Origin of the sequence: Butyricicoccus sp. AM27-36 (assembly GCF_003480945.1) — a bacterium.
Classification (GTDB): Bacteria; Bacillota; Clostridia; order Oscillospirales; family Butyricicoccaceae; genus Agathobaculum; species Agathobaculum butyriciproducens.
In genome coordinates, this window is sequence record NZ_QUJR01000003.1 from 1 (window position 1) to 56,996 (window position 56,996).

A 56,996-nucleotide genomic window follows, 5' to 3' on the forward strand; every position below is an offset into this window, starting at 1 on the left:
GGCTTACGCGCTGCACGCCGCAGCTTGCCGGTCGAGTGCTGTGACAGGCTAAATAGCCTAACTTCGGAGTAAACAAAAACCGCCCTCTGAATGTAACTTCAAAGGACGGCTTTCCGTCTTGGTTTGTTCGTTTGTGATTGACTTCGTTGTTGCTGACTGAACCATCTTCCGTAGAGTGTTTGCACCAGAAAATGTACCAAAGTATTTAACACCAGTTAACACCAGATGAACATTATCAGACGATAATGGAACCATTAACACTTGGGGCATTTTGCAGTGCATCGTTTTTAGAATGGTTAAAAATTTCTTATTGTGCGGTCTTTGAGTGGTAATTTGGTTCTTAATCAAAAAAATAGTATGCGTGGAGAAAATAGGCTCTGTTTTTTTCGTATTAGAACTACAGTTTCGCCGACAAGCAGGAACGGACCGTGGGCCGTTCCAAAGTCGTCCGAAAGTTCCGCCCGTTGGTTGAAACTTTCTCCCTCCAGAAGTATAAAAATTTGCGCTATCCTTGCGCGGTTTCTTGACCGCGCTGCGCAGATACATGCTCCCCGTTTTTATGGATTGCAATGCAATCCTATTGAATGCGCGCTAACGCGCGAAGAGAACGAGAAAGCAACAGCCTGAACGAATGAAAGAGCACCGCAGAATGCAAACTGCGGTGCTGTTTTTTGTCCTTCAAAACATACGGAAGTCTACGCAGAACGGTAACAGTCGGTACACCGTTTCAACACACAGCAAATCTAGAATAAGACTATACCACATAATTGAACAAGAGCGATTTGTGAGGAATTTTGTGACCTGACGCGACGCGGCTTTGCAGCAATACTTTGTGTATTGCAAAAAGGCGCAACAAAGTCAGGGTGCAAAATTACCAAAAAGCGCCGCAGCTTTAATTATGCGGTATAGTCTCATATCAAAGGAAGGGAGGCGGCGGCATGCAGACGAGCACACAGGCAGTCCGCGCACGCACGGACGAGCCGTTTTTGGAGCGGTTCATTCAGGCGCACGAGGCGTTCGTTCTCCGGTGCGCGAGCAGGCACGCAGGCTTTGCGGTCACGCGCAGCGACGATGAATATTCGGTCGCGCTGCTGGCCTTCTACGAAGCCATCAAGGGCTACGACCCGGCAAGCGGACCGTTCGGCGCGTATGCATCGCTTGTGATTGGCAGGCGCCTTGCCGACCATTACCGCAGTCAGCACCGGTTTGATGCGGAAACGCCGCTTGCCCCACAGACGTTCGACGGCACGGTGGACCGCGAGAGCGCGGACGCCGCCATGCAGCAGGCGGTCGCGGAGCAGATGAGCGAAGCAAAGCCCATCAGCGCACAGGAGGAAATCGAGGCGGCAAACACGGTGTTTGAGAAGTACGGATTCGCGTTTTATGATTTAGCGGCAAGCTCGCCCAAGTCGGACAAGACGCGCCGCAGCTGCGCCGCGGCGGTCGGCACGCTGCTGCATTCGCCGGTGCTGTTCGCGTCCATGCAGAGCGCGCACAGCCTGCCGATCAAGGCGCTCGCGCAGCAGTGCGGCGTGTCGGCGCGGACGATAACCCGTCACCGGGATTACATTGTAGCGGCGGCGCTGCTCATCGACGGCGATTACCCCATCCTCTGCACCTATCTGCAGACCATACGCAAGGAGGCAGAGCAATGCGTGCGATAATTACGGATATTCGAGCGGGAAAGGCCGCCGCACTCGCGGAGAACGGCACAGTTCGCCTTGTAGACGCGAAGAACAGAGCGGTCGGACAGGAGATTCGGATTCCGGCGAAGCGCCGCAGACGGTGGAAAAAGCCGCTGACCTGGGCGGCGTGTGTGGCTGTCCTGTGCGGCATGGCGACCACCGGCGTGTACGCCGCGTATGAGCCGTATGCCAGCGTCAGCGTCGTGGGCGGCACGGACAGCGTGGAGTATACGGTAAACCGGTTCGATCAGGTGCTCGGCACCCGCGTTTCCGGCAGGGAGCAGCCGCCGGACAGCAAAATTCCGCGGTTTGTACACATTGACAAGGCGGTGGAGCATACCGTCCGGCAGGAAGCAAAGGAAGGCGAGAGCGTCAGCATCACCGTGACCTCGCGCAGCAGCGGCCACGCCGAACGACTCCGCGAGCATATCGACGATCGGTTTCGGCAGTCCGGCGATAAGAGAAACCCGCCCGAGGTGAGGGTGCAGCCGCCGGAGAAACCGGGGAACGCTCCGGGAGAGAGCCGGCAGAGTGAAAGCGCAGAGCAGGCATAAAAATGCTCCCGCGCTTGACTTTGCGCGGGAGTGTGGTATAATAAAGATACAAAAAGGGAAACGCCGTGCACAGCGGTTAGACCTTTTCCATTAAATCAGCGTTTTTTGGACGATGACCGTTTGGAGGCTACCCAAGCGGTCATCGCGCATTTATAAGGAACATGTACAGTACAATGACCGCACAGATAAAAAGCTCAAAGGCTTTCTTCCTCATGCGCAGCACCTTCTTCCGCCTACAGACCGTAGGGAAGAAGAAGATCTGACCGCCTGCAGTGATTGCTCACTGCGTGTGCAACAGCGTTTCCACGAGTTAAGTATAACAGGGCGTGCGAAAAATGTCAATTTCCGCAGGTTGACAGCACCTGAAAGTGTGCTATAATGTAATTAAAGGGAAACGCCGTGTACAGCGGTCAGACCTTCACGAAGTCAATAATTGTTAGTCATTGACCGTTTGGGTATCAGCCAAGCGGTCAATGCGCATTTATAAGGAACATGTACAGTACAATGACCGCACAGATAAAAAGCTCAAAGGCTTTCTTCCTCATGCACAGCACCTCCTTCCGCCCACAGACTGTGGGGAAGAAGAGGGTCTGACCGCCTGCAGTGATTGCTCACTGCGTGTGCAACAGCGTTTCCACGTATTCAGTATAGCAGGACGTGCGAAAAATGTCAATTTCCGCAGGTTGACAGCGCCTGAAAGTGTGCTATAATGTAATTAAAGGGAAACGCTGTGCGCAGCGGTCAGACCTTACAACTAATCACCATGTTTTAAGACGATGACCGTTTGGGGTACGAGCCAAGCGGTCATCGCGCATTTATAAGGAACATGTACAGTACAATGACCGCACAGATAAAAAGCTCAAAGGCTTTCTTCCTCATGCGCAGCACCTCCTTCCGCCCACAGACTGTGGGGAAGAAGAGGGTCTGACCGCCTGCAGTGATTGCTCACTGCGTGTGCAACAGCGTTTCCACGTATTCAGTATAGCAGGACGTGCGAAAAATGTCAATTTCCGCAGGTTGACAGCGCCTGAAAGTGTGCTATAATGTAATTAAAGGGAAACGCTGTGCGCAGCGGTCAGACCTTACAACTAATCACCATGTTTTAAGACGATGACCGTTTGGGGTACGAGCCAAGCGGTCATCGCGCATTTATAAGGAACATGTACAGTACAATGACCGCACAGATAAAAAGCTCAAAGGCTTTCTTCCTCATGCGCAGCACCTCCTTCCGCCCACAGACCGTGGGGAAGAAGAAGATCTGACCGCCTGCAGTGATTGCTCACTGCGTGTGCAACAGCGTTTCCGTAAACTAAGTATATCACACAGGCGCAAAACCTGTCAATTTGCGGCTGACCTTACCCGGTCGGCCGCTTTTTGTGTGAAAATGCTTGCCTTTTGCATGGAAAATGCCGTATACTTGTATATACCGAATCCACACGCTAAGGAGCGAAACCTATGAATATCACCAAGGGCGATGTGCAGGAGCTGCGCCGCCGTTTGAAAAAGACCGAATGCACGTTCGGGCGTCTGTGCGGCTGCTACGTCAACAGCGGCAAGCAGATCGTGACAAAGTTCACCGAGCAGTTTTCCGAACTGGAAGAGGATGAATACTACAAGTACCTCGAGATCGCCAAAAAGACGTTCAGCGGCACGCTCGGCGCAAACCTGCTGGAACTGGAGTTTGACCGCAGCGACAGCGGCATCGAGCACCAGAAATACCTGCTGACGCTCAAGGACAGCAAGCTGGCGAACGAGGAGCTGCTTGACCGCCTGTACGAGCAGGTGATCGAGGAGTACAGCTACCCGGGCAACTACCTGATCGTGGTTTACCACGATGTGTACGACGTGCCGAGCAAGGCCACCTCGGGCGAGGACCAGGACGAGTCCACCGAGCTGTATGCGTACTGCGTGTGCGCGGTCTGTCCGGTCGAGCTGGCGAAGCCTGCGCTCGGCTACAGGGAGGACGAAAACCGCATCGGTGCGCGTGAGCGCGACTGGGTTGTCGGTCTGCCCGACCTCGGCTTTGTGTACCCGGCGTTTGCAAACCGCGGAAGTGACGTCAATGCCGTGATGTACTACGTCAAGACCGGCCGTCCGTCCCATCCGGAGTTCATCGAGAACGTGCTCGGCTGTGTCGCGCAGCGCACGGCTGCCGAGGACAAGCTGGCATTCAAGAACGTGGTGCACGACGCCTTCGGTGAGGACGAGGAGCAGGCGGACGCGGCGTTCTTCCAGATGCAGAAGACCATCAGCGCCATGGTGGCCGAGCGGGAGGAGGACGAGAGCCTGCCGCCGGTCGAGCTGACCGCCGAGGCGGTTTCCGGTCTGGCGACCGAGGCCGAGGTGCCGGACAGCGTGCGCGCGCAGATCGAGAAGTCGTACGAGCAGGTGTTCGGTGACCAGCCGCCGCAGGCGCATAACGTGTTGGACAGCCGTCTGGTCGAGGAGGGCACGGTCAAGGCGCATACCGCCGCCCTGGAGCAGAAGGTGGCAGTGCTGCAGCAGGAGCTGGCGCATCAGGCGGCAAACGCCGCCGACACGGACGAGGACGACGTTCCGTGGGAGACCGGCACGGTCATCGACGTTCGCATGCCGCAGGAGAGAGCCGTAAACGTCCATACCGAGGTTGTGGAAGGGCAGAAATGCCTTGTCATTCCGCTCACCGGGGATGAATCCGCGCGTATCAACGGCGTGGAAGTGGAATAATTTATACATTAGGGTGTACCGAAAGGTATGCCCTTTCTTTTTTTCAGCACCGGCTGAGCGGGGGACGCGAACTGCGTTAGCGTGTTCGCCCTATCCGGGGCGGCTCCTTTTCAGCACAAACTGAGCGGGGGACGCGAACTGCGCAAGCGTGTTCGCCCCTAACGGGCGGAGAGTTTTTCGCTTGAAATCAAGCGAGGAGTTGCGCTCTGCGGAGCGCGGGGATTCGCCGCGCCCCGCGGCGGGGCAAGAGGGTAGACCCCTACGTTTTCTCCCCTCTTAACTCCCGTTTCCCTTTATTTCTTAGGCCGGCGCAGATTGCCGACATGTGACCGCTTCGAAATAGGGGAACGGCAGTCGGGTTACCACAGCATGTCTTTCTTCGCCTTTTCGCAGTTCACAGACAGTGTACTGCTACACAGACGGTTTCATCTGCGCAAGCGCGGCATGACAGTGCCGCGCAACTCTTTAACGTGTTATACCGCACGGCATCTACGGATTAGGCGTTTGATACTATTTATCCTCGCAGGTGCTGTCTATAATAACGCGCTAAAGGATCGCGCGGCACTGCTATGCCGCGCCTGCTGGAAGTAGCCGACCTGTGTAGCAGAACACTATCTGACCCTGCGAACAGGTTGCGAAAAACACGGAAGAAAAAATCCTCTGCCGTACTCCTTTTCGAAGCGGTCACATGTCGGCAATCTGCGCCAGACTATCCAAGGGAAAGGGGTGATTCACAAGAGGGTGGAAACCGTAGGTGTCTACCCTCTTGTGCCCCCGCCGGGTAGGCGCACTCCCCGCTGAGGTTCAGCGGAAAACTCCCCGCCCGGAAAGGGCGAACCCGCTAACGCAGTTCGCGCACCCCGGCTTTCCGGTGCAGAAAAAAGGAGCCGCCCCGTCAGGGCGAACACGCTGACGCAGTTCGTGTGCCCCGGCTTTCCGGTGCAGAAAAAAGGAGCCGCCCGTTAGGGCGAACACGCTGACGCAGTTCGTGTGCCCCGGCTTTCCGGTGCAGAAAAAAGGAGCCGCCACGTCAGGGCGAACACGCTGACGCAGTTCGCGCGCCCCGCTCAGCCGGTGCAGAAAATCCGGGAAATCCCGAAAAAATTTTCCCGCCCGAAAAGGCAGCAAAAACGCCCGTTCTCACGTTGAGAAAACGTCTATCCGAACGGTATAGTTAGCAAAACCTAACCACCCGGAATTCAGCCGAAAATTTCTCTCGAAAAAGTGCTTGACATATTGGTTAGGATATGCTAACTTATATACATGGTTAGCCGAGGCTTACTGATACGCCCCGTTGACCGGCACGCTTCCTCACGGAACGGGAACGTGCTGAATAGTTATAAAAGAAACAGCTTCCTCTGTATTTTGCGCATCATTCCGAACAAAACCATTAAGGCATTGCGCGGCTGAATGGCTAACCGCAGCCGCGCTGTTCGGGAAAAACGCATACCAAACATACAGACCGGAAATACTGTAAACGGGAGGTGCATCAGCAATGCAAAATGGCTTGGATCGACTTTTAGCAACCTACTGCTCGCCGACACTGGCGGGCATCAAACCGGCAAGTCTGGTGTCGTGCGACCGGAATTTATATCCCGATCTGCCGCAGCGGCTCAGCGAATACCGCAATGCTTTCGCAGCACGAGAAATTCACTTCGAGATCGTCTGCGCCTGCAGCGCACGTTTCCTCTTGCTGGTATACAACAAGCCGCAGCTTGAACGCCGCATGGCGGACCCACAGGTGCAGCATGTGCTCCGGCACTTTGCGTACCCAATCGGTCAGCCGCTCGATGTTCTGCTGCGCAATCTCAAGCGCCGCATCGCCATGTCCAAGGACTTTCCGCACGAGATCGGATTGTTCCTCGGATACCCGATCGAGGACGTTGTGGGCTTTATTCGATACGCCGGAAAGGGCTGCAAGCTGAGCGGTCTCTGGAAGGTGTACGGCGATGCCGAGGCGGCATCCCGACTGTTTGACCGCCTATCGCGGGTATGCCGCGCTGTGACCAGACGCGTTGACAAGGGCGAAACCCTTTTTGAAGTGTTTGCAGCATAGCATAACTCGATAGAACTACAAATATAGAACAATACATGCGAAGGAGCAAAATTATCATGAGCAAAGCAGCAGTTATTTTCTGGAGCCAGACCGGCAACACCGAGCAGATGGCAAACGCAATCGCAGACGGCATCCGCGAGGGCGGCATGGAAGTTGACGTACTGAACGTTGCGGACACCACCCCGGCTGACGCTGTTAAGTACGCAAAGATCGCTCTCGGCTGCCCGGCAATGGGTGCTGAGGTTCTCGAGGAGACCGAGTTCGACCCGTTCTTCACCGAGCTGGAGAGCAAGATTTCCGGCCTGAAGGTTGCACTGTTCGGCTCCTATGGCTGGGGCGACGGCCAGTGGATGCGTGACTGGGTACAGCGTACCAACGACGCAAACGCTGTCATCTACACCGATGAGGGTCTCATCCTCAACGAAACCCCGGACGACGACGGCATCGCAAAGTGCAAGGAGTTCGGCAAGGGCTTCGCAGCATTCTAAACAATCCCGCAATTCTCTTAACGCGCTTCATATTACCTGCGCGAAGCGCAATTTCGATAGGATTTGCAAGGCAAATCCATAAAAACCGGGAGCATGAATCACGGTTTTTATACTCCTAAGAGCAATGCTGTGTGCCGCGTGCGGCGCGCAGATTGCGACCCAGACTTTGTCCGAACACCGTTCGGCAAAGTCCCTCGTTTGAAACCGTGGTTTCAAACGAATTAACTCACGGTCGTAACTGATACGACGGTATCAGTTATGATACAAATATCCTTTCTTGTCCCGGGGGAAACCCCATGGCATACTGCCCGGTATGTCAAAACATAACATGAGCCCGCGGTCATCCGGAACAATGGCCGCGGGCTTCCTCCTATCTGCGGAAAAGGCTGGTCAGCAGCGGCGTTACCCCGATAACATGCAGTCTGTCAAAAAGTATTATTTTAATTTTTGCGCTTCGTGCGGTAGCACGCATAAAATAGAATTTGCGGAGCAAATTCATAAAAAGTCAGGGCGTGTACCTGACTTTTTATACAAGGGAAGAAAAAATGTGCCCGTCAGGGCGCGGTTTTTCTTCAGTATTCGCTCGAAAGCGTGGTTTCGAGCGAGAGGCTGCTCGGAAAACGATAGTTTTTTGACAGCCTCAACATGAGCCCGCGGTCATCCGGAACAATGACCGCGGGCTTCCTCCTATCTGCAGGATGCCCACAGTTAGCAACAGCATACTGCACAATTAGCCGCGGCAAACTCTGTGCGAATTAGTTAGCTTCGACAAACTTTTTTTTCTGTCTTGACAACAAAAGGTTAGCTGGTGTAAACTTCAAATGATAAAGGGGTTAGAGTGTTCTAACCCGATACAAAAACACTTTTTTCGCGCAGAGATTACAGAAAAGGAGAGGATTACCATTATGCCGCTTACGTTAATGGACGTTGGTGTAGAGACCACCGTAAAGACCATTCGAGGAAAAGACCAGACGAGAAAGTTCCTGCAGAATCTCGGCTTTGTCGAGGGCGCAAAGGTCACTGTTGTGTCTTCTCTGGCAGGCAACGTGATCGTAAACGTGAAGGATGCGCGCGTCGCAATCTCCGAGCAGATGGCTTCGCGCATTATGGTTTAATTGCAAAGGGGGCAAACGCAAATGAGCAATCTGAGACACACGCCGGTCGGCGCCACCGTAACCGTCCGCAAGATTGAGGGCGAGGGTGCAACCCGCCGCCGTATCATGGATATGGGCATCACCCGCGGTGCGGAGATCTACGTCCGCAAGGTAGCGCCGCTGGGCGATCCGGTCGAAATCACCGTGCGCGGCTACGAGCTGTCGCTTCGCAAGGCAGACGCTGAGATGATTCAGGTTGACTGATTTCGATTGAAACCACGGTTTCAATCGAGGACTGACGAAAAACCGCGCCCTTTGGGCACATTTTTTCGTCCCTTGTATAAATTCCGTGATACATGCTCCCGGAATTTATGGATTTGCGCTGCAAATCCGATTTTATGCGTGCTTCGCACGAAGCGCGGATATCGCTTTGCGGCAGACGAAAATTCGTTAAAATTTTTTTACATAGGGGTTAGCGGATACTAATCCCAAGAAAGGGGAAAAAACATGTCAATTCGTTTGGCACTTGCCGGCAACCCGAACTGCGGCAAGACCACGATGTTTAACGATCTGACCGGTGCGACCCAGTATGTCGGCAACTGGCCGGGTGTTACCGTGGAAAAGAAGGAAGGCAAGTTCAAGGGCGACAAGGAAGTCCTGATCACCGACCTGCCGGGTATCTACTCCCTCTCTCCGTACACGCTGGAGGAGGTCGTTGCGCGTGATTATCTCGTAAACGAGAAGCCGCAGGCCATCATGAACCTGGTGGACGCTTCCAACATCGAGCGCAACCTGTACCTGACCACCCAGCTGCTCGAGATGGGCATTCCGGTCGTTGCGGCGCTGAACATGATGGATATCGTCAAGAAGCGCGGCGACGTGATCGACGTAAAGAAGCTGTCCAAGGAACTGGGCGTTACGGTCGTTGAGACCGCAGCCATCAAGGGAGAGGGCACCAAGGAGCTGGTCGAGGCGGCAAAGAAGGCTGCCAAGGAAGGCAAGGCTCCGGCACGCATCAAGTTCTCCGACACCGTTGAAAATGCGGTAAACGAGATCGAAAAGCTGATTGCAGACGTTACCGAGCCGGCACAGCGCCACTGGTTCGCTGTCAAGCTGTTCGAGCGCGACAGCAAGGTGCAGGCGCGCTTTACGCTCGGCAAGGACGTGCAGGACAAGATCGAGAAGCTCATCACCGCCGTTGAGGAGGAGCTTGACGATGACGCGGAGTCCATCATCACCGATGAGCGCTATCAGTACATTGGCAAGCTGGTCAAGGACTGTGTAAAGAAGAAAAAGACCGGTCTGTCCACCTCGGATAAGATCGACCACATTGTTACCAACCGAATCCTCGCTCTGCCGATCTTTGCACTGGTCATGTGGCTGGTCTACTACGTTTCCGTAACCACCGCGGGCGGCATCTTCACCGACTGGGCGAACGACGGTGTGTTCGGTGAGGGCTGGCATCTGTTCACCATCGGCGCTGCCGACTATGAGGAAGCAACCGCCGAGTACGACGACCAGATCACCCGCCGCGATGCATGGCTCGAGGCTGCTGACGAGGCCGGCATCGACACCGCTGCTCTGACCGAGGCGCTCGAGGCCGAGGAGGCTGACGAGACCGCCATCGCTGACGCAGCTGCTGCCATCGAGGCAGACCCGGCTGCTGCATCGGTTGTCGGCACTGCCGAGTTCGAGGACGAGGACTCCGGTGAGGTTACCACCGAGGACGTTACTCTTGCGACCTTCGAGGAGACCATGACCGCCGAGGAGCCGGATCCGGCTGATTTCGGTGTTTGGGTTCCGGGTATCCCGGTGCTGCTGGAGAAGCTGTTCGCTTCCATGGGCGTTAACGAGGACGGCTGGGTTTACAGCCTGGTAATGGACGGTATCGTTGCCGGTGTCGGCGCGGTTCTGGGCTTCGTTCCGCAGATGCTCATCCTGTTCTTCTTCCTCGCTATCCTCGAGGACTGCGGCTACATGGCGCGTGTTGCGTTCATCATGGACCGTATCTTCCGCAAGTTCGGTCTTTCGGGCAAGTCCTTTATCCCGATGCTGATCGGCTCCGGCTGCGGCGTACCGGCTGTCATGGCTTCCCGTACCATTGAGCAGGAGCGCGACCGCCGTATGACCATCATGACCACTTGCTTCGTACCGTGCGGCGCTAAGCTGCCGATCATCGCAATGTTCGCAGGCGCGTTCTTTGGCGGCTCCGGCACCATCGCATTCTCCGCTTACGTTCTGGGCGTGCTGTCCATCATCATCTCGGGCATCATGCTCAAGAAGTTCAAGATCTTCACCGGCGACCCGGCTCCGTTCGTCATGGAGCTGCCGAGCTACCACGTTCCGACCGCAGGCAACGTATTCCGCTCCATGTGGGAGCGCGGCTCCTCCTTCATTAAGAAGGCAGGCACCGTTATCCTGCTGTCCACCATCTTTATGTGGTTCACCCTCGGCTACGGCTGGGAAGGCGGCGCGTTCTGCGCGGTATCCGATATCGACAACTCCATCATGGCGCGCATCGGCTCTGTAATCGCTCCGATCTTTACGCTGCCGGGCTTCGGTACCTGGAAATCCACCGTTGCCGCCATCTCCGGTCTGGTCGCAAAGGAGAATGTTGTCGCTACCTTCGGTCAGCTGTATCACTTCGTCGGCGAGGTTGCCGAGGACGGCTCCGAAATCTGGGGCGAGCTGGCTGCTGACTTCACGCAGGTCGGCGCGTATGCCTTCATGGCGTTCAACCTGCTGTGCGCACCGTGCTTCGCGGCAATGGGCGCCATCAAGCGTGAGATGAACAACGGCAAGTGGACCGCACTTGCAATCGGCTACATGTGTGCTTACGCTTACGTTGTATCCACCATCATTTATCAGATCGGCGGTCTGATCACCGGCGAGCTGACCTTCGGTATCGGCACGGTCGTTGCCATCGCGTTCATCGCGCTGATCATCTTCCTGCTGTTCCGCAAGCCGGCCAAGGCTGACTCCACCGAGGGTCTGCGCCGCATGAGCGTGGACGCCAACTGATCCTTCCGTATTTGAAAGGAGGCTTTTACCATGAGTATTGGTGATGTAATTCTGGCTTTGATCGTAGTGGCTGTCGTGTTCTTTGCGGTTCGTTCGGTCTTCGTCAAGAAGTCCGGCGGCTGCGGCGGCGATTGCGCACATTGCGGCGGCAGCTGTCATCACACAGCGCCTCCGGACAAGAAAAAGTAAACACCTCTCTAAAACCGTCCCGCTTTGCGGGGCGGTTTTTGCGTTAAGATCGTACTCTCGGACAGGGATTCGCAGGCAGAGCTTTTGCGGTGTGCCCGAACCGCGCAGGCGGTTTGCCCTTTCCGGGCGGAGAGTTTTGCCGTGAACCACGACGGGGAGTGCCGCTACGCGCGGCGGGCGCACAAGAGGGTAGACAACCTGCGGTTTTCCACCCTCTTGTGAATCTCCCCTTTTCCCTCAATGGCTTGGGTGCAGATGGTAGACTGCGTAAGCAGGAAAAGGGGAACGGCAGAGGATTTTTACTACCGCGTGGTATAACACCTTTCCGCATTTCGGCTACCGTACTGCTACACATGCGGGTTAATCAACGCAGAGCGCGGCATAGCAGTGCCGCACAAATCCTTGGCACGTTGTAACGCACGGCACCTATGAGGATAAATTGCACCGAACGCCTAATCCATAGGTGCTGTCCACAAACTCCAGACTTACGAGTTGCGCGGCACTGTTATGCCGCGCCCTGCGTTGATTAACCCGCATGTGTAGCAGTACGGTAGCCGACACTGCGTAGAGGTAGAGAAATGGACGCGCAATGCGCGCCCCTACAATAAAGGTAGACCGACTGCCGTTCCTTTTCCTGCTTACGAAGTCTACTATCTGCACCCAAGGTAGGCTTCCAAGGGAAACGGGTGTTCAAAGAGGGTAGAAACCGTAGGTGTCTACCCTTTTTGCCCACCGCCGTGGGTACGGCGCAAAACGCCCTTTGCCTTTCCCACTCGGCGTGCTATAATTGATACATAAAGGTGGCGAACGCGCGTGAAACAGCTGACCAAGAACCAACTGAAGATTCTCGCCATGGTGTGCATGACGATTGACCACATCGGCGCGGCATTTTTTCCGCAGGCGGTGTGGCTGCGCGTAATCGGACGGCTGGCGTTTCCGCTGTTCTCCTACTGCATTGCAGAGGGCTGCCGTTATACGCGGAACAAAGCCCGCTACTTCGGCAGCGTGTTCGCGTGCGGCGCAGTGTGCGTTATCGCGTTCCTGCCGTTCGGCAGCTTCTACGGCAACGCGCTCATCACGTTGAGCATGTCCATTTTGCTGCTGTACGGCATGGAAGCGTGGGAAAGCAGCGGAAAACTGCGCTTTCTGGCATTGACAGCCGCGCTTGCCGCCGTATTTTACCTGCTGTGCCGGACGGTCTACATCGACTACGGCTTCGCCGGCGTGCTGCTGCCGCTATACGCCGCAGCGGGACGTATCCTCTGGGAGCGCGTGTTTGCCGGCATTCCGCCGGCCATCGGCGAGCGGCTCGGTTTTGCGATCGGTCTGCTGGCGCTTGCCGGTGTGATGGGCGGCTTGCAGCGCTTCTGCGTGCTGGCGATCTTCCCGATTTTGCTGCTCGGCAATGAGCGCGGTAAATGGAAAATGAAGCACTTTTTCTACCTCTACTATCCCGCCCATCTGGCGGTCATCGGCGCGGTGCAGATGGCGCTTGAAGCCGCGGCAGGATAACCGCTCGAACAGTGGAAGTACAGCGGAAATTGTGGTATAATAGCCTCATTTGGCTATTATAAATGATTGAATGGCGTATACCACCAGTGGCATAAAAATTTACGTTAAACTTAACGTTTAGCAGCCGCTGTGGTATACTATATATAATGTATAAATGAGCGAGGAAAATACACATGAAAATCATGGTGATAGACGGCAACAGCATATTGAACCGCGCGTTCTACGGCATCCGGCAGTTGACCAACCACGAGGGACTGCCCACCAACGCGGTTTACGGCTTTCTGGCTACGCTGTTCAAACTGCAGGACGAGGAGCAGCCCGACCGCACCATCGTCTGCTTTGACGTGAAGGAGAAAACCTTCCGTCACCTTAAATTCGACACCTACAAGGCAACCCGCAAGGGCATGCCGGACGAACTGGCCGCACAGCTGCCGATTACAAAGCAGGTGCTCGATGCCCTGGGCGTTACCCGCTGCGAAAAGGCGGGCTACGAGGCGGATGACCTGCTCGGCACCATCAGCCGCCGCGCGGACGAGCACGGCGACACCTGCGTGGTCGTAACCGGTGACCGCGACAGCCTGCAGCTTGTCGGCGGCGGCACGACCGTCATGCTGGTCTCCACCCGCATGGGCCAGACCACCTATCAGACCTACGACACCGCCGCCTTCCGCGAGAAATACGGCTTCGACCCGATTCGCCTGATTGACCTCAAGGCGCTCATGGGCGATTCGTCGGACAATATTCCCGGCGTGCCCGGCATCGGTGAAAAGACCGCCATGCAGCTCCTGCACGACTTCGGCACGCTCGAGGGCGTGTACGCGAATATCGACGACGAGCGCATCAAAAAGGGTGCGCGCACCAAGCTGCAGAACGGCGAGCAGTCCGCGAAGGACAGCTACTGGCTTGCCACCATCGACCGCAACGTGCCGCTCGACCTCGATGTGGAGCACCTGCCCGCGCAGGACATCGACGAGACCGCGCTCTACGACCTGCTGACCCGGCTGGAGTTCAAAAACTTCATCAAGCGGTTTGACCTTTCGGGCGAGAGCGTGTCCGCGCCGCGTCTGCCGGAGCTGAAAACAGAACGAGCCCAGAATGTGCTCGAAGCGTTCAACTTAATGGATTCGCTGACTGATTGCGACCGTGTGTACGCCATCGTGCCGGAAACCTTAGGTGCAGTTTGCCTGCTGGACGGCGACACGGCGCACATCCTGTTCGCGGAGGCGTTCGGTGACGCGTGGAACGACATTCTGTGCCGCCTGTTCGACGGCACGCTGTCGCTCGTGCTGCACGATGCGAAGGCCGCCGTGCGGGCACTGCTGCAGCGCGGCATGGACCCGAAGGGCATCGTGTTTGACACCGCCATCGCGGCGTACCTGCTCGACCCGACCCAGTCCGGCTACGATCTGCCGCGGCTTGCGCTTGCGTACTGCAATGCCGAGCTGCCCGAGCTGGATCTGGACGATCCGGCGGCGGTTTCGCTGCTCGGCGGTCAGGAGGACACCGAGAAGGCCGTGGCGCAGCATGTCGGCGCGCTGCGCGCCATTTACGCCGAGGCGGCTGACCGGATTGAGCAGCTTGGCATGCGAAAGCTGTACTACGAAATCGAGCTGCCGCTCCTGCGCGTGCTGGCTGAGATGGAAGCGGCGGGCTGTGCGGTCGAGCCGGATGAGCTGCGTGCCTTCGGTGACAAGCTGGACGTGCGTATCCGCGACCTGACCGAGCAGATTTATCATGACGCGGACGGCGAGTTCAACATCAACAGTCCCAAGCAGCTGGGTGAGGTGCTGTTCGAGAAACTCGGCCTGCACGCCCCGAAAAAGACAAAAACAGGCTATTCCACCAACGTTGAGGTGCTTGAGCGTATCGCGGAGGACCACCCGATCGTGCCGCGCATCCTCGAGTACCGCAAGCTGACCAAGCTGAAAAGCACCTACGTTGAGGGACTTCTCAAGGTCATCAGTCCGGTGGACGGACGCATTCACACGCATTTTCAGCAGACCGTGACCGCCACCGGACGCCTGTCCTCGACCGACCCGAACCTGCAGAATATTCCGGTCCGCACCGAGCTTGGCCGCGAACTGCGCCGCATGTTTGTCGCACCGGACGAAAATCACGTCCTGATCGACGCGGATTATTCGCAGATTGAGCTGCGCGTGCTCGCGCATATCTCACAGGACGAGCACATGATCGAAGCCTTCAAGCACGGGCAGGATATTCACGCTGCGACGGCTGCCAAGGTCTACCATGTGCCGCTTGAGGAGGTCACGCCGCAGATGCGCTCCTCGTGCAAGGCGGTCAACTTCGGCATCGTGTACGGCATTTCGGATTTCTCGCTCGCGCAGGATATCGGCGTGACGCGCAAAGAGGCGGGCGAGTTTATCAAAACCTACCTTGACACCTATCCGGGCGTGAAGAAATATATGGAGGACATCAAGCAGACCGGCAGGGAGCAGGGCTATGTTTCCACGCTGTTTGGTCGCCGCCGCGCGCTGCCCGAGCTGAAGAGCAAGAACTTCAATATGCGCTCGTTCGGTGAGCGTGTCGCCATGAATACCCCGATTCAGGGCACCGCCGCGGATATCATCAAAATCGCCATGGTACGCGTCCGCGACCGCCTGCTGAGAGACGGTCTGCAGAGCCGATTGATTCTCCAGGTGCACGACGAACTTATCCTCGAGGCACCGAAGGACGAGCAGGAAACCGCCATGCGTCTGCTCACCGAGGAGATGGAGAACGCATTCCAGATGGATGCACCGCTTGTGGCAGAGGCCAAGGCGGGGCACAGCTGGTATGATACCAAGTAAAAGAGTGAAGAGCTTGGTAAAAGAGTGAAGAGTGGAGAGTTGAGAGTGAAGAGAACGCAAGAGCGAAATCGGCCGATAATCTTCACTCTCCACTCCTCACTCTCCACTCTCTTAAAAACTCTCTCGGAGGAATAACATGGAAACGATAATTTTTGTATGCACCGGCAACACCTGCCGTTCCCCGATGGCGGAAGGCTTATTCCGCGCACATAACGGCGAGGAAAAGACCGGTTTAACGGCGGCTTCTGCCGGATTATACACCGAAAACGGCCTTCCGGCTTCCGCGAACGCGGTTGCCGCAGCCGGAGAACGCGGCGCGGATATTTCGGCGCACCGCTCGCGTCAGCTGACCGCCGAGATGGCCGAAAACGCGAAGTATCTGGTCTGCATGACCGGCTCGCACTACGACCGGCTGTGCGAGCTGTTCCCGGACTGCGCGGACAAGATTTTCACGCTGCTGCCCGAGGACATTTCCGACCCGTTCGGCGGCGATCTCGCCACCTACCGCCGCTCTGCCGCCGAGATCGACAAGGGCGTGCAGGCGGTCATCAAGAACCTGAGCCGATGAAAATTGTCGTGATGCAGGAGCGCCATCTCGCGGCGCTGGCGGAGATTGAGCGCGCGTGCTTTCACGCGCCGTGGAGCGAGAACATGCTGCGCGAGGAGCTGGGCAAGGGCATTTTTCTCGTGGCGGAGCAGGACGGCAGAACGGCGGGTTACGTCGGCTGCCAGACCGTGCTCGACGAGGGGTATATTACCAATGTTGCCGTGTCGCCCGACTTCCGGCGGCAGGGCATCGCGCGGGCGCTGATTGCCGAGCTGACAGCGAAAGCCGGAGAAAACAAGCTGGCGTTTGTGACGCTCGAGGTGCGCGAGAGCAATGCACCGGCGATAGCGCTCTACACCGGAGCCGGATTTGCACCGGTCGGAAAACGGAAGAATTTTTACAGCAATCCCACAGAAAATGCAGTTTTAATGACGATTTCACTGATTTGAAGGAGGATTTTGCCATGCTGGAGCTTCGCTTTGTTGACGCGGAAAACAGGGATTTTCACGACCTGACCGCTGCGCTGGACGAGTATTATTTCATGCTCGTTGGTGAGGTGGAGAAGCGCTACGCCAAGTACAACCTGCCGCATCTGTTTAACTGCCGCATCGTCGCGTACGAGGACGGCAAGCCCGCAGGCTGCGGCGCGTGGAAGAAGATCGACGAGGGGACATTCGAGGTCAAGCGCATTTACATCGCGCCGGAGTTCCGCCGAAAGGGCGTTGCGAGCGCGGTCATTGCGGCTCTCGAGCAGGATGCGGCAAAGCACGGCTTCACCAAGGCCATCCTCGAGACCGCCCGCACGACCGAGGATTCGGCGGCGCTGTACACCAAGCTCGGCTATCGCGTCATTCCGTACTACGGCAGTCCGGCGGGCGCGGAAAACTGCCTGTGCTTTGAGAAAAATTTAGGAGATTAACCATGAAAATACTTGCAATCGAGTCCTCGTGCGATGAAACGGCGGCAGCCGTCATCGAGGACGGACGAAAAATCCTGTCGAGCGTGGTGGACACGCAAATCGCCACGCACGCGCTGTACGGCGGCGTTGTGCCGGAAATCGCGTCTCGGCGGCACATGGAGGCGGTCGTGCGCGTGACCGAGCAGGCGCTCAAGGATGCGGAAATGGACAAGCACGACGTGGACGCGGTTGCCGCGACCTGCGCGCCCGGACTGATCGGTGCGCTGCTCGTCGGCGCGAACTTCGGCAAGTCGCTCGCCTTTGCGATGAACAAGCCGTTCATTCCGGTGCACCACATCCGGGGACACATTGCGGCTACTTATCTGGCGTATCCGGAGCTGAAACCGCCGTTTTTGACACTGATTGCGTCCGGCGGTCACAGTGAGATCGTGATGGTGAAAAGCTACACCGAGTTTGAAATCCTCGGCGGCACACGCGACGACGCAGCAGGCGAGGCGTTCGATAAAGTCGCCCGCGTGCTCGGTGTCGGCTATCCGGGCGGCCCGAAAATCGATAAGCTGGCGCAGGACGGCGATGCGAAGATGTACAAGCTGCCGGATTCGCACATCAAGGATGCGCCGCTGGATTTCTCCTTCTCGGGACTCAAAACGGCGGTCATCAATCTGGCGCACAACGCCGAGCAGAAGGGCGAAACCATCGACCGGAACGGTCTTGCGGCCTCGTTCTGCGCGGCTGTCGTGCATACGCTCGTGCCGCGGCTGGAGATGGCCGTCAAGCAGACCCATGCGCGGCGCGTTGTGTGTGCGGGCGGCGTGGCAGCCAATTCCTTCCTGCGGGCGGCCCTGCAGGAGATGGCAAAGCGTGAGCACGTCCAGCTGTTTATGCCGCCGCTGCAGCTGTGCGGCGATAACGCCGCCATGATCGGCAGTCAGGCGTATTATGAGTATCAGGCGGGCACCCGCGGCAAAACCCTGCAGAATGCCTACGCCACCGCGGATATCGGAAAGAATATCTGCGATTGAGATGAATTGAGGATTCACTTCGTCTGCATAGCAAAACCCCGGCCGTCCCTTTTCCCCTTTTTGTTGATGGGGTATAACTCCGGTGATTTCACTAAATCACGCACATAACCGATACTGGATACCAAAAAGATGCCGAAGGCAGCTTCGGCATCTTTTCATGCCTCGAAAGAAGCACAAAAATATTGTATGATACAAAAGAATTCTCTCTTTTCAGAATTGTGTACTTATGGGAAATGAGCTTATAAATATACATTGCAAACAGCAGACATCTATTTTATAATCAAATATAAAAATCGAAATTTATAAAGGAGAATATTGATGAAATTATTTTTATGTTCGCACTTTTCAAGTGTAGGAAGTCTGATAAAGGAAGAAATTGAAAATAAGAAAGTCGTATTTATTCCAACAGCTTCACTGCGTGAAGGCTACACCGGTTATGTCGGCTCGGCTCGAAAATTATTCAAAAAGTTGGGAGCGATCGTAACTGAAATTGATATTTCAACGGAGGCTTATTCAACGATACAGTCTGTTTTTGAAGAAGCAGATGTGATATATTTTACCGGCGGAAATTCTTTCTTTCTTATGGACCAGCTCCGTAAAACGGGAACTGATGGACTGCTGAAAAAGGAATTGGCAAATGGAAAATTGATGATCGGCGAGTCGGCAGGCGCAATTATATGCGCTCCAAGCATCCAATATATCGAGCAAATGGATGAAAAGCCGGAGGACTACTCACAAGAAGATGATGCAGGACTTGATTTGATTGATTTCTATGTTCTTCCGCATTATCTTACAGCACCATTTAAGAAAGTTACCGAGAAAATAATGACTGAGTTTTCGGATTTGAATCTATGCCCAATTAACAACCGTCAGGGAATTGTAATTGATGGTGAAGATTCAAAGGTTATTTGCAAAGACTAATTTGAAAATTCCAGTTTGTTGAACTGAATAGCATATTCTGACCGATAGGAGCAAGGTTAAAACCCACCTTGCTCCTTTTCCTATGCTTAGAGTTCCGTCAAATCGACGGAGGGATTGGCGGATAGGCTTATATCAACACAAAAGGTAAAAGGGAACCCCGGCCTTGTCGCTTGACAAAGCCGGGGCTGCTCGGGTATAATATACCCAAGAGGACACTGTTCAGCAGTCAGACCCTCAGTCATCGAAATTTGTTATGATGACCGTTCGTGAGTCAGACGAGCGGTCATCGCGCTTTTATACAGAAGATGTACAGCAGGATTACTGTACATACGAAAAGCTGAAATGCCTTTTTCCGCATTCGCGCCACCTCCTTCCTGCCGCAGACAGCGGGAAAGGAACAGAGGGTCTGACCGCTATGTGAACTTGTCCGTCTCGATTATAGCATATGAAATCGAAATCTGTCAATAAGCCGCCTTTTGGGGCGGTTTTTTGCATTTTATGACAGAAAAAAAGACGGATACATGCGTCCGTCTCTTGCAGCAAAAATAAAAAACCGTCTGAAAAGACGGTTGGAGGCTGTCGAAAAACTATCGTTTTTCGAGCAGCCTCTCGATCGAAACCACGCTTTCGATCGAATGCTGAAGAAAAACCGCGTCCTCCGGACACATTTTTTCTTCCCTTGTATAAAAAACAAGGGACACGCCCCCGGGTTTTATGAATTTGCTGCGCAAATTCTATTTTATGCGTGCTGTCGCACGAAGCACAAAATAGAAATCTGACTTTTTCGACAAGCTGAAACCGTCTGAAAAGACGGTTGATTGACGCGATATGACATACATGCTATAATCAAAGTGCAAACGGTGAAAAAAGGTTGTTCCTCCCTCGATAAAAAGGGAGGTGATCTGGATGTCAATTTCCGAAACGCTGCTGTTGTTTCAGTTGATCACCACGATCGTCTTTGGTATCTTAGGATACATAAAGAAATAACCGCTCCCCCTGAATAAGAAAGCGGCCTTCTTCTCGACATAAAATCGATCCGAGGAACGACCGCTCTTGGCAGAGAGCCGCCGTTTGTACTTAAGATTATAGCGCAGAGTCCCGGCTTTGTCAAGCGACAAGGCCGGGACTCTGTTGTTTACGCGTCATAGGAAATCAGTCCAAGCTGCATTTTCCAGTCGATGACACGCACGGCGGAAGCGTGAATCTGCGACTCAGGAATCGTGCCGTCCTGCACGGCAGCAAGCACGGCGTTGTACTGGGTCTCGAAATCCGACGAGGTGAGCATATCATTGCCCGCCTGTACGGCAAGCACCGCTGCGTTTTCGCCGCCGGTGTAATCGCGGATGGCGTCCATGATCAGGTCATCGGTCAGGATTACGCCGTCAAAGCCGAGTTCCTCGCGGAGAATGCGGTGCACCTCGGCTGAAAGCGATGCCGGCCGGTCGGTGTCCATGCAGTTTACCACATTATGGCTGACGAGAACCGACTGCGCCCCGCTCGCAATGCCCGCCTGAAACGGCAGGAAATCCGACTGCCGGAAGGTGTCCATCGGCCGTTCGTCAATGGCGATGCCGGTGTGCGTGTCCGCGTTATTGCCGTAGCCGGGGAAGTGCTTGAGCACCATGCCGGTCTTGTCGCTGACCATCTGCGTGACCACCGTGCGGACGTATTCGCCGGTCTGCTCGGCGTCCATGCCGAAGCTGCGCGCGTAAATGAAATCGCTCGGGTCGGTCGAAACGTCGCACACGGGCGCAAAATTGACGTTGATACCCAAATCGCGCAGCAGCGCGTCCTTCTCGGCGGTGTCGCTCGTGATGCGGTCAAAGCCGCCCTCGCGGTACAGCGCCTGCGGTGACTGGAATTTCGTGTCATGCAGATTCGGGTTGGAGCTGACGCGCACGACCGTGCCACCTTCCTCGTCCACGCCGATGAGCATGGGCGTTTTTGCGGCATTCTGGTAGGATGCGATGGTGTTTGCGACGGATTCCTTGGTCTGGCCGTCAAAATCGCGCGCAAACAGCAGATAGCCGCCGATGTCGTACTGCGCGGTCAGCGCCGCGGCGTCGGTCTCCGGACAGCGCACGAAGAACATCTGCGCGACCTGCTCCTCGAGCGTCAAGCTGTCCGCATACTGCTCCGCCGCCGTCCGGCGGACCTCCTCCGGCGTGGGTTCCGGCTCGGGCTGCTCGACGGTCGGCGCGGACGGCGTTTCGTCCTTTGCGGCGGTATCCGTGCTGCCGCAGGCCGTCAGTCCGGTGCAGAGCAGACCCAGCAGCAGCGCAAGCATTCGTTTTTTCATGTGTATCACCTCGTTTGCCTACATTATACAAGAGAGCAGGGGAGTTGTAAAGCATAGGGTGAATGTGGTAATATTACAAGGTAGGAGTTTGAAGGCAGGAGGATGCGTGAGAGCGGAGAGCGTGTCACTCGTCAATGATCTGCACATGTGCAACCGCAGGGGCGAAAAGTGCTCGCCCGCGCAGCGGAGAATCACACAATCCTGTCATTTGTTCCACACAAGAAAGGGTGTTCACTGTGAACATAACCATAATCTATCCGCACAAACGGAAAACCAAATCGTCCACCTACGGCATTGCACAGATGGTGCTCGACCGCCTGCTTTCGGGCGGCACGCTGCACGAATTTTATCTGCCGCAGGACATGCCGCATGTCTGCGCGGGCTGCTATGCGTGCATGAACGGCCGCGAGGACAAGTGCGGCGGGCACGAATACATGCAGAAGCTCATCGCCGCGATTGATGACTCCGAGCTGATCATTTTCTGTGCGCCGACCTACGTTTACCACATTCCGGGGCAGGTCAAGACCCTGCTCGACCACTTTGCGTACCGCTGGCTGGTGCACCGTCCCGACCTGTCGCTGATGTGCAAGCAGGCGCTCATCATCACGACCGCGGCGGGCGGCGGAATGAAATCCACCGTCCGGGATCTGCGCGACAGCATGAACTACTGGGGCATCGGCCGCACGCACGTTATCACGCAGGCTGTCTGGGGATATGACTGGAGCAGCCTGCCCGAGAATTTCATGCACAAAATTCAGCAAAAGGTGGAGAAAACGGTTTCTGCCATTCAGAAAAATGCCGGAAATGTCACGCCGTGCGCGAAGGTCAAGGGATTGTTTTATATGTACCGCCTGTTCCATAAAAAGCGCAAAATGAATCCCGTTGACGACGAATACTGGTATCAAAAAGGCTATGTGACGGGGAAACCTTGGAAAAGAGGACGATAATGGCAACCACAAAAGAATTTCTCGCGGAAATATTAGACCGCCTGTCCGGACTGGACGGCGTAACGCATCGAGCCATGATGGGGGAGTACATACTCTACTACAACGGCAAAATAGTCGGCGGAATTTATGATAACCGCCTGCTGGTCAAACCGGTCAAAGCTGCGATAAGCTGCCTTCCGGATGCGCCCTATGAATTTCCGTACGACGGCGCAAAACCCATGCTGCGGGTGACGAAAACCGACGATGCCGCCTTCCTGCAGAAGCTGCTGCGTGCCATGTATGACGAACTTCCGGCACCGAAACCCAAGAAGAAAAGCAATAAGGAGTGAAAAACATGCACACCATCGGACGTTTTGCGCCCAGTCCGAGCGGCCGCATGCACCTCGGCAACGTGCTGTGCGCGCTGCTGGCATGGCTGAGTGCGCGGCAGCAGAACGGCGAATTTCTGCTGCGGATTGAGGATTTGGACGAAATGCGGTGTCCGCGCAGCTTCGCGGATTTAATTATCGACGACCTGCGGTGGTTGGGGTTAGACTGGGACGGCGAAATCCCGTATCAGTCCGAGCGCACGGCTGTTTACGAGCAATATGAGGCGATTTTGCGCGAAAAAGGTCTGCTGTACCCGTGTTTCTGCTCGAGAGCGGCCCTGCACGCCGCAAGCGCGCCGCACCTGTCGGACGGCAGGGTGGTCTACGCCGGAACCTGCCGCGATTTAACACCCGAGCAAGTGGCCGAAAAGCGCAGAAAGCGTGCGCCTGCAACGCGCGTGCGCGTGCCCGAGCGCACCATCACATTCACGGACGGCGTGTACGGCGAGTATACCGAAACGCTCACCGAGGAGTGCGGCGACTTCATCATCCGGCGGTCGGACGGCGTGTTCGCGTATCAACTGGCGGTCGTGGTGGATGACGGCCTGTCTGGCGTGACCGAGGTCGTGCGCGGGCACGATCTCATCGGCAGCACGCCGCGCCAAATCTGGCTGTATGAGCTGTTCGGCTTCACGCCGCCGAAATTTATCCATATCCCGCTGCTGTGCGACCATGACGGACGCCGTCTGTCCAAGCGCGATGAGGACCTCGACCTCGGTCTCCTGCGGGAGAAATTCACATCCGAGCAGGTCATCGGTGCACTCGCCTGCGCCGCAGGACTGACCGACACCGCAGAGCCGGTCTCCGCGAAGGAGCTCGTCAAAGCGTTTTCGTGGGAGAAGATTCCGAAGCACGAACTCTATTTGCCGAACGTGTTCCGAGATATCGAGAAGAATTGAGAATGAAAAATGGAGAATGGAGAATTACCGTTAGGGTTTTCCGTTCTCCATTTTTGGTTTATTGGGTGTTATTTCTTATATCATTTGCACGATTTATGCCGTAGGGTGCGATGAGGTAAAGTCTAACATCAATTATAATTCGCAGGTGCTGTTCGTAACAACACGCGAACGAGTTGCGCGACACGGGTATGTCGCGCCTGCGGAGATGAAACCGTATGTGTAGCAGAACGGTATCTGACATTGCGAATAGGTTGCGAAAGACACGGAAGAAAAAATCCTCTGCCGTTTCCCATGTCGAAGCGGTCACATATAGGAAATCTGCGCCAGATTAGGAAGCAAGGGAAAGGTAGGAGTCCAAAGAGGAAGGGAAACCGCAGGTGTCCCTTCCTTTTTGCCCCCGCCGCGGGGCGCGGCACCGTTCCCGCGCTCCGCAGAGCGCAACTCCCCGCTGAGGTTCAGCGAAAAACACCCCGCCCGTTAGGGGCGAACCCGCCTGCGGCAGTTCGTGTGCCTCGGTCAGCCGGTGCTGAAAAAAACTGCCGCCCGTTAGGGGCGAACCCGCCTGCGGCAGTTCGTGTGCCCCGGTCAGCCGGTGCAGGAAAAGGAGCCGCCCGTTAGGGGCGAACCCGCCTGCGGCAGTTCGTGTGCCCCGGTCAGCCGGTGCAGAAAAAAGAGCCGCCCGTTAGGGGCGAACCCGCCTGCGGCAGTTCGTGTGCCCCGGTCAGCCGGTGCAGAAAAAGGAGCCGCCCGTTAGGGCGAACCCGCCTGCGGCAGTTCGTGTGCCCCGGTCAGCCGGTGCAGGAAAATTTCAGCAAAGGCTATTGACAAATCTGTATGTTTGTATTATTATCATAATACAATAAAACGAAAGGAGAGAGCTTATGCAATGGGAATTGCGGGGGGATCGTCCGATCTATCAACAGCTTGTGGAAAAGCTGACCGAGCAGATCGTCAGCGGACAGCTTGCGGCGGGTGAAAAGGTACCGCCGGTGCGCGAGCTGGCGGCTCAGGCGGGTGTCAACCCGAACACCATGCAGCGCGCGCTTGCGGAAATGGAGCGCGAGGGCCTGATGTTCACCAACCGCACGAGCGGACGCTATGTAACGGAGGACAGAGAAATGATTGGTAAGGTAAGAGAGCAAATCGCGGGAGAACGCATCACGGAATTTCTGTCCGGCATGAGCCAGCTTGGCTTCACCGAGCAGGACATTGTGGCGCTTCTGGAGAAACGCAGTGGGGAGGAGAAGAACAATGGATAACAACGAACTGGTTATCTGTCAGGGACTGACAAAAAACTACGGTAAAAAGACCGCGCTCAATAATCTGAATCTGACGCTCGGCCGCGGACAGTTTATCGGTCTGCTCGGCCCGAACGGCTCAGGCAAAACAACGACTATCAAGCTGCTGAACGGTCTGCTGCAGCCGACAAGCGGCTCGGTGCTCATTGACGGTCAGGCGCCGGGCACCTACACGCACAGCATCATCAGCTATCTGCCCGACAAAAACTATCTCAACGATGCGATGAAGGTCAACGACCTGATTTCGTTCTTTGCGGATTTTTACACGGATTTTGACCGCGTAAAGGCAACCGACATGCTGGATTCGCTGCAGATCGACCCGCTCAGCCGCCTGAAAACGCTCAGCAAGGGCAATCAGGAGAAGGTGCAGCTCATCCTCACCATGAGCCGCAAGGCGCAGCTGTATGTGCTCGATGAGCCGATCGCGGGTGTTGATCCGGCGGCGCGCGACTACATTCTGAGCACCATTCTCTCGAATTACAGCGAGGACGCGTCCGTTCTGCTGTCTACGCACCTCATCGCGGATGTGGAGCGTGTGCTCGATGAGGTCATTTTCCTCAAGGAAGGCGCGATGGTGCTGCACGATACGGTTGACCATATCCGCGAGGAACACGGAAAATCGGTTGACGCACTGTTCCGGGAGGTGTTTGCATGTTAAAGCTGCTGAAATATGAGTGGAAAGCCTGCGCGCGGACCTGTCTGCCGCTGTACGGCGTGCTGATCTTAATGTCGTTCGTCACACACCTGCTGTACAGTATCCCGCAGAACAGCACGTTCGGCTTTATGCTGCCGGCCATCAGCTCCATGCTGTATATGGGCGTGATGATGGCGGCATTTGTGGTAACGGCGGTCATCCTCATCCAGCGTTTTTACAAAAACCTGCTCGGCAGTGAGGGCTACCTCATGTTCACCCTGCCGGTCACGGTGACGCAGCATTTGCTCAGTAAAACCATTATCGCGGTGGTTATGATCGCGCTGAGCGGCATCGCGGCGTTCCTCAGCATCGGCATTTTTGCCGATATGTCCTTCGGCACCCTGTTTGTCGATATGATAAAGGGTGTGGCGCGGAGCGGCGGCCTGCTGTTCGGGCTGGAGCTGCTCGTGTTGGCGGTGCTCGGCATTGCGGGCATGGCGCTGTTCCTCTATATGTGCATTGCGCTCGGTCATCTGGCAAGCCGTCACCGCCTGCTCATGTCGATCGTGTGGTACGTTGTTCTTTCTACCGCCCTGCAGGTTCTCCTGCTTCTGGTGATGATGGGCGGGGGCAATGTCATGCCGGAGGCGCTTGCCGATGCGATGGTACGCTGGCTTGACAGCACCATGCAGACCATCACGCCGATGGATGCGGCGCATCTCATGCTGCGGTTCTGCTGCGTATTCGAACTCATCAGCGATGCGGTGTATTTCCTTGTGACACGCTGGATTCTCACGCACAAGCTCAATCTCGAATAACAGAAAAAGGATACACACTTGTGTATCCTTTTTCTCTTGCCTGAACGGTATATCTCTGGTATGATGGAGGTAGTAAAAGGGAGGTGTGTCCTGTGAAATGTCAGCACTGTGGTATCCATTTTGACGATGAGGAACGCGTATGTCCGATGTGCGGCGCACGCGCGGGCAGCAAGGGCCGCATGACGAGACCCGCGCCGAAATGGCACGGCAAGCCGCGCGAGACCTACACCGAATATCATCCGACGATAGAGAACAGCAGCTCGGCGAAAACGGCGAAGAGCAAGGCGCGTCCCATCAAGGATAAGCCGAAGAAAAACAGCGCAAAGGGTGCGGTGATTGCGATAATTGTTATCGCGCTGCTGCAGATCGTACCGGCTATCTTCGCGTTTGTGATGGATGATCTGGTGCCGGAGATTGAGAGCAGCTTCGGAAATGCCCCTGCACCGGAGTACGATTCGGATTACAGCTATGCGGCGCAGGATCTCAGCAGCATTCTCGGCACGGACAGCGGCATGGTGATCGATAACAGCGACACCTTCCGTCTGCACTACGACCAGTCGAATGGTGAATGGGCGATTCTGTATACCTCGGCGGACGGCGGCACGTTCAAGAGCACGGCCGACGCGTGGTGTCTGTACGACGACCCCAATGAGTATTACTATCCGGAGGCGTATCCGTCCGATCAGTACGATATGTACACGGTTGCGTTCACGCTGTACGATACCGAGGCGGTAGGGAGCCTGCCGGACTGGTGTCAGTCCATAGCCGATAGCGGCGATGATATTTGGCTGAATTTGTATGTCAGCAAAACCGATGATACGCTGCTCATCGAGGATATGGATGGCATCGGCTTGTTCGGCACGACAGACCCGGTTCCGTATTATCGGGCGCAGAATGTGTGATTTTGTAAAAAACATGAAAAACAACAGCCCCGGTTCTGTCACTTGACAAAACCGGGGCGCCGCGCTGTAATATAGCTGCAAACGGCGGCTCGCTGCACCGAGCCGCCGTTCCCAATAGCTGAAGTATTTGAGGAAATGCCGCTCCGGTCTACGGGGCGGTTTTTGTGTTTTACGGGAGAATTTTGTGCATATGCAAAAGAAAAGGGCAGACCCAATGAGTGAGATGATTCAGTGCCGGAGATGCGACCACAAATAAATTGAAATTGATGATGAAAAATGGAGAATTACCGCTTTCCGGAAATTCTCGCAATGGTTTCCGCCACATTTTCCTGATGCACTTTTGCCGGACGGAACCGCACGGCTGCAAAATTGAGGTTGATCAACGGACCCAGTCCGACGGCGGAAATAATGGTGCCGACACCGACCGGACCGCCGAGAAAGAAGCCGATGACCGTTACGAGCACATCCACGACCGCGCGGCACGCACCGGCAGACCGCCCGAACTTACGCGCGAGCGCGACCATCAGCGCGTCACGGGGGCCGCTGCCGAGCGCGCTTTTCATGTACAGCCAGGTGCCGAGCGCAAGCAGCTCCAGACCGCCGATGAGCATGGCAATGCCGCTCACCAATCCGTGCGTCTGCGGGATGAGGTGCGCCGCCTGGATCGCGTCGATTATGACCGCGCAGCCCGCAATGTTAATGATCGTGCCTAAGCCGAAGCTCTCACCGAAGAGCACAGCCGTGAGGATGGCTGCCGCGCCTGCGATAGCGGACGCCGTGCCGTAGGTCATGCCGGTTCGCAGCGACATGCCCTGCTGCAGCACACTCCACGGCTCAAGTCCGACATTTGCCTGCAGCATCATCGCAATGCCGATCGAGCTGACCGCAACCCCCAGGATCAGCCAGAACAACCGGCGCATGTAATTTTGAAACATGAGAGCATCCTCCTGCTATCAGACTAAAGCGAAGTAAAGTAAAACGGCAAAATCGGAAGAATTTCGCTCCGGTTTTGCCGTTTGAGTTTTGATCTTGTTATTCCGAAGCGGAATTGCTGTCGTCCTTTTTAATCTGGGAAAGATAGCGGTACACACTGGCCTGCGAGCAGTGCAGCGCGTCGGCCACATCCTTGACCGCGCCCTTGAGCAGGAAAATGCCGCCGCTTTCGAGCGAGGCGATGATCTGCATCCGTTCATCGGGCGTGAGCCGGTCGGCGGTCACGCCGAGGCGGATGAGTTCGCGGCCGACCGCATCGCCTGCCACCGCGTCGATCGAGTTGTGGAAGCTCTCGGTCGTTGCCGGAACCGCTCGCGGGAATGGATCACCGGGTTCGGCCTGCTGCGGTGCGATATGGTCGTCGATAAAAATATCCGGATGACACAGCCGCAGCACGTTTTCGCTGGCGGCCAGATACCGGCTGTCGTCAAAGTTGATGCACAGCATGCCGACCAGCTTGCCGTTGTGCTTGATGAACATTGTGCTCGAGCGCAGCGTCTTGCCCTCGGCAGAGAGACCGCAGTAGTGCAGGCGGTAGTCCTGCGTTTCGTAGCTTTTGTCCATCAGGATTTTGAGCGCCACATTGGTAAGCGGTGCGCCGATCTCCCGGCCACTGATGTGATTGTTGGCGATGGCTACTATAGAGCGGTTTTTGTCGGTCATATCATGCAGAGCAACCTCATAATCCGGTCCAAGTGCCTGTCCGAGAAATTCTGTCAGCTTGATGTAGTGCTGCAACAGCGGATTAGCCATTTGCCCACCCCGTTTCAAAGAATTTTCTTTGCAGTGCCTTTGATTGCATGGCATTGCCTTTTTATTAGTTTACTCTAATATTATTATAGCTTAACAATGATAAGTTTGTCAAAAAATAAACGCGAATAATTTCTCACAACAAAAATAAAAAGTTATTATGCAAAATAACTAAAATGAGGATAAAGTGCATAAAAAACTTGTGAAAAACCAGTGAACCATACAAAACTTGTTAAAATAATTGACAAGGCGCAAAAACTATGTTAAATTTATATCAAGGAATGAGACACAGACTGATAAAAAATTACAAAACTGAAGAAAAGGGAATGTAAAGAATGAGGAGTAGAGAAAGGGAGATTGCCATGAATTCTGATTTTCGAGACAAACTCTCCAACGCCGCGACAGCGGTTGAGATCACCCTTGGCATGGTGATCCTGATCGCGTGTATTGTGTCCGGCATCGGCATGGTCGCCATGACCGATATGAACAAGCTGTTCGGTGATCCGGCGTATCTGCAGGCACGCATGAGCTCGGCCTGCCTGATCATCATCGGCATCGAGCTGATCAAGATGATCACCAGCTACACCATCGACTCGGTGGTTGACGTTATGCTCCTCGCCATCGCGCGCCAGATGATCGTCGAGCATACCTCGCCGATCGAGAATCTGATCGCCGTGCTGTCGATCGGCATCCTGTTCGTGATCCGGAAGTATCTGTATATTTCGCGTCTGGACCGCCGCCGCAGCAAGAAGGAGATCGAGGAGGACATCCGCGCAGAGGTTCTCGGCGTGGAGAACTGTAACGAGCCGAAAAAGCCGGAACCGCCCGAGATTGGCTCATTGATTTGACATAAGGAAAATGCATATCACCTGAAAACCGCAGCGCCCGAGAGGGCGCTGCGGTTTTTCGTTGGAAAGGCTGCAAATAAATTGTTTCATTTATTCACAATATCAGAAAAAGTTTATAGGCTTGAACCCGCGCTTCACGCACACTTTCGCTATGTTGGCAGGCTTGTGAGTGATTAACTGCGATTCACATAACAGTGTAAATAGTACGCATACGATACCGATAAATCGCAATCTGAATGATATTACTGCTTCGTGCGTTGTAAATTTGCTTTACGCCCCAAACCGCATCTGCAGGCGCAGCCGGTCGGCAATCATCGAGATAAATTCGCTATTAGTCGGTTTGCCCTTGATGCCCGAAACTGTGTAGCCGAAGTAATTCTGCAGGGTTTCGATGTCGCCGCGATCCCATGCGACCTCGATCGCGTGCCGGATGGCGCGCTCCACGCGGGAGGAGGTCGTCTTGAACTTTTTGGCAATCGACGGATACAGAACCTTGGTGATGGCGCTGACCGACTCGATATCCTCGACTGCCATCATGATGGCCTCGCGCAGATACTGGTAGCCCTTGATGTGCGCCGGCACACCCACCTGATGAATCACCTCGGTCACGCGGAGCTCAAGCGCCATGCTTTCCTCGGCCTTGACCGCGCGCAGCTGACCGGCCCGCCACAGGCGAAGCCGCTCGCAGACCGCCTGCGGCTCCATCGGTTTGCGCAGGAACAGATCCACGCCGAGCGCCGCGCATTCCGCGCCGATTTGCGGGCTTGCAAACGCCGAGAATACCATTACCGCCGGATGCGGTCCGTCCTGCTCGTGCAGGCGGCTGAGCACGCTCATGCCGTCCATCACCGGCAGCATCAGTTCAATGATAAGTACATCCGGCCGCAGCTCATTGACTGCGGAAAGTGCCTTTTCGCCGTTTTCCGCAATGCCGACCAGCTCAAAATCGTCCGCACTGTCCAGTACCGCCGACATACGCGCGCAAAATTCGGTGTCGTCGTCTGCAAGTAAAACTCTAATTTTCTCATCCATATGTCATAACCAGCTTTCCGATAAAGTTTATCTCTTTTTCTTGGCAATAGATTACCATATACTACCATAACTTGCAAGACCTTTTGTAAAAATATGGACAGAAAATTGCAGACAGAATTCGACAAAATCTGTCGATTTACCCGAAACGACCGGTCAGACCGACCGCTTTTGCAATTTCTGCATATTTTCAAAATTCCCCGGCAATAGACAAAATACAAGCAAAACTGCGGTTTTCGACAACAAAACAGTGGCGATTAACCCAAAAGAAAGGGCGCACAATGTGCGCCCAAACGCAAGGTAAACCCATCACAAATTACGAACTGCTGATTCCTGATTGCTCATGAAATCTAACTCGCTTTGAGCATTTTCTCCATCGAAATTCCATACCCCTCCATCGGATTATCGACCAGCACATGCGTTACCGCGCCGATCAGCTTGCCGTTCTGCAGGATCGGACTGCCGCTCATGCCCTGCACGATGCCGCCGGTTTTCTCCGCAAGCTGCGAATCGGTCACGCGGAGCATCATGCTGCGCCCGTATTCGTCGTTCGCCGGATAGAGCTTGACAATCTGGACAGAATAACGCTGCACGCTGTCGCCGTCCACGTTGGACAGGATTTCCGCGTCACCGATTTTGATTTCGTCTGCCGACGCGACCGGCACGCACTGCAGCTCGCTGTACAGCGAATCGTCCGTCATGGTGCCGAAAATGCCGCTTTCTGTGTTCTGCGCCACGGTTCCAAGCGATTTTTTAGTCGAAAATTCGCCCTGCAGCGAACCCGGTTCACCCGCCTTGCCGCGCTGCACGCTGCTCACCGTCGAGTGAATGATCGTGCCCTCCTGCAGCGGCAGCAGCACACCGGTCTCGCTGTCGCAGATGCCGTGACCGAGCGAGCCGAACGCGCCGGTCTGCGGGTCAACGTAGGTCAGCGTGCCGATTCCTGCCAGACTGTCGCGCGCGAGCACGCCGATGCGGTACGCACCGGTTTTGTCCCTGCACGGCGTCACCGTGACGCTTTTCTCCGCGTCTCCGCGCTCGAGCGTCAGCTTGATCGGCTGTCCCGCCGAGAGCGCGACCTGCTTCTGCAGATCGTCGTTCGAGTGCAGCGCCGTCTCACCGGCCTTGCACAGCACATCGCCCTCCTGCACGCCCGCCTCCTTCGCAGGGGAGCGCGCGCCGTCCGCGCCCTGCACCTCGGTCAGCTGCACGATCAGCACGCCCTCTGCCTGCATTTTGATGCCGACCGTGTGCCCGATCGGGATGACCTCGGCGATTTTTGCCGCCTGCGCGGAGACTGTTACCGCAAACAGCAGGAACAGGGCGAGCGCCGTGCGTTTTGCGTGATTTTTTTGCATTTTTTCACCTCCGCTATTACTATGCCGCGCGGAGCATGAAAACAACGCTGTGAACCTTTTCTATTCTGCCGGACATTTGGCGGCACGGAAATTCTCTGGGCGCGGAAAGGTTTTCCGGGAACGCAAAACGGCAGTTTCTCTGCGAAAAATGAGAGAAACTGCCGCAATTAGCAATTATTTATTCTGCTTTTGCAGGTGCACGATGACCGAGGAACGATGCTACCGCACGGGCGAGCACGCCGCCGACCGCACAGCCGACGATGATCTCGATCAGACCCTGTACGCCGACCAGTGCAACCACGAAGGACAGCGGGTTAGCCACGCCGAGAGAGGCAACGCGCTCCTGCACGAAGTCGGTCTTGTAGAACACCAGAACAATGTAACCCATGAAGAAAATGGTATTCAGCAGCGGCGCGGACAGCGCACCAACGAAATAGCTCCAGCTCTTCTTGTGGTCCACGCGGCGCAGCACGCAGAACAGCAGGCCGACGCACCAGCCCATCAGCACGCGCATGACAACGCACAGCACGAAGGTGTTGATCGGGCTGATCTGGAAAAGTGCACCGGTCATACCGCCGCCTGCAAGCGCATCCTTAAAGCTGACACAGCCGAACACGCCGCCGAGAATCGCACCGGCGGTCGGGCCCATGGTCATCGCGCCGACAGCGATCGGCACGGTCAGGAACGACATGTACAGCGGGCCGACCGGCACGCTGCCCAGACCCATCAGCTTCATCACGACCTCGATCGCCGCAAGCAGCGCCAGCTGCGCGAGATACCGTACGTTGGTAGTTTTGTTATTCATTTGTAATTCCTCCTGCTGCCGTCCTGCTTTGACAGGTACAGCGCAATACAAAAATTGTGGTGGTCAGCGATAGAAATTCGCTGCCAAATCTCTTTCAACCCCGATTTTTCTTCCAAATCAGGTGCAGACCGTCGAGCACAAGGCTTTCATCGTACTCGAACGGGATACGCAGATAGGGAGTGACGAGCGGCGCAAGCTCTCCGGTAAGCACCACATAGGGCGTTTCTCCGAGCGCCTCCGCAAAGCGTTCGACCATGCCGTCCACGAGCGACGCGGCACCGTAAACCGCGCCGACGCGCATGGCATCGACCGTGTTCCGGGCGAGAATGCCCTCGTCCTTGGCGTCGATAGCGACCGCCGGAAGCTGCGCCGCCTGCTCGCGGAGCGCGAGCAGACTCAGCTGCACGCCCGCCGTGATGGCCGAGCCGACCAGCGCACCGGACTGGTCGAGCGCGGTGAACGTGGTCGCGGTGCCGAGCGTAACCGCCACGCACGGCAGCTTTCCCTTGGCACGGGCGGCCACCGCAGCGGCTACGCGGTCCGAGCCGACCTGCCGCGGCTGCTCGGAGCGGATGTTGAGTCCGGTCTTGACGCCGCTTGATACCTCGATGACGTCGCAGATGCCGAGCAGGCGCAGCGCACCCTCGAGCACGCCGACCATGCTCGGAACGACCGAGCTGACAATACCGCCGTGGATGCGACGCACGTTCACGCCGTACAGCAAAAGCACCTGCTGCAGCTTGCAGGCGTAGTCATCGCGCGTCAGCTTGGGCTCGGTTGCGATGGAGGCAGAAAAAACCTGTCCGTCCTCCTCATAGCCGCCGAGCAAAACGCGGCTGTTTCCTGCGTTGACTGCAATCAGCATGGTGTGTCTCCTTTTCTGCATAGTTTACCACTATTATAAGACATTGAAAACCGTATTGCAAGGGGAGAGGCACACATTTCCGTCTTATTTCGGCAGCATGATCGGCGCGGCGAGCAGCGTCCACAGCACGGCGTATTTCGGGCAGATCTGCCCTTGAACATTGCCGAATTCGTGCGAGTAATCCCACACGCGCAGCCGGAAATGCCGGTTGACCGTGCAGCCGACCACATATTCCGCCGCCGTGATGCATGCCGCGCCGCACAGGCAGCGGGAGAGCGGGTTTTCCTCGTGTACGCGCCGCCGCAGCTGCCGCAGACCGACCAGAACCGCACCGCCGGTCAGCGCCATGGTCCAGTGGGTGCGTCCGCGCCAGAGAAGCTCAAGCGCGGCGTAACCGGCCGCGCCCAGCGCAAAGACTGCGGGAGTTTGCAGTTTCATTTTCATCACCGCATTTATTTTGCCCGGAATGGCTGGATTTACGCAAGGGTGGAGTAATTGAGAATGGAGAATGAGCGTGGAGATTTGGCATTTTCCATTCTCAATTTGGCATACGCGCAAAATAAAAAGGAGAGAGCACAGCGCGCTCTCCTTGAATACAGCAAAGAGATCAGTCCTCCCTTTTACCTTTTGTGTTGATATAAGCCTATCCGCCAATCCCTCAGTCGATTTGACGGAACTTTAAGCATTGGAAAAGGAGCAAGGTGGGGTTTAACCTTGCTCCTATCGGTCAGAATATGCTATTCAGTTCAACAAACTGGAATTTGTCTGATTAGCAATTATCTTTTGCAATTTATAACTGCATCAAAAAGAATACCAGTACACTCGAGAGTATTGTTACTGTCCCCATTATGATAAACATCATGGAAGTAAAACTTTTTGAAATTGGTCTATCAACATAGCACTTTTTAGGATTGTTTGGATTATAATAAACTGTCATCTTACTGTTGATAGGCCACAACTGCTCCGCAAATTGACGCAAATTTGCAATAGCTCCAGTTTTTACATGTAGCCATCCTTTTTCATCTTCATAGACTTCTGATTTCATCGGTACAGGTACTCCTGATAGTTGCGTTGTTATAATTCCTCGAAATTTTTTCTTTGCTTTATAACAAGTTCCATTCACAAAGTACTCAACGATTGGGTACACTCTTCCATTTCCAGGAAACCCATATTGTTTAACAATACCGTCTGTCTTTTTTGTACACAATTTATTCTGTCTTTTTACAATGATATTGAAAGTAACTCCTAGTAGAACTAATATTACACCAAGACCTCCAACTGTCATCAATTCTAACCATGCAATTTGTATTTCAGCCATAGTTTCATCACCTCAAGTTCCGATTTTTATATTTGATTATAAAATAGATGTCTGCTGTTTGCAATGTATATTTATAAGCTCATTTCCCATAAGTACACAATTCTGAAAAGAGAGAATTCTTTTGTATCATACAATAATTTTTGTGCTTCTTTCGAGGCATGAAAAGATGCCGAAGTTGCCTTCGGCATCTTTTGGGTATCCAGTATCGGTTATGTGCGTGATTTAGTGAAATCACCGGAGTTATACCCCATCAATACAAAGGGTAAAAGGGACGATCAGTCTTCCAGCTTGACACGCGCCTCAAGGTACTTTCTCCGCTCCTCAAAACCCGATCTGCCCAGAAGTGCAAACATATTCTTCTTATAATCCTCAACACCCGGCTGATTAAACGGATTTACGCCGAGCAGGTAACCCGAAATGCCGCAGGCCTTCTCGAAAAAGTAGACCAGATAGCCGAAATGCCAGGCGTCCGTGCGGTCGATCTCGAGGATGATATTCGGCGTGCCGCCGTCCATGTGGGCGATCAGCGTGCCCTCGTACGCCTTCTGGTTGACGTGCTGCACGGTCTGACCTGCCAGATAATTCAGGCCGTCGATATCCTCTTCGGTATGCTCGATGGTAATCTCGGAGCGCGGTTCCTTGACCCACAGCACGGTCTCGAACATGATGCGCGAGCCGTCCTGAATGAACTGACCGATGGAATGCAGGTCGGTGGAGAAATTCGCTGAGGTGACGAACAGACCCTTATGGTCCTTGCCCTCGGACTCATCGAACAGCTGCTTGAGCCATTCGCCGAGCATGACGAGCGACGGCTCGTAATTTACCATGATCTCCATGGATTTGCCCTTGAACAGCAGCAGATTGCGCAGTGCCGCATAGCGCGCGCAGTCGTGCAAGGAGCCCTGAGAATAGTTCTCGCGGGAGGCGGCAGCGCCCGCCATCACCGCGTCAATGTCCAGACCGGCTGCAGCCATCGGCAGCAGACCGACCGGCGTGAGCACCGAGAAACGGCCGCCGATGTTATCCGGCACAATAAAGGTCTCGTAGCCCTCGTCATCCGCCAGCTTTTTGAGCGCGCCGCGCTCCTTATCCGTCGTGGCGAAAATGCGCTCGCGCGCTCCCTCCTTGCCGTATTTGCTTTCGCACAGCTTTTTCAGCTCGCGGAAGGCGATGGCAGGCTCGGTGGTCGTGCCCGACTTCGAGATGATGTTGATGCAGAAATCGCGGTCACCGATCATCTTGATAATGTCGTTTAAGTAGGACGACGAAATGTTGTTGCCGGCAAAGTACACCTCCGGAATGCCCTCCGGACGGACCTGGTTGTAGAACTGACCGTTTACGAACTCGATGGCTGCCCGTGCCCCTAAATACGAGCCGCCGATGCCGATGACGATCAGCACATCGCAGGTCTGCTGAATCTTCTTTGCCGCCTGCTTGATGCGCGCAAACTCGTCCCGGTCATAATCCACCGGCAGATTCAGCCAGCCAAGAAAATCGTTTCCGGCGCCAGTGCCGTTCACGAGCGTGTCCTGCGCTGCCGCGACCTGCGCGGTGTAGTCCGCAATCTCGGCCTCGGTTCGGACAAATCGCCGGAGACCGGTCAGTTTCAGTTTAATTCCCATTACTGCATTTCCCCTTTTGTTATTTCCTCCAAGCCATTTGGCGGGATTTGCTCTCCCTCTCGTATCTAAGTATAGCATACTGACGGAAAAAGGCAAGCATTTTGTTCAAACCTTACAAAAACTTTATCTACTCGACTGTTTCTGACAGGTAATTTTGCATTATGCAAACCGAACAAAGCCAACCAAAAAGCCGATTCCCATAGTAGAGAATCGGCAAAAAATGTTAGTAAATTGGAAAATTTGCGCAGATATCGCGTACATTTCGGCGGATATCGTTTGCCTTGTTGTCGAAATCGGTTGCGGCCTGCCAGATGAACTCGGCAATGCGGAGCATCTCCGGCGCACCGAAGCCGCGGGTGGTGACAGCGGGCGTGCCGATGCGCATGCCCGAGGTGACGAACGGACTTTCCGGGTCGTTCGGGATGGCATTCTTGTTGGCGGTGATGTACACCTCGTCCAGACGGCGCTGCAGCTCCTTGCCGGTCACGCCGGTCTTTCGCAGGTCGATGAGCATAAGGTGGTTGTCCGTGCCGCCGCTGACCAGATCGAAGCCCTGCTTCTGGAGTGCGTCCGCGAGCACGCGGGCATTGGTGACAACATTCTGCTGATATGCCTTAAACTCCGGCTTGAGTGCCTCACCGAAGCAGACCGCCTTTGCGGCGATGACATGCTCGAGCGGGCCGCCCTGTGTGCCGGGGAAGATGGCCTTGTTAAACTTCTTTGCCAGTTCCTCATCGTTCGTCAGGATGACGCCGCCGCGCGGACCGCGCAGCGTCTTGTGCGTGGTGGTGGTGACGACATCCGCGTAGGGAACCGGACTCTGGTGCAGACCGGCAGCCACCAGACCGGCAATGTGCGCCATGTCAACGAACAGGTACGCGCCGACCTCGTGTGCGATTTCAGCGAATTTTGCAAAGTCGATGGCGCGCGGGTACGCGGACGCACCGGCGATGATCATCTTCGGCTGCTCCTTTTTTGCAAGGGCACGGAGCGCATCATAGTCAATGAGACCGTTCTCATCCACGCCGTAGGGCACGATGTTGTACAGCAGGCCGGACTGATTGACCGGCGAGCCGTGGGTCAGGTGACCGCCGTTGTCCAGGCTCATGCCGAGCACGGTATCACCCGGCTTGCACAGCGCCTGATAGACCGCCATGTTCGCCTGCGCGCCCGAGTGCGGCTGCACGTTTGCGTATTTCGCGCCGAACAGCTGGCACACGCGGTGGATGGCGAGGTTTTCTACCTCATCGACGCATTCGCAGCCGCCGTAGTAGCGCTTGCCGGGATAGCCTTCGGCGTACTTGTTGGTCAGCACGCTGCCCATTGCCGCCATAACAGCCTCGCTGACGATGTTTTCCGAGGCGATCAACTCAATGTTGCGCGCCTGTCGTTTGTATTCCGCTTCGATCATACGTCCGAGTTCGGGGTCGAACGCCGTCACGAAGTCCATTGCTTGACGAACCATGATACAGCCTCCTGCTGGATAAGAATTTACTATTATAATTAAACCACATTTTTCGCATGGAATCTATTGACAAACATCTGATTTTTGCGTTAACGCTTCAGCAGTTTATAGTGAAATTGTTACATTGTGCATTTTTGTGCAAACAGTTGCCCTTTTTTCGACGATATGTTACAATACCAGTAGGATTATTTGGGGAGAGAGGATAACACAATGACCAAGAAAGAACGTGCCGCCGCCGTTACCGAGCTGTTGAAAACCGTCTATCCGGAGGCGGTCTGCGCCCTGCATTATACACACGATTACGAACTGCTGTTCGCCACCCGGCTTTCCGCGCAGTGCACGGACGCGCGCGTCAATATTGTGACAGAAAAATTATTCAAGCAGTTTCCGACCCTGCAGAGCTTCGCGGATGCGTCCGAGGAGGAGATTGCCGAGGCCATCAAGACCTGCGGCCTGTTCCGCACCAAAGCGCGCGACCTTAAGGCGTGCGCCATGATGCTGATTGCCAATTACGGCGGCAGGGTGCCGGATACCATGGAGGAGCTGCTCAAGCTCCCGGGCGTCGGCCGCAAGACCGCCAACCTCATCCTCGGGGATATTTTCGGCAAACCGGCCATTGTGTGCGATACGCACTGCATCCGTTTGTCCAACCGGCTGGGCTTCGTCAAGAACGAGAAGGACCCGGTCAAGGTGGAGAACGCCCTGAGAAAGCTGCTCGACCCGGCGGAGTCGTCCGATTTCTGCCATCGGCTGGTGCTGTTCGGCCGCGAGCACTGCACCGCCCGCAGCCCGAAGTGTGAGGGCTGTCCGCTCGGCGCGGTGTGCCCGTCGTATCCCATTGCGAAATAACATAGAGAAAAAGTAGGACTTTGAGAAAAAACGCAAAAAATCCACTTGACAAATTCTCATCGTGGGAATATACTGATTTCAAAAAAAGCAAAACCGCAGAACAAGAGTGAGTAAGAGCGAGACCGCGCTTTCAGAGAGCTTTCCGGTGGTGTGAGGAGAGCAGCAGAGGACGTTACTGAATGGACTTGTGAGGGCAGCCTCAAATCCGCAGGGAGAGTATGGCTGACGGGATTCCCGCCGTTATCATGTGAGCGTGTGTGTTTGCACACGACAGAGTGGACGTTTTTGTACGCCAATTTGGGTGGTACCGCAGAAGTAACAGGCTTTTGTCCCATGATACGTTTGTATCGTGAGACAAGAGCCTTTTTTTATTGTGTCTGTTCGGAACGAACAGACACTCGATCGAAACCACGCTTTCGATCGAATCCCGAAGAAAAATCGCGTCCTTCGGACACATTTTTTCTTCCCTTGTATAAAAAAGCAGGTACACGCCCTGCCTTTTTATGAATTTGCTCCGCAAATTCTATTAAATGCGTGCTGCCGCACGAACCCAAGAAATAAAACACGGTTTATGATTACCGCCGATGTTTTGCTGTAAATGGAGGAAAACACAATGATTACGCCAAGCTGTGATGAGATTATAGAACTCGCGGAGGAGTATACGACCATTCCGGTCTGCCGCGAGATCTACGCCGATATGACAACGCCGATTTCGCTGCTGCGCCGGCTGCAGACGCGCTCCGACCGCTTTTTCCTGCTGGAGAGCGTGGAGGGTGGCGAAAAATGGGCGCGCTATTCCTTCCTCGGCTATGACCCCATCCTGCGTGCAACCTGCAAAAACGGCACGGTAACGCTCGAGGGTGCGGTCAACAAGACGGTCAAGACCGACAAGCCGCTCACCGTGCTCCGCGAGGTGCTCAGCGAGTACCGCGCACCGCGGCTTGAGGGTCAGCCGCCGTTCACGGGCGGTTTCGTCGGCTACTTCGCGTATGCGATGCTTGGCTACGCGGAGCCGACGCTCAAAATCAAGCGCGGCGCATGGGACGATTTCGACCTGATGCTGTTCGACAAGGTCATCGCCTATGACCACCTCAAGCAGAAGATTGTGCTCATCGTCAACATGAAGACCGACAGCGTGATGGAGAACTACGGCAAAGCCTGTGCCGCGCTCGAGGGCATGGCAGCGCTGATCAACGACCAAAGTCCGCTGCCGCCGCTCAAGGTGACGAGCAGGCCGAGCTTCACCTGCAATGTCACCGAGGCGCAGTACGCCGACATCGTGGAGAAAATCCGCGAATACATCTTTGACGGCGATATCTTTCAGGCGGTGCAGTCGCGTCAGTTCTCCAGTCCGTATCAGGACAGCCTGCTTTCGGCGTACCGCGTGCTCCGCACCACCAATCCCTCACCGTACATGGTGTTCCTCTCCACTGATGGGGACGAGATCATGTGTTCCTCTCCGGAAACGCTCGTCCGACTGGATAACGGCCGCCTGACCACCTTCCCGGTTGCGGGCTCCCGTTCGCGCGGCAAAACGCCGGAGGAGGACAAGGCGCTCGAGAACGAGCTGCTTGCCGATGAGAAGGAGCTTTCCGAGCATAACATGCTGGTCGATCTGGGCCGCAATGACCTTGGCCGCGTGTCCAGGATCGGCACGGTCGAAGTCACCGATTACATGATGATTCACCGGTATTCTAAAATCATGCATATCTGCTCTCAGGTCGAGGGCGACATTGACGAAAAGTACGACGCGTGCGACGCCATCGAAGCGGTGCTTCCGGCGGGCACCCTGTCCGGCGCACCCAAGATCCGCGCCTGCGAAATTATCGAGGAGCAGGAGAGTGAGCCGCGCGGCGTATACGGCGGCGGCATCGTCGCGGATTCCGTGCCGCATAATGAATATATGGAAAGCGCAAACAAGGCAAAGGCAGTTATGAACGCCATCGAGCGTGCATCGGAGGTAGACGGATAATGATTCTCCTGATCGACAATTACGATTCTTTTTCCTATAACCTGTTTCAGCAGGCGGCGGCCATCCAGCCGGATATGCGCGTTGTCCGCAATGACGCGCTCACCGTCAGCGAAATCGAGGGACTGAATCCCTCGCACATCATTCTTTCTCCGGGGCCCGGCTATATGAAAAACTTTCTGTCTATGTAAAGTTTGACCAGAACCGTAGGGCGGGCTGCCCTACGGAGAAGATATCAATTAGTAATGATATAGTAGATGTAATAGAAAGGTCGATATAAATGATTCAGCTTGCAATTCACGAGGCCATCAACGGCCGAGATTTGGACTATACCATCGCTCGTGCAACAATGGAGGAAATGATGGACGGCACCGCGACCGACATCGAAATGGCAACCCTGCTGACGGCGCTCCGCATGAAGGGCGAAACCATCACCGAGATTACCGCCTGCGCCGAGGTCATGCGCGAAAAGGGCGCGCACATCGAGCCGAAGGGCGCGGTCATGGATATTGTCGGCACCGGCGGTGACGAGGTCGGCTCGTTCAACATCTCCACGACCGCCGCGTTTGTGGCGGCGGCAGGCGGTGTGCCGGTTGCAAAGCACGGCAACCGGTCGGTTTCGTCCAAGTCGGGCGCAGACGCGGTTCTGGTAGGTGAGTACCTCATGCGTGCCGCAGACAAGAAACAGGCGCTTGACGCACTCCGGGAGGCGGTAAAATGAAGCTGAAATTCTGCGGACTGACCCGCAAAGAGGATATAGAGGCCGCGAACGAAACCAAACCGGACTTTATCGGTTTTGTGTTCGCGGAGAGCCGCCGGCATGTATCGGATTTAGACGCGGCTCGGCTCAAGGAGCACCTCGACCCGCACATCAAGGCGGTCGGCGTGTTTGTGAACGACGAACCGGAGCATATTGCCGCGCTCGTGCGCGATGAGGTTATCGACATTATCCAGCTGCACGGCGGCGAGAGCCTGCATTATATAAACAAGCTGCGAAAGCTGACAAGCGCGCCCATCGTCTACGCCGTGCGCGTGGAGACCCACCGCGACATTGAGCAGGCGGACACCCTGCCGGTGGATTATCTGCTGCTGGATACTTATGTAAAGCACGCCTATGGAGGCAGCGGCAAAACGTTCGACTGGTCGCTGATAGGAGAGGTAAACCACCCGTATTTTCTCGCGGGAGGACTGAATGAAACCAACGTCCAAAGAGCCGCACAGACCGGCGCGTATGCGCTCGACCTGTCCAGCGGCATTGAAACGGACGATGTAAAGGATATTGACAAGATGCGCCGCGTATCGGCGCTTGTGAAAGGAGCAAACCAATGAGCAAGGGACGTTTTGGCGTACACGGCGGTCAGTACATGCCGGAAACGCTGATGAACGCGGTTATCGAGTTGGAGGAAGCCTACAACCACTATAAGAACGATCCGGAATTCAACGCGGAGCTGACCGAGTTGCTGAACAACTACGCAGGCCGTCCGTCACGCCTGTACTTTGCGGAGCATATGACCCGCGACCTCGGCGGTGCGAAAATCTACCTCAAGCGTGAGGATTTGAACCACACGGGCGCACACAAGATCAACAACGTGCTCGGTCAGGCGCTGCTGGCGAAAAAGATGGGCAAGATCCGTCTGATCGCAGAGACCGGCGCCGGTCAGCACGGTGTTGCAACCGCGACCGCCGCCGCGCTCATGGGCAGGGACTGCGTGCCGCACGTCAAGGAGTACGTCAAGAGCATGAAGGACGCAGTACGCTCCGCAAACTAAACAAAAATGAGGGGGAAACGGTTGTTTCTCCCTCGTTTCATATTGATTATGGTGTAATATTTTGCGTTGATTGTTCATGTTATCGTAGGGCGGGATGACCTCATCCCACCGTTTCCCAACTCGTTTGCACATTCGTAAATAAAAATGGAGAATGGTAAATCAAAAGGTTCATTCTCCATTTTCAATTAGTAATTGTCAGCCTTGAGTTCAAAGTAGGCTTTAGGATGTGCACAAACCGGGCAGACCTCCGGCGCCTGCCTGCCAACCACGATATGTCCGCAGTTGGAGCACTGCCATACGCAGTCGCCGTCGCGGGAAAAGACCAGCTTATCCTCGACATTCTTGAGCAGCCTGCGGTAGCGTTCCTCGTGCTCCTTTTCGATTGCGCCGACCATCTCAAACAGGTCTGCGATGTGGTCGAAGCCCTCCTCACGCGCCTCTTTGGCGAAGGTAGCGTACATGTCGGTCCACTCGTAGTTTTCGCCCTCTGCGGCAGCCTTGAGGTTGGCTGCGGTATCGTCAATGCCGCCGTTGAGCAGTTTGAACCAGATTTTCGCGTGCTCCTTCTCGTTTGCGGCGGTTTCCTCGAAGATTTTCGCAATCTGCACATAGCCGTCCTTTTTCGCCTTGGAGGCAAAGAACGTGTACTTGCTGCGTGCCATGGATTCGCCTGCAAATGCGGTCTGCAGGTTTGCTTCGGTGCGGGTGCCCTTGAGTTCTGCCATAACAGTTATCCTTTCTCCGCTATTCTTCCGGTTGACGGTCAGACCGTTCTGACTGCTCTTTTAGTCTTTCCTGCAAGCGCTACAAATACCCTCGAACAGAATTTCGTACCGATGCAGCTCCACGCCGGAGGAATCCTCCACGCGGTCGATGAGATCGGTGACAGGCGGCATAAATACATCAAAAACGCCGCCGCACTTGGTGCATCGCACATGATAATGCGGCTTGATGTTGAAATCAAAGTGATCGGCACCGGTCGGCACCGGCACGCGCAAAATCTCGCCCTGAGCTGCCAGCTGGTTCAGATTGCGGTAAACCGTGGCCTTGCTGATGGTCGGATGCTGCGCCGCGATAACGGCATAAATCGCATCTGCGGTAGGGTGGTTGTGCATCTGATTCACTGCCTGCAATACAATCTGACGCTGAATGGTGTTTCTGGTCTGCATAAAATGCACCTCCTTTATTAGTAATGCTTCTTAATTAAGAGTATATTGCAAATCCATATTTTTGTCAATCGGTAAGAAGCACTTTTTTGAATACTGTATGGGAAGAGATTTTGAAAAGGTTGCAGGCGATACGGAGAGTAATATAAACCGGGGAATGGAGATGGCAGTATGAATCGAACGGAGTTAGAAAAATATATACGGAATAATTATGGTACAGAGCCGGATTATCCGTGGATAAAGTATCCGAATTATGGAGTGTTCCGCCATAGCAGTAATAAAAATGGTTTGTCGGGTGCGGATGAAAACAAAAACGAGCCGTGAATCACATGAAGATTCACGGCTCGTTTGTTATAGTACATAAAGAAACACCATCAGATAATGACAAACGCTGCCGACAATTACGAACAGATGAAACAGCTCATGAAATCCGATCATCAGCCCGAGATTCGGCTTTTTGGCGATATAGATCACGCCGCCGACCGTATACGCCAGACCTCCGGCAGCCAGAAGGGCAATGGCAGGCGCGGGCATGGACAGCACGACTCCGAAATCAAACGCGATCGCCCAGCCGAGCGCGAGGTACAGCGCGGTGCCGATGAGACGCGGCGCGTCAATCCACAGCAGCTTGATGGCAATGCCGGTCAGCGCAATCAGCCAGATCACGCCAAGAAAGATATAGCTGCGCGGCGCAGGCATGAATTTGAGAATAATCGGCGTATAGCTGCCCGCGATCAGCACATAGATCATGCTGTGGTCGAGTTTTTTCAGCCGCCGCAGGACGGCTTCGCCGCGGCCGGAGAAATGGTACACGCTGCTTGCAGAGTACAGCGCGATCAGCGACAGGCAGAATACCACGGCAGCCGCCGCAAGCGAGCCGGTGACGGACGAATCGAACAGCAGCCGCACGAGCAGAACGAACAGTCCGGCGCCGCTGAGCACCGCACCGATGAAATGAGAGTAACTGGAAAACGGCTCGCGGGCCTTGAGAAATGCACGAGGCATACAAACTCCTCCTTTTGCTATGTAGAGTTAAAAACTATATCATGTCTGTTATGATACCATATTTTTCGGAAATTGCAAGTGCTTTCTCCAAATTGTCACCATAAAAAAGCACCGTCTTTGTTAATCAAAGACAGTGCTTCAGCTTGTCGAAAAAGCAATATTCGATTTTTATGCTTCGTGCGGCAGCACGCATTCAATCGAATTTGCTTTGCAAATTCATAAATTCCGGGAGCATGTATCTCGGAATTTATACAAGGGAAGAAAAAATGTGTCCGCAGGACGCGGTTTTTCTTCGAGATTCGCTCGAAAGCGTGGTTTCGAGCGAGAGGCTGTTCGGAAAACAAAGTTTTTCGACAGTCTCAAGCACCGTCTTTGTTAATCAAAGACAGTGCTTGGAAAATCAGGTATACGATTTCGGAATCTTTATGGTTCTCTCCTGTGCGGGAAGGTGCCGGGCGACTTCCTGCCGGATTTTCTCATTCTTGATCATGGTCGGCATGTGCGCCCGCACGGTAATATCGTGCGAGGCGTTCGGGTTCGCCGGAAGAATATCGCTCAGTTTGGTGTCCATCGTGATGCGGTAACGTGGCAGATCGGTCAATCCGCGCCGGATAGACGCCGTTCCGGTGTTGGTCAGTACGCTGACCTGAATACCGTTTTTCTGCAGCAGCGGCTGCATCCACGCATCGCGCGCGCCGAACGGATATGCGAAAAACAGCACGTTTTTCTGGTTGGTATTTTGCGTGATGAGGTCGATGCTCTGCTTGAGGTCCTCACCGACGCGCTTGTTATACGCCGCCTGCGATTCGCCCTTCAGCCGCTGGATGCCGTTGATGCCGTCCGGTGCGGTCAGTCCGCCGTACTGCGGGTTGTGCAGGTTGTAGGTGTGAGAACCCAGTTCTACCAGACCACTGTCGGCCATTTCGGCTGCCTCATCCCACTTGAGGAAAAAGCGGTTCGCTTCCGTGTTGTCGTTTGCGCGGATGCTTTTGCCGATCAGTGCAATGACGGCCTTCATGCCGGTTTTCTGCAGAATCGGGTACGCAATATCGTAATTGGAGCGATAACCATCGTCAAAGGTGATCATGACCGGCCGCTCGGGCATGGCTTCCTTTCCGGCTCGGATGTCGATCAAATCCGCCGAGAGCAGCGGCGTGTAGCCGTTGTATTCCAGATATTCCATGTCCTCCTGAAACCGCTCGCCGGTGATGGTCATGCTCGTCACGGCGGACGGATCGTTCGTCAGGTTGTGGTACATCAGAATCGGAACCTTCGAGGCAGTATTTGCCGCGCTGCAGCTGATGCAGGATACAAAAAATGCACCTGTCAGTCCGAAAAGGACCAGGCGTTGCCAGAATTTTTTCATATGTAAGCCTCCTACCGCTTATTGTTCGTTCAGTATACCATAATATAGTGGATTTGTCGAGCGGCATAACTCTTGCGTGAAGCGCGCAAAAGGCTTATAATAATAGCGTTGCAGACCGCACGGACAGACGAAAAATTGCGTGTTTCCGTTCAACGTTGTAATTGTTAATATTTTGTAAAAAGATGAGGTGAACGCCATGCCGCGGCTGGAGAAAACCATAGAAGCGGTCTTTGCCGACCGCGATATCATGCCCGACGAGGTGCCGCAGCTTGACCTGTATATGGATCAGGTGCTGACGCTGTTCGATCAGTGTCTATCAGGCAGCAAGCGCACGCCGGAGGATAAGCTGCTGACAAAAACCATGGTCAACAACTACGTCAAGGAAGGGCTTATGACGCCGGTGAAGGGCAAAAAATACACGCGCCAGCAGATCATGCAGCTGCTCTGCGTGTACCATTTGAAGCAGACGCTGCGCTTAAACGATGTGAAGGCGCTGACCGGTCGGGACGATGTGGACTTTGCGGCGTGCTACGAGCATTTGCTCGCGGACAAGAAGCGCATGCGTGAGGCGATTCCGCCGCTGCTGACTGCCCAGCTGCCCGAGACGCCGGACGACCCGGAGGAGCGGCTGTGCACATGCCTTGCGCTCAGCGAAATTGCAAATTATTTACGTCGGCTGTGCGAAAGCATGATCGACGATATCCCGCAGCAGACAGAAGGAGATTGAGATCCATGTCCATCGAAAAAGCAAAAGCGTATCTGCGTCAGTTCGGCGCAGAGGATCGCGTGATCGAATTCCCGGTGTCCAGCGCGACTGTGGAGCTGGCCGCCGAAGCTGCTCACTGCGAACCGGCACGCATCGCAAAAACGCTGTCGTTCCGCACGAATGACGGCGTGATCCTCATCGTTGCGGCAGGCGACACCAAGATCGACAACCCGAAGTACAAGGCGCGGTTCGGCTGCAAGGCGCGGATGCTTGCGTTTGAGGAGGTCGAGCCGGAGATCGGTCATGCGGTCGGCGGCGTGTGCCCGTTCGGCGTGAACGACGGCGTAACGGTCTACCTCGATGAATCGCTCCGACGGTTCGAGACGGTATTCCCGGCGTGCGGCTCGTCCAACTCAGCCATCGAGGTCACCATCCCGGAACTGGAGAAATTCTCCGGTTTCAAGGCATGGGTGGACGTCTGCAAGGGCTGGAGAGAGGCGTGAGCACGGTTGCCATCGGGCAGTTCGGCGCCGGAGAGGACAAAACTGCCAATCTCAGGGAAATAGAACGCCTTGCACAAATATCGGCGGAAAATGGAGCAAAAATGCTGTTCTTGCCGGAATACAGCATGTATTACGCAAAAGTGAACGCACGGTCGAAAAATATCGAGGCCGCAGAGCGGTGTGACGGCGCGTTCATTATTGCGCTCGGTGAACTTTGCAGGAGATACGGCCTGTGGATTGCCGCAGGCATGTACGAGCGCACGGACGGTCTGCCGTACAACACGATTGCGGTTCTTGACGACCGCGGCAGCCTGCGCGGAACGCACCGCAAGAACCGTTTGTACGATGCGTTCGGCTATCGGGAATCCGATGAGTGCCGGGCAGGGGACAAGCCGTTTTCGCCCATCGAGACACCTGTCGGAAAACTGGGCATCATTACCTGTTTCGAGCTTCGGTTTCCGGCGCTTGCCGCCGAGCAGAAGGCGCGCGGCGCCGAGACGCTGTTCGTTCCGGCGGGCTGGGTGCAGGGCGAGAACAAGCTGCTGCACTGGCGTACCCTGTTGTGCGCGCGAGCCATCGAGAACGGCCTGACCGTGCTCGGCGCAGACCAGTATGCGCCCGGAAAATTTGTCGGGCACAGCATGGCGTTTCAGCCGGACGGCACCGCGCTCGGTGAACTCGGGGAAGAACAGGATTTGCTTATCGTGAAAATAAATTGATGAAAATTAACATGCGCTAAAAGGGGAGAGCGAATGAAGGCTGCAAAGTTTTTTGGCATCTGTGAAATCGTTTGCTTTGTCGGTCTGGCGCTGTCGTATGCAGGCGAATTTCTGTGCGCTTTTGTGGCGCAAGGAACGGATAAGGACATATTTCAGATGGGATTATTCCTGTTCTGGCTGCTTATTGGGCCGTTGGCAATCTGCAATCTGATTTGCGCTGCTGTGATGTACAGGCGGCTGTCCGACCCGGCGGTGCGGCAGACGCTGTGGCGCTGCATCATTGCAATGAAGTGCATCGCGATTCCAATGTTCCTGCTGAATTTCTTTTTCGGCATGATTTACGGCATGTTTACGCTGATTTTCCCGATGACGCTGCCGGTCGTGCTCTTACAAATGCTGGTTGCCTGGTTCGCCATGATGGCCTCGTCCGGCTACTGCATTGCGCTCATCCTGCACGCGTGCAGGCAGGGCGCAATCAGCACCGGAACCGCAGTCCTGCAGGTCATTTCCCAGTTTATTTACGTTGTCGATGTTATCAGCCTGTTTTTCATTCGCAAGACGGTAAAAGAATGCGAAACGGCACAATAAGTTGAAAAAAGGAGTATCATCATGCAGTTTGATCCTACATTATATGTCATTACGGACAGTACCTATCACACGACCGAGACCCTGCTCCGCGCGGTGGACGAGGCGTGCAGGGGCGGTGCAACGCTCATTCAGCTCCGCGAGAAGGACACCGGCGGACGCAGCTACCTTGAGTTGGCGCAGCAGGTCAAGTCCGTCACCGACCGCTACAGCGTGCCGCTCATCATCGACGACCGCGTGGACGTTGCCATTGCCTGCGATGCGGCCGGCGTGCACGTCGGCGCGAGCGACCTGCCGGTGGCGGTCTGCCGCAGTCTGCTCGGCCCGGATAAGATCGTCGGCGCGACCGCCAAGACGGTCGAAGCGGCCGTTGCCGCGTACAACGACGGCGCGGATTACCTCGGCACCGGCGCCATTTACCCGACGACTACCCACGTTACCACCAAGGTTACGCCGGTCTCCGTGCTGAACGATGTGTGCCGCGCGGTCCCGATTCCGGTGGTTGCCATCGGCGGCCTGAACGCGGATAATATGGACGTGCTGGCTGACAGCCCCATCAAGGGCATCGCCGTGGTCTCTGCCGTCATGAAGGCGGACGATCCGTGCGCGGCTGCCGCGCATATCAAGGAAAAATTCCTGAAAATGATGAATAAGTAAGAAAAAGCTCCGAAACAGGCGTTTCGGAGCTTTTCTTTTGCAGATCAGTTGTTCGGTTCGATCGCGTAATCGTAGACCTCGTGTCCGCTTTCGAGCACCTTGCCGTCCACGGTGATGAGCACTGCGGTTGCGCCGCGCGCCTGCGCGAACGTGTTGACCAGTGCGTAGATCTTGAGCGTTTCACCGGCGGTGCCGGAGGCGCGGATCGCCTCGCCGAAGGCGGCATTCATGTCAAGCGTGAGCGTGCCGTTCTCGAGCGACGAGGACTGCACCTTGACGCCCTCGGGCAGTGAGCCTGCGGCGATGAGCGCATCCACGAGCGACTGGTCGGAGTCGTCCTTCGCGTCTGCGCCGGTCGGCGTGAGTGTTTCACCCTGTTCGTCCGGAACGTAGATCGTGACCGATTCCGTGCCGCTCGGATTGGGATTTTCCGGCTGTACGGCAGGTTCATCGGTCTTGGAATCGGACGGTTTGCCGGAATTGCTGTCGTCCGGCGTTTCCGGCGTGGTCGGGTTCTCCGGCTCGGTAACAGCAGGCTTTTCCGGCTCATCGGCGGGCTTGCTGCGGACATATCCATATACACAGGCTGCGGCGACTACTGCAATGATCGCAATTACGGCTATAATGACTTTTGAGCGTTTCATTGTAAACGCCTCCTTTCTCTTACAAGCTTATTGTATCAAGCCAGACGGGAAAATACAAGGGATATACCGTTAACAAATGGCGGCTTTTTGCCCCGGTTTGGGCGTCCTCTGTTTTTTTGCACCGATCCGTTGGGGTGCAGAAAAATTTCTCGAAAATTTTCAAAAAGTTGACCATTCCCGGTCAATTTTCGCCTCCATCCGGCATAGGGTTGAAGGAGGTGACGCAATGATGAACATTGCATTCAAACAGGCGCACAGCGGCAACTACCGCCGAGCCGCACGCGGGAAGGAGGATATCCGCTATCTGGTGCTTCACTTTACAGCAAACGACGGCGATACCGCAAAAAATAACGCGGATTACTTCGCTCGGGCAGAGATTTCGACCTCAGCGCACTACTTTGTGGACGAAAACGAGGTTTGGCAGTCGGTCCGCGACGCGGATATCGCATGGCACTGCGGCACGCGCGGCACCTATTTTCATCCGTACTGCCGCAACGCGAACAGTATCGGCATTGAGCTGTGCAGCCGCAAAAACGGCGAGAAATTCTACTTTATGCCCGAGACCGTGCGCCGAGCACAGACGCTTGTGCGAGGTTTGATGGCAAAGTACGGTATTCCAATCGAAAATGTTGTGCGCCACTACGATGTTACGCACAAAAACTGTCCTGCGCCGTTCGTCGAGAGCGCATCCGCGTGGACAGCATTCAAGCAGGGTCTACAGAAAAAGGAGGAACCTGACATGACCGAAGCCGAGGTAAAGAAGATCATCGAGAGCACCCGCAGGACGTACAACAGCGTTTCCGCCGTTCCCGCGTGGGCGAAGCCGACCGTCGAGAAGCTGACGCGCAAGGGCTGGCTGCTTGGCGACGAGCACGGAAAGCTCGACCTGACCGAAGAGCTGCTCCGCACGCTGGTTATCAACGACCGCGCCGGAATCTACGGCGAATAAGCGCAAAAGAGGCTGTAAATTAAATTTACAGCCTCTTTTTGTTACTTTGTATTTTGATAGGTCAAACCTTTTTTTCGGATGATAAACAGCTGGATATAGTACGATGCCGCAAGGAATACCGCTGCGAATGTCCACGCGGCCGCGTCCGTGTAGAACAGACCGCGCTCGCCGATGGCCTTGGTCAGCAGCAGCGATGCACCCACACGGCCTGCGAACTCGGTCAGACCGGAGAGCATGGGCGCGGTCGTAAAGCCCATGCCCTGCAGAGCCGAGCGGTAGGTGTGCAGCACATAGGCGGACAGCAAAAACGTGCTCATGACGACCAGATAATCGTACGCGACCGACAGCGCCTCGGCGGCGTTGGCAGCATCCGCGGAGATGAACAGCGCGACAACGTGACGGCCGAACAGGATCATGCCCGCCGCCAGCAGTGCGGAAAAGCTGAGTGCCAGCACAAGCGTCGAGCGGACACCCATTCGCACGCGGTCAAGCCGGTTTGCGCCCCAGTTCTGGCCGGTGTAGGTCGAGGCGGCGTAGCCGAACGCGGACGCGGAGCAGTCCATCAGACCGTGCAGCTTGTTGGTCGCGGTAAAACCCGCGAGGAACACAAAGCCGCAGGTGTTGATAACCGCCTGCATGATGATGCCGCTGATGACGATGACGAAATGCTGCAGCGCGAGCGGCAGACCAAGATGGCACAGCCGCCGGATCACACTGCCGTTCGGCTGCCAGTCCGGCTTTTCGACGGACACATCCGGGATTTTCCGCAGCGCATTGACGCAGTACGCGAATGCAAACAGCTGCGCGAGCAGCGTCGCGGCGGCAGCGCCCGGAATGCCCCAGCCGAAGCGGATAACGAACAGCAGATCGAGCACAATGTTCAGACATCCGGCAGTAAACATGGCAATAAGCGGACTTTTTCCGTCTCCGAGTGCGCGGAGAATCGCCGCTGCCATATTGTACGCCATCGTGATGAGCGTGCCCGCATACATCATGGTTAAATAAATGTGCGCGCCGTCATAGATGTTCTCGGGCGTGTCCAGCAGGTGCAGCAGCCATCCTGCTGAGGACACGAACACCACGGTCAGCAGGATGCCGACTGCCGCGCACAGCAGCACGGACATGGTGATGGCCTTTCGCAGTCCCTTTTTATCGTTTGAGCCGAAGGTCTGCGACACGAGCACGGAAAAGCCCTGCGTCATGGCCTGCACGGTCCACAGCACCAGCCAGTACAGCCAGTCGGTCGCGCCGAGTGCGGCCAGCGCCTCCACACCGACACCGCGCCCGACGATGGACGCGTCTGCGACTGTGTACAGCTGCTGACCGACATTTGTCAAAATCAGCGGTACGGCCAGTCCGAGAATGAGTTTTGTCGGACGGCCGACGGTCATATTTGTCTCTCTGCTCATACAATCTCCTTACTTTGCCAGTTCGTACATTGCCGCCGCGATGATTTCCGCGTTCTGCAGCACGCGCTCGATTTCCATGTACTCGTCCGGCTTGTGCTCGCGCACCTCATCGCCGGGGAAGATCGGGCCAAATGCGACAAGGTTCGGCATGGACTTGGCATAGGTGCCGCCGCCGATGCTCTTGAGCTCCGCCTTCTCGCCGGTCTGCTCCTCATATACCTTGGACAGTCTGCGGATGAGTTCGCTTTCGGGCGGCATGTAAATGGCCGCCGCGTGCGTCATTTCGGTTTCGGTAAAGCCGCCGAGCGTGAAGCCGTGCGACAGACGCGGGTATACGCGCTCGTATTTCAGGGTGACCGGGTAGCGCACCGAGAAAACGAGCGACAGCGTTTCCTGCTCAAATTTTGCCACGCCGAGGTTGAGCGTCAGCGGGCCGGACAGCTCATCGCGCATGGCGAGACCGAGGGACTCGCCGTGTACCTCCATGCCGATGCGCTCTGCCACAAATGCCATGCAGTCGCCAAGTTCGCCGGTCAGCGGCAGCTGATTGAGCGCCTGCGCCAGCCGTCCGATGGCATTTTCGCCCTGCTCCGGGGTCGAGCCGTGAACGGCAATGCCCTCGGCTTCCACGCGGATGCCGCCCTCGATCGGTGTGACGGTTACCTTGTCCGCCGAGATTTTGGCAGCCGCGTCCGCCGGGCACTGCAGCTCCGCCGCTGCATACGCGGGCGAGATGTTGGAGGCGGCGCCGCCCTCGAACTTTGTCAGGCGGTATTCACCGGTCTGGTGCAGCTTTCGGCTGTAAGTGCCGTTGAGAATGCCCTTTTCGCCGTTGATGATCGGGTATTCGCCGTCCGGTGTGAAGCCGTACACCGGCAGTTCGCCGCCATGCGAAACGTACCACGACATATCGCCGCAGCCGGTTTCCTCGTTGGTGCCGAACAGCAGACGGATGCGCTTGGAGGGGGCAAATCCGGCATCCTTGAGCGCCGCCAGCGCGTAGATGGCCGCCACCATCGGGCCTTTGTCGTCCATCGTGCCGCGTCCGTAAATGCGGCCGTTTTTGATTTCGCCGGAGAACGGCTCGGTCTCGGTCCAGCCGTCGCCGGCGGGCACAACGTCCAGATGACCGAGCACAGCCACCATTTCCTCGCCCTCGCCGTACTCGCACCAGCCGACGCGGTCGTCCATATTGCCGGTCCGGAAGCCCAGCTTTTCGCAGAGCGCAAGCGCTTCGTGCAGCGCACGGGCAGGCTCGCGGCCGAACGGCGCATGCTCCTCCGGCACGCCTTCTACGCTCGGGATGCGCACGAGCGCGGCAAGACTCTCCAGCAGTTCGTCCGCATGTGCGCGGATATAGGGTTTGCAGTTCATAATAAAAACCTCCTTAACAGGGTGGATTATTCATCGGATTGCGAATGGTTGAGCACAAAATGGCTCTTTTTGTATGAGATAAGTCCGTCGCGCTGCATGCGGCTCAGCTCGGCGGACAGCGCACTGCGGTCCACGCCGAGGTAGTCGGCCAGCTGCTGGCGGTCGAACGGAATGTCGAACGTGTCCGAGCCGTGCTGCACCGCCTGTGCGGACAGGTACGACAGCAGCTTGCCGCGCATGGATTTCGGACTTGTGTGGAAGATTTTTCGCGTCAAAAGCAGGTTTTTCTGCGCGGTGACGTCCAGAAGGTTGCGTAAAAGTACACTGTGCGCGCTGTCCTGCGCAGCAGAGGAGAGCAGCATTTCGATCGGCAGGAACAGCACCTCGGACGGCTCGTCCGCCACCGCGGAGACCATCATGGGCGTGCCGGGGACACAGGCGTACGTTTCAGCGAATACCGAACCGGGCGTAATGTGGTCGAGCAGCATCTTGTGGCCCCATGCGTCGCAGCGCTCGATATTCACGCCGCCCGAGAGCAGAATACACAGCGCATGCGCGGTATCGCCGACGCGGTAAATCGGCTGAAATTTGTCAAATTCACGCGTGCAGGCGTGCAGACGGCGCAAAAGCGGGGATAACTCTGCGGTTTCAATGCCGCGGAACAGACCGCAGCGTGCAAGGATAGACAGGTTCATATTTCCTCCTGTTTTGTTGTTGGGACAACATACTTTGCCTTCTCAGTATAGTAAGATATGAGCGTAAAGTCAAGCGGGGGACACGAACCGCGCAGGCGGTTCGCCCGAACGGGGCGGCAGCTTTTTCAGCACCGGCTGACCGGGGTGCGCGAACTGCGTCAGCGTGTTCGCCCCTGACGGGCGGGGAGTTTTCCGCTGAACCTCAGCGGGGGGATTCGCCGTCTGCGGACGGCGGGAGCGTGCCGCGCCCCGCGGCGGGGGCAAAAAGGAAGGACAACCTGCGGTTTTCCTTCCTCTTTAAACTCCTACCTTTCCCTTGCTTCCTAATCTGGCGCAGATTGCCGACATGTGACCGCTTCGAAACAGGGGAACGGCAGTCGGGTTACCTTAGCGTGTCTTTCTTCGCCTTTTCGCAGTTCACAGATAGCGTACTGCTACACATGTGGGTTAATCAACGCAGGCGCGACATACCCGTGTCGCGCAAATCCTTGGCACGTTGTAACGCACGGCACCTGCGAGGATAAATTGCACCAAACGCTTAATTCGTAGGTGCTGTCCGCAAACTCCAGACTAACGAATTGCGCGACACGGGCATGTCGCGCCTGCGTAGAGTAAACCGTATGTGTAGCAGTAATCTATCTGTGAACTGCAAATATTTTACGAAAGACACGCTGCGGTAACCCGACTGCCGTTCCCCTTATTTCGCAGCGGTCACATGTTGGCAATCTGCGCCAGACTCTCCAAGGGAAAGGGGTGATTCACAAGAGGGTGGAAACCGCAGGTGTCTACCCTCTTGTGCCCCCGCCGGGTAGGCGGCCCCCCGCTGGCCCCAGCGGAACCATCTCAAAACAAGAAACAGGATATATAAGGAGAAAACACTATGATTCGCAAAATTATCGAAATCGACAAAGAAAAATGCAACGGCTGCGGCCTGTGCGCCCACGCCTGCCACGAGGGCGCCATCGGCATGGTGGACGGCAAGGCCACTCTGCTCCGCGACGACTACTGCGACGGCCTCGGCAACTGCCTGCCGGTCTGCCCGACCGGCGCCATCTCGTTCGTCGAGCGCGAAGCCGCCGCTTATGACGAAGCCGCCGTGCAGGCCAATATGCAGGCAAAATCTCAGCCGCATACCGGATGCCCGGGCAGCATGGCGCGGAGCATTGAACACGCCCCGGTCAATCAGCCGGCCTCGTTCATTCCGATGCCGAGCCAGCTGCGCCAGTGGCCGGTGCAGATCAAGCTCGTGCCGGTGAATGCGCCTTATTTTGACGGCGCAAACCTGCTCATCGCGGCAGACTGCACCGCTTACGCGTACGCAAACTTCCATCAGGATTTTATCCGGGGGAAGGTAACGCTCGTCGGCTGTCCCAAGCTGGATGATGTGGATTACAGCGAGAAGCTGACCGAAATCCTCCGTCAGAACAACATCAAAAGCGTAACCGTTGTCCGTATGGAGGTGCCGTGCTGCGGCGGACTGGAATACGCCGTCCGCACCGCGCTGCAGAACTGCGGCAAGCTGCTGCCGTGGCAGGTGAAGACCATTTCCATCAAGGGCGAACTGCTGGACGACTGACCGATTTCACTGATTTGCATTTGCAATTTTCGTTCAAAACGTGTAAAATAAAAAGGTAACACCACATAATTGGACAAGAGTGATTTGTGAGTAAAGTTTGTGTTCTGACGCGGCACGGTTTCGCAGCAATACTTGATGTATTGCAAGAAATCGTAACAAAGTCAGAGCGCAAAATTTCCACAAAGCACCGCGGTCAAATTGTGTGGTGGTGCCTTTGGAATGACACCGCGCAACGCGGTATGTAGGAGCGAAAATTCATGGCAGTCACTTTGGCAGAGATCGCTGCGCTGGCGGGCGTTTCCCGCGGCACGGTGGA

Annotated in this window: 56 protein-coding genes, 2 pseudogenes and 1 other annotated feature (1 of these 59 running past the window's edge); of the genes and pseudogenes, 39 read left to right on the forward strand and 19 right to left on the reverse strand. The window is 55.6% G+C overall.

Going from position 1 to position 56,996, the window contains the following annotated elements:
* The first annotated feature begins 938 nt into the window (after positions 1-938).
* From DW724_RS05135 to DW724_RS05210, 16 genes are all read left to right on the forward strand, one after another.
* A complete protein-coding gene (locus DW724_RS05135; protein WP_118760861.1) occupies positions 939-1,664 on the forward strand; it encodes a sigma factor in 726 nt (241 codons plus the stop codon).
* Positions 1,652-2,239: a hypothetical protein gene (locus DW724_RS05140; protein WP_118760862.1), complete on the forward strand. Its 588-nt coding sequence runs from the start codon at positions 1,652-1,654 to the stop codon at positions 2,237-2,239. The genes DW724_RS05135 and DW724_RS05140 overlap by 13 nt, the downstream gene beginning before the upstream one ends.
* A 1,455-nt stretch (positions 2,240-3,694) precedes the next feature.
* Positions 3,695-4,945 (forward strand): DUF4317 domain-containing protein, encoded by a 1,251-nt coding sequence (locus DW724_RS05145; RefSeq protein ID WP_118760863.1) that lies wholly within the window; start codon positions 3,695-3,697, stop codon positions 4,943-4,945.
* 1,495 nt (positions 4,946-6,440) lie between these two features.
* Positions 6,441-7,001, forward strand: a complete 561-nt coding sequence (locus DW724_RS05150; protein ID WP_118760864.1) for a DUF3793 family protein — start codon at positions 6,441-6,443, stop codon at positions 6,999-7,001.
* Positions 7,002-7,057: 56 nt separating this feature from the next.
* Positions 7,058-7,489: a flavodoxin gene (locus DW724_RS05155; protein ID WP_116704598.1), complete on the forward strand. Its 432-nt coding sequence runs from the start codon at positions 7,058-7,060 to the stop codon at positions 7,487-7,489.
* A gap of 905 nt (positions 7,490-8,394) precedes the next feature.
* Positions 8,395-8,604 carry a FeoA family protein gene (locus DW724_RS05160; protein WP_188885631.1) on the forward strand — a complete coding sequence of 70 codons (210 nt, stop codon included), beginning with the start codon at positions 8,395-8,397 and terminating at the stop codon, positions 8,602-8,604.
* A gap of 21 nt (positions 8,605-8,625) precedes the next feature.
* Positions 8,626-8,847 (forward strand): FeoA family protein, encoded by a 222-nt coding sequence (locus DW724_RS05165; protein ID WP_110435064.1) that lies wholly within the window; start codon positions 8,626-8,628, stop codon positions 8,845-8,847.
* Positions 8,848-9,090: 243 nt separating this feature from the next.
* On the forward strand, positions 9,091-11,604 hold the full coding sequence (gene feoB / locus DW724_RS05170) for a ferrous iron transporter B (protein WP_118760865.1): 2,514 nt from the start codon (positions 9,091-9,093) through the stop codon (positions 11,602-11,604).
* Positions 11,605-11,634: 30 nt separating this feature from the next.
* Positions 11,635-11,793 (forward strand): FeoB-associated Cys-rich membrane protein, encoded by a 159-nt coding sequence (locus DW724_RS05175; RefSeq protein ID WP_243022106.1) that lies wholly within the window; start codon positions 11,635-11,637, stop codon positions 11,791-11,793.
* An 813-nt stretch (positions 11,794-12,606) separates the two neighbouring features.
* Positions 12,607-13,305 carry a TraX family protein gene (locus tag DW724_RS05180; protein ID WP_118760866.1) on the forward strand — a complete coding sequence of 233 codons (699 nt, stop codon included), beginning with the start codon at positions 12,607-12,609 and terminating at the stop codon, positions 13,303-13,305.
* A gap of 173 nt (positions 13,306-13,478) precedes the next feature.
* Positions 13,479-16,112 (forward strand): DNA polymerase I, encoded by a 2,634-nt coding sequence (gene polA, locus DW724_RS05185; RefSeq protein ID WP_118760867.1) that lies wholly within the window; start codon positions 13,479-13,481, stop codon positions 16,110-16,112.
* 136 nt (positions 16,113-16,248) lie between these two features.
* On the forward strand, positions 16,249-16,680 hold the full coding sequence (locus tag DW724_RS05190) for a low molecular weight protein arginine phosphatase (RefSeq protein WP_118760868.1): 432 nt from the start codon (positions 16,249-16,251) through the stop codon (positions 16,678-16,680).
* Positions 16,677-17,108, forward strand: a complete 432-nt coding sequence (gene rimI, locus DW724_RS05195) for a ribosomal protein S18-alanine N-acetyltransferase (protein ID WP_118760869.1) — start codon at positions 16,677-16,679, stop codon at positions 17,106-17,108. The genes DW724_RS05190 and rimI overlap by 4 nt, the downstream gene beginning before the upstream one ends.
* A gap of 14 nt (positions 17,109-17,122) precedes the next feature.
* Positions 17,123-17,578 carry a GNAT family N-acetyltransferase gene (locus DW724_RS05200; protein ID WP_117492634.1) on the forward strand — a complete coding sequence of 152 codons (456 nt, stop codon included), beginning with the start codon at positions 17,123-17,125 and terminating at the stop codon, positions 17,576-17,578.
* A 2-nt stretch (positions 17,579-17,580) separates the two neighbouring features.
* Positions 17,581-18,600, forward strand: coding sequence for a tRNA (adenosine(37)-N6)-threonylcarbamoyltransferase complex transferase subunit TsaD (tsaD, locus tag DW724_RS05205; protein WP_118760870.1), 1,020 nt, complete (start codon positions 17,581-17,583; stop codon positions 18,598-18,600).
* A gap of 318 nt (positions 18,601-18,918) precedes the next feature.
* Entirely contained in the window at positions 18,919-19,521 is a 603-nt protein-coding gene (locus DW724_RS05210) for a Type 1 glutamine amidotransferase-like domain-containing protein (protein ID WP_118760871.1), read from the forward strand.
* A 1,135-nt stretch (positions 19,522-20,656) separates the two neighbouring features.
* Here the strand turns inward: DW724_RS05210 and DW724_RS05220 are convergent.
* Positions 20,657-21,820: a glycoside hydrolase family 3 protein gene (locus DW724_RS05220; protein WP_118760873.1), complete on the reverse strand. Its 1,164-nt coding sequence runs from the start codon at positions 21,818-21,820 to the stop codon at positions 20,657-20,659.
* A gap of 236 nt (positions 21,821-22,056) precedes the next feature.
* Here DW724_RS05220 and DW724_RS05225 point away from each other — a divergent pair, with 236 nt between their 5' ends.
* The 7 genes from DW724_RS05225 to DW724_RS05255 all read left to right on the forward strand — a co-directional run bounded on the left by DW724_RS05225 (position 22,057) and on the right by DW724_RS05255 (position 27,686).
* Positions 22,057-22,767: a flavodoxin family protein gene (locus tag DW724_RS05225; RefSeq protein WP_158580218.1), complete on the forward strand. Its 711-nt coding sequence runs from the start codon at positions 22,057-22,059 to the stop codon at positions 22,765-22,767.
* Positions 22,767-23,096: a TfoX/Sxy family protein gene (locus DW724_RS05230; RefSeq protein WP_118285141.1), complete on the forward strand. Its 330-nt coding sequence runs from the start codon at positions 22,767-22,769 to the stop codon at positions 23,094-23,096. The genes DW724_RS05225 and DW724_RS05230 overlap by 1 nt, the downstream gene beginning before the upstream one ends.
* A 5-nt stretch (positions 23,097-23,101) precedes the next feature.
* Positions 23,102-24,034 (forward strand): tRNA glutamyl-Q(34) synthetase GluQRS, encoded by a 933-nt coding sequence (gene gluQRS / locus DW724_RS05235; RefSeq protein WP_118760875.1) that lies wholly within the window; start codon positions 23,102-23,104, stop codon positions 24,032-24,034.
* Between the two features lie 881 nt (positions 24,035-24,915).
* Entirely contained in the window at positions 24,916-25,293 is a 378-nt protein-coding gene (locus DW724_RS05240; RefSeq protein ID WP_117492165.1) for a GntR family transcriptional regulator, read from the forward strand.
* Complete coding sequence (locus DW724_RS05245; protein WP_110435051.1) at positions 25,286-25,990, forward strand: ABC transporter ATP-binding protein; 705 nt, start codon at positions 25,286-25,288, stop codon at positions 25,988-25,990. The genes DW724_RS05240 and DW724_RS05245 overlap by 8 nt, the downstream gene beginning before the upstream one ends.
* Positions 25,984-26,784 carry a hypothetical protein gene (locus tag DW724_RS05250; RefSeq protein ID WP_118760876.1) on the forward strand — a complete coding sequence of 267 codons (801 nt, stop codon included), beginning with the start codon at positions 25,984-25,986 and terminating at the stop codon, positions 26,782-26,784. The genes DW724_RS05245 and DW724_RS05250 overlap by 7 nt, the downstream gene beginning before the upstream one ends.
* A 92-nt stretch (positions 26,785-26,876) precedes the next feature.
* Positions 26,877-27,686: a zinc ribbon domain-containing protein gene (locus DW724_RS05255; RefSeq protein ID WP_118760877.1), complete on the forward strand. Its 810-nt coding sequence runs from the start codon at positions 26,877-26,879 to the stop codon at positions 27,684-27,686.
* A 284-nt stretch (positions 27,687-27,970) separates the two neighbouring features.
* On the opposite strand, the gene DW724_RS05260 is transcribed toward DW724_RS05255, so the two are convergent.
* Positions 27,971-28,621 carry a YczE/YyaS/YitT family protein gene (locus DW724_RS05260; protein ID WP_118760878.1) on the reverse strand — a complete coding sequence of 217 codons (651 nt, stop codon included), beginning with the start codon at positions 28,619-28,621 and terminating at the stop codon, positions 27,971-27,973.
* 97 nt (positions 28,622-28,718) lie between these two features.
* Positions 28,719-29,432 carry a helix-turn-helix transcriptional regulator gene (locus DW724_RS05265; protein ID WP_117492159.1) on the reverse strand — a complete coding sequence of 238 codons (714 nt, stop codon included), beginning with the start codon at positions 29,430-29,432 and terminating at the stop codon, positions 28,719-28,721.
* A gap of 359 nt (positions 29,433-29,791) precedes the next feature.
* Between DW724_RS05265 and DW724_RS05270 the strand changes: the two genes are divergently transcribed.
* Entirely contained in the window at positions 29,792-30,277 is a 486-nt protein-coding gene (locus DW724_RS05270) for a phosphate-starvation-inducible PsiE family protein (RefSeq protein WP_118478520.1), read from the forward strand.
* Between the two features lie 270 nt (positions 30,278-30,547).
* Here the strand turns inward: DW724_RS05270 and spo0A are convergent, their stop codons facing one another.
* From spo0A to glyA, 8 genes are all read right to left on the reverse strand, one after another.
* Positions 30,548-31,309 (reverse strand): sporulation transcription factor Spo0A, encoded by a 762-nt coding sequence (gene spo0A, locus DW724_RS05275; protein ID WP_118760879.1) that lies wholly within the window; start codon positions 31,307-31,309, stop codon positions 30,548-30,550.
* Between the two features lie 347 nt (positions 31,310-31,656).
* Positions 31,657-32,664, reverse strand: coding sequence for a SpoIVB peptidase (gene spoIVB, locus DW724_RS05280; protein WP_118760880.1), 1,008 nt, complete (start codon positions 32,662-32,664; stop codon positions 31,657-31,659).
* A gap of 178 nt (positions 32,665-32,842) precedes the next feature.
* The gene (locus DW724_RS05285) at positions 32,843-33,469 is read right to left on the reverse strand and encodes an ECF transporter S component (protein WP_118760881.1); all 627 of its coding nucleotides are present in this window, start codon (positions 33,467-33,469) and stop codon (positions 32,843-32,845) included.
* Positions 33,470-33,563: 94 nt separating this feature from the next.
* Complete coding sequence (locus DW724_RS05290; RefSeq protein ID WP_158580219.1) at positions 33,564-34,334, reverse strand: type III pantothenate kinase; 771 nt, start codon at positions 34,332-34,334, stop codon at positions 33,564-33,566.
* Positions 34,335-34,418: 84 nt separating this feature from the next.
* On the reverse strand, positions 34,419-34,772 hold the full coding sequence (locus tag DW724_RS05295; RefSeq protein ID WP_243022773.1) for a putative ABC transporter permease: 354 nt from the start codon (positions 34,770-34,772) through the stop codon (positions 34,419-34,421).
* A 352-nt stretch (positions 34,773-35,124) separates the two neighbouring features.
* The gene (locus DW724_RS05300) at positions 35,125-35,652 is read right to left on the reverse strand and encodes a DUF3592 domain-containing protein (RefSeq protein ID WP_117819228.1); all 528 of its coding nucleotides are present in this window, start codon (positions 35,650-35,652) and stop codon (positions 35,125-35,127) included.
* 275 nt (positions 35,653-35,927) lie between these two features.
* A complete protein-coding gene (locus DW724_RS05305) occupies positions 35,928-37,274 on the reverse strand; it encodes a glucose-6-phosphate isomerase (RefSeq protein ID WP_118563993.1) in 1,347 nt (448 codons plus the stop codon).
* Between the two features lie 223 nt (positions 37,275-37,497).
* On the reverse strand, positions 37,498-38,739 hold the full coding sequence (glyA, locus tag DW724_RS05310) for a serine hydroxymethyltransferase (protein WP_117752166.1): 1,242 nt from the start codon (positions 38,737-38,739) through the stop codon (positions 37,498-37,500).
* A 210-nt stretch (positions 38,740-38,949) separates the two neighbouring features.
* Between glyA and nth the strand changes: the two genes are divergently transcribed.
* The 6 genes and pseudogenes from nth to DW724_RS05340 all read left to right on the forward strand — a co-directional run.
* Complete coding sequence (nth, locus tag DW724_RS05315) at positions 38,950-39,588, forward strand: endonuclease III (RefSeq protein ID WP_118563992.1); 639 nt, start codon at positions 38,950-38,952, stop codon at positions 39,586-39,588.
* Positions 39,589-39,675: 87 nt separating this feature from the next.
* Positions 39,676-39,925, forward strand: a binding site (T-box leader).
* Positions 39,926-40,201: 276 nt separating this feature from the next.
* Positions 40,202-41,560 (forward strand): anthranilate synthase component I family protein, encoded by a 1,359-nt coding sequence (locus DW724_RS05320; RefSeq protein WP_118760883.1) that lies wholly within the window; start codon positions 40,202-40,204, stop codon positions 41,558-41,560.
* Positions 41,560-41,721: pseudogene (locus DW724_RS05325) on the forward strand (glutamine amidotransferase-related protein); the annotation flags it as partial. The gene DW724_RS05320 and the pseudogene DW724_RS05325, both read left to right, overlap by 1 nt.
* A gap of 116 nt (positions 41,722-41,837) precedes the next feature.
* A complete protein-coding gene (locus tag DW724_RS05330; RefSeq protein ID WP_118760885.1) occupies positions 41,838-42,278 on the forward strand; it encodes a hypothetical protein in 441 nt (146 codons plus the stop codon).
* Positions 42,275-42,886: a phosphoribosylanthranilate isomerase gene (locus tag DW724_RS05335; protein ID WP_118760886.1), complete on the forward strand. Its 612-nt coding sequence runs from the start codon at positions 42,275-42,277 to the stop codon at positions 42,884-42,886. Before DW724_RS05330 ends, DW724_RS05335 begins: the two co-directional genes overlap by 4 nt.
* Positions 42,883-43,284, forward strand: a pseudogene (locus DW724_RS05340) (pyridoxal-phosphate dependent enzyme); the annotation flags it as partial. The gene DW724_RS05335 and the pseudogene DW724_RS05340, both read left to right, overlap by 4 nt.
* 227 nt (positions 43,285-43,511) lie before the next feature.
* Here DW724_RS05340 and rbr read toward each other — a convergent pair.
* Together rbr and DW724_RS05350 are read right to left on the reverse strand one after the other, a co-directional pair.
* Positions 43,512-44,051 carry a rubrerythrin gene (gene rbr, locus DW724_RS05345; protein WP_118760887.1) on the reverse strand — a complete coding sequence of 180 codons (540 nt, stop codon included), beginning with the start codon at positions 44,049-44,051 and terminating at the stop codon, positions 43,512-43,514.
* 60 nt (positions 44,052-44,111) lie between these two features.
* On the reverse strand, positions 44,112-44,495 hold the full coding sequence (locus DW724_RS05350) for a Fur family transcriptional regulator (protein WP_116705667.1): 384 nt from the start codon (positions 44,493-44,495) through the stop codon (positions 44,112-44,114).
* Positions 44,496-44,663: 168 nt separating this feature from the next.
* Between DW724_RS05350 and DW724_RS15560 the strand changes: the two genes are divergently transcribed.
* Entirely contained in the window at positions 44,664-44,816 is a 153-nt protein-coding gene (locus DW724_RS15560) for a hypothetical protein (RefSeq protein ID WP_158580220.1), read from the forward strand.
* Positions 44,817-44,843: 27 nt separating this feature from the next.
* On the opposite strand, the gene trhA is transcribed toward DW724_RS15560, so the two are convergent.
* Together trhA and DW724_RS05360 are read right to left on the reverse strand one after the other, a co-directional pair.
* Complete coding sequence (gene trhA, locus DW724_RS05355; RefSeq protein ID WP_118760888.1) at positions 44,844-45,497, reverse strand: PAQR family membrane homeostasis protein TrhA; 654 nt, start codon at positions 45,495-45,497, stop codon at positions 44,844-44,846.
* A 400-nt stretch (positions 45,498-45,897) separates the two neighbouring features.
* A complete protein-coding gene (locus DW724_RS05360; RefSeq protein WP_118760889.1) occupies positions 45,898-46,863 on the reverse strand; it encodes a polysaccharide deacetylase family protein in 966 nt (321 codons plus the stop codon).
* Between the two features lie 196 nt (positions 46,864-47,059).
* Here DW724_RS05360 and DW724_RS05365 point away from each other — a divergent pair, with 196 nt between their 5' ends.
* The 5 genes from DW724_RS05365 to thiE are packed head-to-tail and all read left to right on the forward strand — an operon-like array spanning position 47,060 to position 50,033.
* Positions 47,060-47,590 carry a DUF1836 domain-containing protein gene (locus DW724_RS05365; RefSeq protein WP_117492121.1) on the forward strand — a complete coding sequence of 177 codons (531 nt, stop codon included), beginning with the start codon at positions 47,060-47,062 and terminating at the stop codon, positions 47,588-47,590.
* Between the two features lie 5 nt (positions 47,591-47,595).
* A complete protein-coding gene (locus DW724_RS05370; protein ID WP_118730321.1) occupies positions 47,596-48,072 on the forward strand; it encodes a YbaK/EbsC family protein in 477 nt (158 codons plus the stop codon).
* Positions 48,069-48,791, forward strand: a complete 723-nt coding sequence (locus DW724_RS05375) for a nitrilase-related carbon-nitrogen hydrolase (RefSeq protein ID WP_158580221.1) — start codon at positions 48,069-48,071, stop codon at positions 48,789-48,791. Before DW724_RS05370 ends, DW724_RS05375 begins: the two co-directional genes overlap by 4 nt.
* A gap of 33 nt (positions 48,792-48,824) precedes the next feature.
* On the forward strand, positions 48,825-49,379 hold the full coding sequence (locus DW724_RS05380; protein ID WP_118760891.1) for a DUF6652 family protein: 555 nt from the start codon (positions 48,825-48,827) through the stop codon (positions 49,377-49,379).
* Between the two features lie 21 nt (positions 49,380-49,400).
* Positions 49,401-50,033, forward strand: a complete 633-nt coding sequence (gene thiE, locus DW724_RS05385; RefSeq protein ID WP_118760892.1) for a thiamine phosphate synthase — start codon at positions 49,401-49,403, stop codon at positions 50,031-50,033.
* Between the two features lie 44 nt (positions 50,034-50,077).
* Here the strand turns inward: thiE and DW724_RS05390 are convergent, their stop codons facing one another.
* A complete protein-coding gene (locus DW724_RS05390) occupies positions 50,078-50,677 on the reverse strand; it encodes a GerMN domain-containing protein (RefSeq protein WP_118760893.1) in 600 nt (199 codons plus the stop codon).
* Between the two features lie 226 nt (positions 50,678-50,903).
* Here DW724_RS05390 and DW724_RS05395 point away from each other — a divergent pair, with 226 nt between their 5' ends.
* On the forward strand, positions 50,904-51,626 hold the full coding sequence (locus DW724_RS05395) for a peptidoglycan recognition protein family protein (RefSeq protein ID WP_243105694.1): 723 nt from the start codon (positions 50,904-50,906) through the stop codon (positions 51,624-51,626).
* A gap of 41 nt (positions 51,627-51,667) precedes the next feature.
* On the opposite strand, the gene DW724_RS05400 is transcribed toward DW724_RS05395, so the two are convergent.
* Genes DW724_RS05400 through DW724_RS05410 form a run of 3 tightly spaced genes read right to left on the reverse strand, consistent with a single transcriptional unit; the run spans position 51,668 to position 55,104 of the window.
* Positions 51,668-53,035, reverse strand: coding sequence for an MATE family efflux transporter (locus DW724_RS05400; protein WP_118760894.1), 1,368 nt, complete (start codon positions 53,033-53,035; stop codon positions 51,668-51,670).
* Between the two features lie 9 nt (positions 53,036-53,044).
* A complete protein-coding gene (gene pepV / locus DW724_RS05405) occupies positions 53,045-54,409 on the reverse strand; it encodes a dipeptidase PepV (protein ID WP_118760895.1) in 1,365 nt (454 codons plus the stop codon).
* Positions 54,410-54,435: 26 nt separating this feature from the next.
* Positions 54,436-55,104 carry a Crp/Fnr family transcriptional regulator gene (locus DW724_RS05410; RefSeq protein ID WP_118760896.1) on the reverse strand — a complete coding sequence of 223 codons (669 nt, stop codon included), beginning with the start codon at positions 55,102-55,104 and terminating at the stop codon, positions 54,436-54,438.
* Between the two features lie 880 nt (positions 55,105-55,984).
* Here DW724_RS05410 and DW724_RS05415 point away from each other — a divergent pair.
* Positions 55,985-56,680, forward strand: coding sequence for a 4Fe-4S binding protein (locus DW724_RS05415; protein WP_118285109.1), 696 nt, complete (start codon positions 55,985-55,987; stop codon positions 56,678-56,680).
* Positions 56,681-56,937: 257 nt separating this feature from the next.
* Positions 56,938-56,996: the start of a LacI family DNA-binding transcriptional regulator gene (locus DW724_RS05420; protein ID WP_118760897.1), read on the forward strand. It continues 964 nt past the right edge of the window; the window shows 59 of its 1,023 coding nt (coding positions 1-59); its start codon is at positions 56,938-56,940; its stop codon lies off the right edge, out of view.

Excerpts from the sequence above, each read along its gene's own strand:
- thiE (WP_118760892.1), top strand. The coding sequence starts at position 49,401 with ATGCAGTTTGATCCTACATTATATGTCATTACGGACAGTACCTATCAC.
- DW724_RS05360 (WP_118760889.1), bottom strand. The coding sequence starts at position 46,863 with ATGAAAAAATTCTGGCAACGCCTGGTCCTTTTCGGACTGACAGGTGCA.
- trhA (WP_118760888.1), bottom strand. The coding sequence starts at position 45,497 with ATGCCTCGTGCATTTCTCAAGGCCCGCGAGCCGTTTTCCAGTTACTCT.
- DW724_RS05305 (WP_118563993.1), bottom strand. The coding sequence starts at position 37,274 with ATGGGAATTAAACTGAAACTGACCGGTCTCCGGCGATTTGTCCGAACC.
- gluQRS (WP_118760875.1), top strand. The coding sequence starts at position 23,102 with ATGCACACCATCGGACGTTTTGCGCCCAGTCCGAGCGGCCGCATGCAC.
- DW724_RS05145 (WP_118760863.1), top strand. The coding sequence starts at position 3,695 with ATGAATATCACCAAGGGCGATGTGCAGGAGCTGCGCCGCCGTTTGAAA.
- DW724_RS05335 (WP_118760886.1), top strand. The coding sequence starts at position 42,275 with ATGAAGCTGAAATTCTGCGGACTGACCCGCAAAGAGGATATAGAGGCC.
- DW724_RS05400 (WP_118760894.1), bottom strand. The coding sequence starts at position 53,035 with ATGAGCAGAGAGACAAATATGACCGTCGGCCGTCCGACAAAACTCATT.
- rimI (WP_118760869.1), top strand. The coding sequence starts at position 16,677 with ATGAAAATTGTCGTGATGCAGGAGCGCCATCTCGCGGCGCTGGCGGAG.
- polA (WP_118760867.1), top strand. The coding sequence starts at position 13,479 with ATGAAAATCATGGTGATAGACGGCAACAGCATATTGAACCGCGCGTTC.
- DW724_RS05395 (WP_243105694.1), top strand. The coding sequence starts at position 50,904 with ATGATGAACATTGCATTCAAACAGGCGCACAGCGGCAACTACCGCCGA.
- DW724_RS05320 (WP_118760883.1), top strand. The coding sequence starts at position 40,202 with ATGATTACGCCAAGCTGTGATGAGATTATAGAACTCGCGGAGGAGTAT.
- DW724_RS05295 (WP_243022773.1), bottom strand. The coding sequence starts at position 34,772 with ATGAAACTGCAAACTCCCGCAGTCTTTGCGCTGGGCGCGGCCGGTTAC.
- DW724_RS05200 (WP_117492634.1), top strand. The coding sequence starts at position 17,123 with ATGCTGGAGCTTCGCTTTGTTGACGCGGAAAACAGGGATTTTCACGAC.
- DW724_RS05150 (WP_118760864.1), top strand. The coding sequence starts at position 6,441 with ATGCAAAATGGCTTGGATCGACTTTTAGCAACCTACTGCTCGCCGACA.
- DW724_RS05140 (WP_118760862.1), top strand. The coding sequence starts at position 1,652 with ATGCGTGCGATAATTACGGATATTCGAGCGGGAAAGGCCGCCGCACTC.
- DW724_RS05260 (WP_118760878.1), bottom strand. The coding sequence starts at position 28,621 with ATGTTTCAAAATTACATGCGCCGGTTGTTCTGGCTGATCCTGGGGGTT.
- DW724_RS05390 (WP_118760893.1), bottom strand. The coding sequence starts at position 50,677 with ATGAAACGCTCAAAAGTCATTATAGCCGTAATTGCGATCATTGCAGTA.
- tsaD (WP_118760870.1), top strand. The coding sequence starts at position 17,581 with ATGAAAATACTTGCAATCGAGTCCTCGTGCGATGAAACGGCGGCAGCC.
- feoB (WP_118760865.1), top strand. The coding sequence starts at position 9,091 with ATGTCAATTCGTTTGGCACTTGCCGGCAACCCGAACTGCGGCAAGACC.
- DW724_RS05190 (WP_118760868.1), top strand. The coding sequence starts at position 16,249 with ATGGAAACGATAATTTTTGTATGCACCGGCAACACCTGCCGTTCCCCG.
- pepV (WP_118760895.1), bottom strand. The coding sequence starts at position 54,409 with ATGAACTGCAAACCCTATATCCGCGCACATGCGGACGAACTGCTGGAG.
- DW724_RS05210 (WP_118760871.1), top strand. The coding sequence starts at position 18,919 with ATGAAATTATTTTTATGTTCGCACTTTTCAAGTGTAGGAAGTCTGATA.
- DW724_RS05380 (WP_118760891.1), top strand. The coding sequence starts at position 48,825 with ATGAAGGCTGCAAAGTTTTTTGGCATCTGTGAAATCGTTTGCTTTGTC.
- DW724_RS05240 (WP_117492165.1), top strand. The coding sequence starts at position 24,916 with ATGCAATGGGAATTGCGGGGGGATCGTCCGATCTATCAACAGCTTGTG.
- DW724_RS05250 (WP_118760876.1), top strand. The coding sequence starts at position 25,984 with ATGTTAAAGCTGCTGAAATATGAGTGGAAAGCCTGCGCGCGGACCTGT.
- DW724_RS05370 (WP_118730321.1), top strand. The coding sequence starts at position 47,596 with ATGTCCATCGAAAAAGCAAAAGCGTATCTGCGTCAGTTCGGCGCAGAG.
- DW724_RS05230 (WP_118285141.1), top strand. The coding sequence starts at position 22,767 with ATGGCAACCACAAAAGAATTTCTCGCGGAAATATTAGACCGCCTGTCC.
- DW724_RS05300 (WP_117819228.1), bottom strand. The coding sequence starts at position 35,652 with ATGGCTGAAATACAAATTGCATGGTTAGAATTGATGACAGTTGGAGGT.
- DW724_RS05350 (WP_116705667.1), bottom strand. The coding sequence starts at position 44,495 with ATGCAGACCAGAAACACCATTCAGCGTCAGATTGTATTGCAGGCAGTG.
- DW724_RS05410 (WP_118760896.1), bottom strand. The coding sequence starts at position 55,104 with ATGAACCTGTCTATCCTTGCACGCTGCGGTCTGTTCCGCGGCATTGAA.
- rbr (WP_118760887.1), bottom strand. The coding sequence starts at position 44,051 with ATGGCAGAACTCAAGGGCACCCGCACCGAAGCAAACCTGCAGACCGCA.
- DW724_RS05220 (WP_118760873.1), bottom strand. The coding sequence starts at position 21,820 with ATGAAAAAACGAATGCTTGCGCTGCTGCTGGGTCTGCTCTGCACCGGA.
- DW724_RS05270 (WP_118478520.1), top strand. The coding sequence starts at position 29,792 with ATGAATTCTGATTTTCGAGACAAACTCTCCAACGCCGCGACAGCGGTT.
- DW724_RS05165 (WP_110435064.1), top strand. The coding sequence starts at position 8,626 with ATGAGCAATCTGAGACACACGCCGGTCGGCGCCACCGTAACCGTCCGC.
- DW724_RS05175 (WP_243022106.1), top strand. The coding sequence starts at position 11,635 with ATGAGTATTGGTGATGTAATTCTGGCTTTGATCGTAGTGGCTGTCGTG.
- DW724_RS05135 (WP_118760861.1), top strand. The coding sequence starts at position 939 with ATGCAGACGAGCACACAGGCAGTCCGCGCACGCACGGACGAGCCGTTT.
- DW724_RS05365 (WP_117492121.1), top strand. The coding sequence starts at position 47,060 with ATGCCGCGGCTGGAGAAAACCATAGAAGCGGTCTTTGCCGACCGCGAT.
- spo0A (WP_118760879.1), bottom strand. The coding sequence starts at position 31,309 with ATGGATGAGAAAATTAGAGTTTTACTTGCAGACGACGACACCGAATTT.
- DW724_RS05290 (WP_158580219.1), bottom strand. The coding sequence starts at position 34,334 with ATGCTGATTGCAGTCAACGCAGGAAACAGCCGCGTTTTGCTCGGCGGC.
- DW724_RS05245 (WP_110435051.1), top strand. The coding sequence starts at position 25,286 with ATGGATAACAACGAACTGGTTATCTGTCAGGGACTGACAAAAAACTAC.
- DW724_RS05415 (WP_118285109.1), top strand. The coding sequence starts at position 55,985 with ATGATTCGCAAAATTATCGAAATCGACAAAGAAAAATGCAACGGCTGC.
- DW724_RS05330 (WP_118760885.1), top strand. The coding sequence starts at position 41,838 with ATGATTCAGCTTGCAATTCACGAGGCCATCAACGGCCGAGATTTGGAC.
- DW724_RS15560 (WP_158580220.1), top strand. The coding sequence starts at position 44,664 with ATGAATCGAACGGAGTTAGAAAAATATATACGGAATAATTATGGTACA.
- DW724_RS05160 (WP_188885631.1), top strand. The coding sequence starts at position 8,395 with ATGCCGCTTACGTTAATGGACGTTGGTGTAGAGACCACCGTAAAGACC.
- spoIVB (WP_118760880.1), bottom strand. The coding sequence starts at position 32,664 with ATGCAAAAAAATCACGCAAAACGCACGGCGCTCGCCCTGTTCCTGCTG.
- DW724_RS05155 (WP_116704598.1), top strand. The coding sequence starts at position 7,058 with ATGAGCAAAGCAGCAGTTATTTTCTGGAGCCAGACCGGCAACACCGAG.
- DW724_RS05265 (WP_117492159.1), bottom strand. The coding sequence starts at position 29,432 with ATGGCTAATCCGCTGTTGCAGCACTACATCAAGCTGACAGAATTTCTC.
- nth (WP_118563992.1), top strand. The coding sequence starts at position 38,950 with ATGACCAAGAAAGAACGTGCCGCCGCCGTTACCGAGCTGTTGAAAACC.
- glyA (WP_117752166.1), bottom strand. The coding sequence starts at position 38,739 with ATGGTTCGTCAAGCAATGGACTTCGTGACGGCGTTCGACCCCGAACTC.
- DW724_RS05285 (WP_118760881.1), bottom strand. The coding sequence starts at position 33,469 with ATGAATAACAAAACTACCAACGTACGGTATCTCGCGCAGCTGGCGCTG.